This window comes from Acinetobacter sp. NS-4, from assembly GCF_037402435.1.
GTDB lineage: Bacteria > Pseudomonadota > Gammaproteobacteria > Pseudomonadales > Moraxellaceae > Acinetobacter.
Map to the genome: position 1 here is coordinate 1 of NZ_JBBEUE010000018.1, position 57,671 is coordinate 57,671.

General features: G+C 42.1%; 52 protein-coding genes and 3 pseudogenes. 20 read left to right on the forward strand and 35 right to left on the reverse strand.

The window, feature by feature from the left end:
• Both WAE57_RS12895 and WAE57_RS12900 read right to left on the reverse strand, forming a co-directional pair.
• Positions 1-185: hypothetical protein (locus WAE57_RS12895; protein ID WP_337710900.1), on the reverse strand; the 185-nt coding region annotated here is incomplete at its 3' end.
• A gap of 367 nt (positions 186-552) precedes the next feature.
• Positions 553-1,440 carry a diguanylate cyclase gene (locus WAE57_RS12900; protein WP_337710901.1) on the reverse strand — a complete coding sequence of 296 codons (888 nt, stop codon included), beginning with the start codon at positions 1,438-1,440 and terminating at the stop codon, positions 553-555.
• Positions 1,441-1,840: 400 nt separating this feature from the next.
• Here WAE57_RS12900 and WAE57_RS12905 point away from each other — a divergent pair, with 400 nt between their 5' ends.
• The 3 genes from WAE57_RS12905 to WAE57_RS12915 are packed head-to-tail and all read left to right on the forward strand — an operon-like array spanning position 1,841 to position 3,584.
• The gene (locus WAE57_RS12905) at positions 1,841-2,419 is read left to right on the forward strand and encodes a nuclear transport factor 2 family protein (RefSeq protein WP_337710930.1); all 579 of its coding nucleotides are present in this window, start codon (positions 1,841-1,843) and stop codon (positions 2,417-2,419) included.
• A complete protein-coding gene (locus WAE57_RS12910; RefSeq protein WP_237788331.1) occupies positions 2,389-2,886 on the forward strand; it encodes a chalcone isomerase family protein in 498 nt (165 codons plus the stop codon). The genes WAE57_RS12905 and WAE57_RS12910 overlap by 31 nt, the downstream gene beginning before the upstream one ends.
• An 11-nt stretch (positions 2,887-2,897) precedes the next feature.
• The gene (locus WAE57_RS12915; RefSeq protein WP_237788330.1) at positions 2,898-3,584 is read left to right on the forward strand and encodes a response regulator transcription factor; all 687 of its coding nucleotides are present in this window, start codon (positions 2,898-2,900) and stop codon (positions 3,582-3,584) included.
• 5 nt (positions 3,585-3,589) lie between these two features.
• Here the strand turns inward: WAE57_RS12915 and WAE57_RS12920 are convergent, their stop codons facing one another.
• From WAE57_RS12920 to WAE57_RS12955, 8 genes are all read right to left on the reverse strand, one after another.
• Entirely contained in the window at positions 3,590-4,924 is a 1,335-nt protein-coding gene (locus WAE57_RS12920; protein ID WP_337710902.1) for a HAMP domain-containing sensor histidine kinase, read from the reverse strand.
• Between the two features lie 39 nt (positions 4,925-4,963).
• On the reverse strand, positions 4,964-6,013 hold the full coding sequence (locus WAE57_RS12925; RefSeq protein WP_337710903.1) for a class I SAM-dependent methyltransferase: 1,050 nt from the start codon (positions 6,011-6,013) through the stop codon (positions 4,964-4,966).
• An 8-nt stretch (positions 6,014-6,021) separates the two neighbouring features.
• The gene (locus WAE57_RS12930) at positions 6,022-6,801 is read right to left on the reverse strand and encodes a DUF1295 domain-containing protein (RefSeq protein ID WP_337710904.1); all 780 of its coding nucleotides are present in this window, start codon (positions 6,799-6,801) and stop codon (positions 6,022-6,024) included.
• A 25-nt stretch (positions 6,802-6,826) separates the two neighbouring features.
• Positions 6,827-8,023 carry a cyclopropane-fatty-acyl-phospholipid synthase family protein gene (locus WAE57_RS12935; RefSeq protein ID WP_337710905.1) on the reverse strand — a complete coding sequence of 399 codons (1,197 nt, stop codon included), beginning with the start codon at positions 8,021-8,023 and terminating at the stop codon, positions 6,827-6,829.
• A complete protein-coding gene (locus WAE57_RS12940; protein ID WP_337710906.1) occupies positions 8,020-8,814 on the reverse strand; it encodes a DUF1365 domain-containing protein in 795 nt (264 codons plus the stop codon). Before WAE57_RS12940 ends, WAE57_RS12935 begins: the two co-directional genes overlap by 4 nt.
• Complete coding sequence (locus WAE57_RS12945) at positions 8,814-10,106, reverse strand: FAD-dependent oxidoreductase (protein ID WP_337710907.1); 1,293 nt, start codon at positions 10,104-10,106, stop codon at positions 8,814-8,816. The genes WAE57_RS12940 and WAE57_RS12945 overlap by 1 nt, the downstream gene beginning before the upstream one ends.
• A complete protein-coding gene (locus tag WAE57_RS12950) occupies positions 10,103-11,089 on the reverse strand; it encodes an acyl-CoA desaturase (protein WP_337710908.1) in 987 nt (328 codons plus the stop codon). The genes WAE57_RS12945 and WAE57_RS12950 overlap by 4 nt, the downstream gene beginning before the upstream one ends.
• Before the next feature lie 137 nt (positions 11,090-11,226).
• Positions 11,227-11,775: a lipocalin family protein gene (locus WAE57_RS12955; RefSeq protein WP_166171911.1), complete on the reverse strand. Its 549-nt coding sequence runs from the start codon at positions 11,773-11,775 to the stop codon at positions 11,227-11,229.
• A 306-nt stretch (positions 11,776-12,081) separates the two neighbouring features.
• Here WAE57_RS12955 and WAE57_RS12960 point away from each other — a divergent pair, with 306 nt between their 5' ends.
• Positions 12,082-12,279 carry a hypothetical protein gene (locus tag WAE57_RS12960; RefSeq protein ID WP_166171913.1) on the forward strand — a complete coding sequence of 66 codons (198 nt, stop codon included), beginning with the start codon at positions 12,082-12,084 and terminating at the stop codon, positions 12,277-12,279.
• A 296-nt stretch (positions 12,280-12,575) separates the two neighbouring features.
• Here WAE57_RS12960 and WAE57_RS12965 read toward each other — a convergent pair whose 3' ends face one another.
• From WAE57_RS12965 to WAE57_RS12975, 3 genes are all read right to left on the reverse strand, one after another.
• Complete coding sequence (locus WAE57_RS12965) at positions 12,576-13,781, reverse strand: alpha/beta fold hydrolase (RefSeq protein WP_337710909.1); 1,206 nt, start codon at positions 13,779-13,781, stop codon at positions 12,576-12,578.
• A gap of 196 nt (positions 13,782-13,977) precedes the next feature.
• Positions 13,978-14,376 (reverse strand): hydroxyisourate hydrolase, encoded by a 399-nt coding sequence (gene uraH / locus WAE57_RS12970; protein ID WP_166171915.1) that lies wholly within the window; start codon positions 14,374-14,376, stop codon positions 13,978-13,980.
• 26 nt (positions 14,377-14,402) lie between these two features.
• Positions 14,403-14,879 (reverse strand): heme-binding protein, encoded by a 477-nt coding sequence (locus WAE57_RS12975; RefSeq protein WP_337710931.1) that lies wholly within the window; start codon positions 14,877-14,879, stop codon positions 14,403-14,405.
• A 121-nt stretch (positions 14,880-15,000) separates the two neighbouring features.
• Between WAE57_RS12975 and WAE57_RS12980 the strand changes: the two genes are divergently transcribed.
• Both WAE57_RS12980 and WAE57_RS12985 read left to right on the forward strand, forming a co-directional pair.
• Positions 15,001-15,672 (forward strand): heavy metal response regulator transcription factor, encoded by a 672-nt coding sequence (locus tag WAE57_RS12980; RefSeq protein ID WP_337710910.1) that lies wholly within the window; start codon positions 15,001-15,003, stop codon positions 15,670-15,672.
• Entirely contained in the window at positions 15,669-17,042 is a 1,374-nt protein-coding gene (locus WAE57_RS12985; protein ID WP_337710911.1) for a heavy metal sensor histidine kinase, read from the forward strand. The genes WAE57_RS12980 and WAE57_RS12985 overlap by 4 nt, the downstream gene beginning before the upstream one ends.
• A 127-nt stretch (positions 17,043-17,169) precedes the next feature.
• Here the strand turns inward: WAE57_RS12985 and WAE57_RS12990 are convergent, their stop codons facing one another.
• Both WAE57_RS12990 and WAE57_RS12995 read right to left on the reverse strand, forming a co-directional pair.
• Positions 17,170-17,661 (reverse strand): GNAT family N-acetyltransferase, encoded by a 492-nt coding sequence (locus WAE57_RS12990; RefSeq protein WP_180044179.1) that lies wholly within the window; start codon positions 17,659-17,661, stop codon positions 17,170-17,172.
• Complete coding sequence (locus WAE57_RS12995) at positions 17,651-17,917, reverse strand: DUF1778 domain-containing protein (RefSeq protein WP_166171925.1); 267 nt, start codon at positions 17,915-17,917, stop codon at positions 17,651-17,653. Before WAE57_RS12995 ends, WAE57_RS12990 begins: the two co-directional genes overlap by 11 nt.
• A gap of 617 nt (positions 17,918-18,534) precedes the next feature.
• Between WAE57_RS12995 and WAE57_RS13000 the strand changes: the two genes are divergently transcribed.
• The 4 genes from WAE57_RS13000 to WAE57_RS13015 all read left to right on the forward strand — a co-directional run bounded on the left by WAE57_RS13000 (position 18,535) and on the right by WAE57_RS13015 (position 21,154).
• Positions 18,535-19,566, forward strand: coding sequence for a transposase (locus tag WAE57_RS13000; RefSeq protein ID WP_337710932.1), 1,032 nt, complete (start codon positions 18,535-18,537; stop codon positions 19,564-19,566).
• Between the two features lie 783 nt (positions 19,567-20,349).
• Positions 20,350-20,565, forward strand: a complete 216-nt coding sequence (locus tag WAE57_RS13005) for a cold-shock protein (RefSeq protein WP_019837890.1) — start codon at positions 20,350-20,352, stop codon at positions 20,563-20,565.
• Between the two features lie 100 nt (positions 20,566-20,665).
• Positions 20,666-20,893 carry a hypothetical protein gene (locus WAE57_RS13010; protein ID WP_004761266.1) on the forward strand — a complete coding sequence of 76 codons (228 nt, stop codon included), beginning with the start codon at positions 20,666-20,668 and terminating at the stop codon, positions 20,891-20,893.
• Positions 20,894-20,956: 63 nt separating this feature from the next.
• Positions 20,957-21,154, forward strand: coding sequence for a hypothetical protein (locus WAE57_RS13015; protein ID WP_019837892.1), 198 nt, complete (start codon positions 20,957-20,959; stop codon positions 21,152-21,154).
• 96 nt (positions 21,155-21,250) lie between these two features.
• Here the strand turns inward: WAE57_RS13015 and WAE57_RS13020 are convergent.
• Positions 21,251-22,120: pseudogene (locus WAE57_RS13020) on the reverse strand (IS982 family transposase).
• A gap of 174 nt (positions 22,121-22,294) precedes the next feature.
• On the reverse strand, positions 22,295-23,068 hold the full coding sequence (gene nudC, locus WAE57_RS13025) for an NAD(+) diphosphatase (RefSeq protein WP_237788313.1): 774 nt from the start codon (positions 23,066-23,068) through the stop codon (positions 22,295-22,297).
• 382 nt (positions 23,069-23,450) lie between these two features.
• On the opposite strand from nudC, the gene WAE57_RS13030 reads away from it, so the two are divergent.
• Together WAE57_RS13030 and WAE57_RS13035 are read left to right on the forward strand one after the other, a co-directional pair.
• A complete protein-coding gene (locus WAE57_RS13030) occupies positions 23,451-24,974 on the forward strand; it encodes a cryptochrome/photolyase family protein (RefSeq protein WP_337710912.1) in 1,524 nt (507 codons plus the stop codon).
• Between the two features lie 3 nt (positions 24,975-24,977).
• Entirely contained in the window at positions 24,978-25,130 is a 153-nt protein-coding gene (locus tag WAE57_RS13035) for a DUF2256 domain-containing protein (protein ID WP_237788311.1), read from the forward strand.
• Here WAE57_RS13035 and WAE57_RS13040 read toward each other — a convergent pair.
• Positions 25,127-25,390 (reverse strand): TIGR03643 family protein, encoded by a 264-nt coding sequence (locus tag WAE57_RS13040; RefSeq protein ID WP_086176108.1) that lies wholly within the window; start codon positions 25,388-25,390, stop codon positions 25,127-25,129. The genes WAE57_RS13035 and WAE57_RS13040 overlap by 4 nt on opposite strands.
• A 295-nt stretch (positions 25,391-25,685) precedes the next feature.
• Between WAE57_RS13040 and WAE57_RS13045 the strand changes: the two are divergent.
• From WAE57_RS13045 to WAE57_RS13055, 3 genes and pseudogenes are all read left to right on the forward strand, one after another.
• Positions 25,686-26,678 (forward strand): annotated as a pseudogene (locus WAE57_RS13045) (Na/Pi symporter).
• Between the two features lie 441 nt (positions 26,679-27,119).
• A complete protein-coding gene (locus tag WAE57_RS13050) occupies positions 27,120-27,302 on the forward strand; it encodes a hypothetical protein (protein WP_086197565.1) in 183 nt (60 codons plus the stop codon).
• Between the two features lie 128 nt (positions 27,303-27,430).
• Positions 27,431-28,491: pseudogene (locus WAE57_RS13055) on the forward strand (transposase).
• 207 nt (positions 28,492-28,698) lie between these two features.
• On the opposite strand, the gene WAE57_RS13060 reads toward WAE57_RS13055, so the two are convergent.
• The 6 genes from WAE57_RS13060 to WAE57_RS13085 form a co-directional block, all read right to left on the reverse strand.
• Positions 28,699-30,603, reverse strand: coding sequence for a 5'-nucleotidase C-terminal domain-containing protein (locus WAE57_RS13060; RefSeq protein WP_337710913.1), 1,905 nt, complete (start codon positions 30,601-30,603; stop codon positions 28,699-28,701).
• A gap of 249 nt (positions 30,604-30,852) precedes the next feature.
• The gene (locus WAE57_RS13065) at positions 30,853-33,312 is read right to left on the reverse strand and encodes an ExeM/NucH family extracellular endonuclease (RefSeq protein ID WP_337710914.1); all 2,460 of its coding nucleotides are present in this window, start codon (positions 33,310-33,312) and stop codon (positions 30,853-30,855) included.
• Positions 33,313-33,644: 332 nt separating this feature from the next.
• Positions 33,645-34,823 carry an acetyl-CoA C-acetyltransferase gene (locus WAE57_RS13070; RefSeq protein ID WP_337710915.1) on the reverse strand — a complete coding sequence of 393 codons (1,179 nt, stop codon included), beginning with the start codon at positions 34,821-34,823 and terminating at the stop codon, positions 33,645-33,647.
• Between the two features lie 82 nt (positions 34,824-34,905).
• Positions 34,906-36,675, reverse strand: coding sequence for a class I poly(R)-hydroxyalkanoic acid synthase (gene phaC, locus WAE57_RS13075; RefSeq protein WP_337710916.1), 1,770 nt, complete (start codon positions 36,673-36,675; stop codon positions 34,906-34,908).
• Positions 36,676-36,795: 120 nt separating this feature from the next.
• Positions 36,796-37,140: a phasin family protein gene (locus WAE57_RS13080; protein WP_086197569.1), complete on the reverse strand. Its 345-nt coding sequence runs from the start codon at positions 37,138-37,140 to the stop codon at positions 36,796-36,798.
• 85 nt (positions 37,141-37,225) lie between these two features.
• Positions 37,226-37,972 carry a beta-ketoacyl-ACP reductase gene (locus WAE57_RS13085; RefSeq protein ID WP_337710917.1) on the reverse strand — a complete coding sequence of 249 codons (747 nt, stop codon included), beginning with the start codon at positions 37,970-37,972 and terminating at the stop codon, positions 37,226-37,228.
• Between the two features lie 423 nt (positions 37,973-38,395).
• Here WAE57_RS13085 and ppk1 point away from each other — a divergent pair, with 423 nt between their 5' ends.
• Complete coding sequence (gene ppk1, locus WAE57_RS13090) at positions 38,396-40,474, forward strand: polyphosphate kinase 1 (protein WP_337710918.1); 2,079 nt, start codon at positions 38,396-38,398, stop codon at positions 40,472-40,474.
• A 117-nt stretch (positions 40,475-40,591) separates the two neighbouring features.
• Positions 40,592-40,819, forward strand: a complete 228-nt coding sequence (locus tag WAE57_RS13095; protein WP_237788303.1) for a hypothetical protein — start codon at positions 40,592-40,594, stop codon at positions 40,817-40,819.
• A 234-nt stretch (positions 40,820-41,053) separates the two neighbouring features.
• Here the strand turns inward: WAE57_RS13095 and WAE57_RS13100 are convergent, their stop codons facing one another.
• The 11 genes from WAE57_RS13100 to glnT form a co-directional block, all read right to left on the reverse strand.
• Positions 41,054-42,688 (reverse strand): SulP family inorganic anion transporter, encoded by a 1,635-nt coding sequence (locus tag WAE57_RS13100; RefSeq protein WP_337710919.1) that lies wholly within the window; start codon positions 42,686-42,688, stop codon positions 41,054-41,056.
• Positions 42,685-43,101 (reverse strand): hypothetical protein, encoded by a 417-nt coding sequence (locus WAE57_RS13105; RefSeq protein ID WP_337710920.1) that lies wholly within the window; start codon positions 43,099-43,101, stop codon positions 42,685-42,687. The genes WAE57_RS13100 and WAE57_RS13105 overlap by 4 nt, the downstream gene beginning before the upstream one ends.
• Before the next feature lie 264 nt (positions 43,102-43,365).
• Entirely contained in the window at positions 43,366-43,722 is a 357-nt protein-coding gene (locus WAE57_RS13110) for a hypothetical protein (RefSeq protein ID WP_092819552.1), read from the reverse strand.
• Positions 43,723-43,768: 46 nt separating this feature from the next.
• The gene (locus tag WAE57_RS13115; RefSeq protein ID WP_337710921.1) at positions 43,769-44,728 is read right to left on the reverse strand and encodes a hypothetical protein; all 960 of its coding nucleotides are present in this window, start codon (positions 44,726-44,728) and stop codon (positions 43,769-43,771) included.
• 110 nt (positions 44,729-44,838) lie between these two features.
• Positions 44,839-45,195 carry a roadblock/LC7 domain-containing protein gene (locus WAE57_RS13120; RefSeq protein ID WP_337710933.1) on the reverse strand — a complete coding sequence of 119 codons (357 nt, stop codon included), beginning with the start codon at positions 45,193-45,195 and terminating at the stop codon, positions 44,839-44,841.
• Positions 45,196-45,266: 71 nt separating this feature from the next.
• Positions 45,267-45,809 carry an ATP/GTP-binding protein gene (locus tag WAE57_RS13125; RefSeq protein ID WP_086176118.1) on the reverse strand — a complete coding sequence of 181 codons (543 nt, stop codon included), beginning with the start codon at positions 45,807-45,809 and terminating at the stop codon, positions 45,267-45,269.
• Between the two features lie 344 nt (positions 45,810-46,153).
• A complete protein-coding gene (locus WAE57_RS13130) occupies positions 46,154-47,374 on the reverse strand; it encodes an integrase arm-type DNA-binding domain-containing protein (protein WP_337710922.1) in 1,221 nt (406 codons plus the stop codon).
• A 997-nt stretch (positions 47,375-48,371) separates the two neighbouring features.
• The gene (locus WAE57_RS13135; RefSeq protein WP_004704280.1) at positions 48,372-49,706 is read right to left on the reverse strand and encodes an FMN-binding glutamate synthase family protein; all 1,335 of its coding nucleotides are present in this window, start codon (positions 49,704-49,706) and stop codon (positions 48,372-48,374) included.
• A 27-nt stretch (positions 49,707-49,733) separates the two neighbouring features.
• Positions 49,734-50,459 carry a protein glxC gene (locus WAE57_RS13140; RefSeq protein ID WP_337710923.1) on the reverse strand — a complete coding sequence of 242 codons (726 nt, stop codon included), beginning with the start codon at positions 50,457-50,459 and terminating at the stop codon, positions 49,734-49,736.
• A gap of 33 nt (positions 50,460-50,492) precedes the next feature.
• Positions 50,493-51,407, reverse strand: a complete 915-nt coding sequence (locus tag WAE57_RS13145) for a glutamine amidotransferase family protein (RefSeq protein WP_004704283.1) — start codon at positions 51,405-51,407, stop codon at positions 50,493-50,495.
• Between the two features lie 66 nt (positions 51,408-51,473).
• Entirely contained in the window at positions 51,474-52,871 is a 1,398-nt protein-coding gene (gene glnT, locus WAE57_RS13150; protein WP_337710924.1) for a type III glutamate--ammonia ligase, read from the reverse strand.
• Positions 52,872-53,165: 294 nt separating this feature from the next.
• Between glnT and WAE57_RS13155 the strand changes: the two genes are divergently transcribed.
• The 3 genes from WAE57_RS13155 (at position 53,166) to WAE57_RS13165 (ending at position 57,131) form a co-directional block, all read left to right on the forward strand.
• A complete protein-coding gene (locus WAE57_RS13155) occupies positions 53,166-53,765 on the forward strand; it encodes an XRE family transcriptional regulator (protein WP_004704287.1) in 600 nt (199 codons plus the stop codon).
• A 324-nt stretch (positions 53,766-54,089) separates the two neighbouring features.
• Positions 54,090-55,403 (forward strand): ammonium transporter, encoded by a 1,314-nt coding sequence (locus WAE57_RS13160; RefSeq protein WP_337710925.1) that lies wholly within the window; start codon positions 54,090-54,092, stop codon positions 55,401-55,403.
• Between the two features lie 414 nt (positions 55,404-55,817).
• Complete coding sequence (locus WAE57_RS13165; protein ID WP_337710926.1) at positions 55,818-57,131, forward strand: ammonium transporter; 1,314 nt, start codon at positions 55,818-55,820, stop codon at positions 57,129-57,131.
• Positions 57,132-57,671: the final 540 nt, after the last annotated feature.

Consider the following 57,671-nt stretch of genomic DNA (forward strand, 5'->3'; position numbering starts at 1 on the left):
TCTAATTCTTTTTCTATATAGGTTTGTAAGGTATACAAAGACAAATCGATTTCTTGTGAACAGCTGCTCACGCTTTTTTCAAGCAGTGATGTTAAATTTTCTACACCAGTCCGAGCCTCAGCTTCAGCGTGCTCACGTGCAGTGTGCAAGGTATAGGCCAATAAGCTGATCATAAAAATATTCATGATCACTACAGTAAGGACAAGAAGGATAAAAATCGATTTGTTTTTGATTGGCATATTCCCTCTGTAATCCCAATGCAGTACCTCAAAATATAATCTTTTGGGGCTAATCGAATAGATTAAAAATCATTCAAAATTAGCATAATCTAACACACAATAATATTGGCTCTCTTGCTTAAATCAAAAAATACATTTTTTATAATTCCGAGCAATTTTGTTTCAATAACCATCAGTGGATGAATTCTCGCCATGTTCAATAAGTTCAAGAGATAAAAAGGGGGAATTTTATCTCTTGAAAGCCCACCTAATGTCACTTAGCTATATCTCTCAATGAGCCACCCAGCAGACGAGCAACCTACAAAATATTTCGTCATGCAAAGATCGCCTGGTCTCGTCCCTGCTGCTTTCCTGAATACATCGCCTGGTCTGCTCTTGCAATGGCTTTTTCCATGGTTTCATCAGACCCGACGTGGATAATACCGACCGTGGCGGTGATATAGATCACTTCACCACTTTTTAATCGGGTCGGATTGCTATGCAGTGACTGAAAAATTCTGTCGATAATCTCATGCAGTGAATCGGAATTATCCACTTCTAGAAAGATTAAAAATTCCTCGCCACCAAAGCGAAAAATGTTGTCCGTATCTCGAAGAGAATCACGCAGTATCTGTGCCGTATGGGCAAGAACTTCATCACCCGCCTGATGTCCATATTGATCATTGACCGCTTTAAAATGATCCAAATCCAGTAAACCGACCGCCAGTATTTTCTGGTTTTTTTCAGTGCTCTGACGCAAGGTACTGAATTGATTCTCCATTCCATATCTTAAGGCCAAACCGGTTAAAGGGTCATACTGCAATGCCTGGGTAATCAAATGGGTTCTAAAATAAATTAGCAGTTCCAGCAGATCATTCTGACTTTTTTGATATTGACTGACTAAAGCTGCCTCTATGCACTGATTGTCACTGAGCTTGGAAAATATATTATGTAAATGATGATGCACAAGATAATGCACCTGCTCCAGTTCCCGGGTTTTATCAGGATTGATTTTTTCAAATTTAGCGTGGTTTGATTGAAACCATTTGCCAAAATGACACAATAAATGACTCTCTTTCGCGGAAAATTGTGGCTCGGCAGGTGTTTTTAAAACCAGATATTGAAATACTTTTTGCGCCCAAGCGATATGTAGCCGAATGCCCTCATCTATCTCGATCAGTGCTGCATTTTGAGAGTTTTTAGTGTGATGTAATTGATCCATAGAAAAGAGTATCTCAAATAAGCGTATTGAATAGGTTGAACAACAGGTCATTTACAGCATTTAAAAGTTCATCTCGGCAAGCATCCCGATAAAGTATTGATCTAACTTTTATTTTACTTGATTTGTGGTGTTTTATTAAGTTGAATTTAAGATAAGAGCGATGTGAAAAAGTATAAATCCGGGCTTAATAAATCGACTTAGCCCGCCGATAGCAGAACGTACAGCACCATTTTTGGCTCTCTTTCATCATGCGGTATGATGAATTACTTTTAAGCCCCTCTTTTTTAAAAGCAAAGGTTGGAATCTCCCGATCCTAACCTTGGGGACAGCTTTGCTCTTCACATTCTGTTCACGACTCTTTATCTAGAGTAAATACATGAATTTAAGACGGACAGTGATGATGAAACATGTTAAGAAAATAATGGCAGCGGCCTTGTCCTTACCGCTACTATCTTTGACCGGATGTCAAAGTGTTCCCAGTTATTCAGCCGATTATGCAAAATCCAGAAGTGCTGTTCAGGGGGTAGCCCTGGATGAGGCCAAAGCGCTGGATATTGGCACCCGTTTTACCTCAGCATTTAATACTTTGGGCACACCGGCTTTTGTGGAACGAGCCGGCTCGCTGTATGCCGATCCGCTGTTTATTAACGATACCCTGTCGCAGTTTTCATCCCGGCAAAATCTAGTCCAGCATTTTCAGGGTATGAACAAACGGGTCAGTAACGTCAGTGTCAAGCTGTTAAACACCTCTTATCATCAAGATTCTGCCTATGTGCATTGGCATATGGCTTATGACTTTAAAATGTTCGGCACGACCCGCAGTATGGACTCTTTTGGCATCAGTGAAATCAAGGTTAACCAGAACAATAAGATTATTTTCCAGCAGGATTTCTGGGATCCGGCCAATGGTCTGTATCGTTCACTGCCTTATGTAGGAGGTGCTTACTCATGGGTATTGCCTTTCAAAAAATCGCAATAGGCACGACGCTGCTGCTCGGAAGTTTCAGTTCATGGACACATGCCCAGAGTATGACTCAATGTGGTAGTGGTCCACTGCTGGTGGCTCAGAAACAGGTTGGCGTTGCCCGGTATTATGCCCAGAACTGTACAAAACCATGGAAAGGCCAGAATATGCAGATTGATTTTTCATATACACAGGATATTCCGGAATGGGCTTTCAAGCGCGCAGCCTTTCATTTTCTGAAACGGAATGAGCGAGAGTCTAAGCATCTGACAGTACTAGATAGAATCACCCAGCTTTATAAGCCAGTAAAATCAGGTGATCTGTATCGCTTAAGCTATAAATCCGAGACTCAAACCCTGACCTTGGTGCTGAATCAGCAGGTACTGGGCCATCTTCAGCATCCGTTGGCCCAGCAATATTTTAATATATGGCTTGGTCCCCAGCCATTTAGTGCTAAATTAAAACAGCAATTATTAAATTAGTATCCGCAGCTATGTCCAAACATTTTATCCTCATGGTCGAAGATCATTACGAACTGGCTTCCACCCTGTGTGAGTTTCTGGAAGAACACGATTTTGTGGTGGATCATGCCCGGAATCTGAATGCTGCGCGCCAGTTACTGAAACAGCAGCGCTATCATATCTTGCTTTTGGATATTAACCTGCCTGATGGTTCCGGTTATGAACTGTGTGAATGGCTGCGTCATGAAGAAGGTCAGGACTTGCCAGTACTGATGCTGACCGCTCGGGATACACTGGATGATAAACTCAAAGGCTTTAATTCGGGCACGGATGATTATCTGGTCAAACCATTTGACTTTAACGAGCTGGTGGTTCGGGTCAAAGCCCTGATCAAACGTTCACTGGGTGAAGTCTCCAATAACCGTCTGCAAATTCACGATCTGGTTCTGGATCCGGCAAGGCAGCAGCTGACTCGGGCTGGAAAGACCATTGAATTGCCTCCAATTCAGTTTAAACTGCTGAAACTGCTGATGCGCCATTCACCCAAGGTACTAACCAAACAGGAAATCATGATGGAGCTTTGGGGCGATGAAGAACCGGAAAGTGATGCACTGCGCAGCCATATCTATAATCTGCGTAAGATGGTCGACAAACCTTTTGAGCAGAAGCTGATTCATACCATATCCGGGGTCGGTTTAAAGATTGCTTTAGAAGCTTAAGTTTTTCAGGCGGAAACCTCGTTTAAATACACCACGACAATCAGTCCGGTGGTCATCGTCAGATCAACATCCTGATGGGTGCTGAGATAATACTGCCGGTCAAACAGTTCCACCCGCCAGCCCAACTGCTTGCACAACTTCTGTACCAATTGCAGTCCAATGCCATGACCTTTGATTTCCAGTTGCAACTGCTGGCCAGACAGTTCCTGAACCTTGGAATTATTCGGCAAAGGAATCCCTATGCCGTTATCTGCCACCAGCACTTTATTTTTTTGCAGAATGACATCAATTTCGGTGCCTTGCGAATAGTTCAGTGCATTGCGCAGAATATTGCCAAACACCATTTTGGTCATGGATGGATAAAGTTTACGTAGCTGTTCGTCGAGGTCTTTTTGAAAATCAATTTGCATGCCTTTGTTATGGCTAACACTGTCCAGATCCTGAACCAGATTTTCCAGACATTCTGAAAGCATGGTCGGCTCAGCGGTTAAAGTATTGGTGGTATTGCGGGCGATGGCCAGCAGAGTGTCAACCAATAGCTGCATGTCTTCAATGGTGTTGTGTAGGCGGGTAAAGGATTTGTTGTCGCCATAACGTGCCTGACACAGCTGCACATTGCCTTTTAGAATGGTCAACGGCGTACGCAGTTCATGACTGACATCACCGGTAAACTCGCGTTCACGCTGAATAAACTCGTTTAAGACCTGATGATATTTTTCCAGTGCCTGCTTGAGATATTCCGCTTCCAGATTAGAGTCGGTCCGGATGTCCTGAAACGGTGAAACTTGATTTTTCTGATGTTCCCAGTCAATCTGCTCCAGTGCATTGGCCAGACGGGTGATCGGTGAAAAATAGCGCCGGGCACGGCGATTCCACCACCACAACACGCTATAAAGTACAAACAAGCTGACCATCAGCGGCGCCAGACCAAACAGCCAGACCAGCTTGTTGACGTTACTTTCGCCAAACACCAGCAGCACATGCTGTCCGTCTTTTTCGCCATAAACGGTCATGCGTTTCTTGCCATCGACAAAATGTCGGGTCACTCCTTGCTCAAGCTGTATGTGCTGAAATTGGGCGGGGGGCACATCGTTCCAGCGGTATCCATACAGGTTTTTGGTATCCGGCAATTCTGCGGCAGGATTGCGTTCCAGCCGCTGCCAGTAATGCGACATTTCTTGTTCCAGCGCAGTTCTGAGCAAAGAACCCTTGATTACCCAAGCACTACAGGCAATCCCGATTACCACGGACAGGGCAATGAATCCAATTTGCAGCCAGTAGTAGCGGTTAAACACCTCACCCAGAGGATGATCGCGCTTGTCCCTAAACAGCCTTAACATTGATACATTCCCCGCTGGTCCATCCGATTCGCCATTCAATTATACGGCTTTCTTTTTAAACAGAAAGTGGCCGATGACCCACTCGCGTCCATGCTCATAACCGAACAGCTCGGCACAGGCCATAAAGAAAATCCGCCAGCGTTGCCACCAGATTGCCGCATCCGTGCCATAGGTTTTTTCAAAGAGTGGCTGCATCTCGGCCTGTTTACGGTCCATATTCTCCAGCCAGGCGTTCGCGGTGCGTTCATATTGGGTACCGGCCCATTGCCAGTGCTGCTCCAGCTGTAAATGCTGCTGGAAATGCAGAAAGGTTGAGGCGGCCGGCATCAGACCGCCACTAAAGAAATATTTCGACATCCAGTCAAATTCATTTTTGACTTCAAACGGATAATGCAGGAAACGGTGACAGAAAATATGGCACCACAGCAAGCCATCCGCTTTCAGCCAGGTGCTGATATTTTCAAACAGTTTCTGGTAATTACGTACATGTTCAAACATTTCCACCGAAACCACACGGTCGAAAGAAGCGGCTTCCAGTTGCAGTACATTGACGTCGCAGGTAATCACCGTCAGGTTTTCCAGTTTTTTCAGACGGGCCTGTTCCTGAATATACTGACGCTGGGTCGAGGAATTCGATACCAGGGTAATGCGGGCTTTGGGATAATGCTCGGCCATGTACAAACTGAAAGAACCCCAGCCACAGCCTATTTCCAGAATATCCTGTCCATCCTGCAGCTGTGCACGCTGGCAATAGCTGGCCAGTGCTGCTTCTTCCGCCTGATCCAGTGAGGTATGTGCGTGTTCAAACAGGCTGGCGCTGTATTTCAGACGTTTGCCCAGTACTGTCTGGAAAAATGCGGTGGGCAGTTCATAGTGCTGCTCATTGGCTTTGTCGGTCTCGATGGCAATCTCGCTGTTTTTTAGCATATGCAGCACATCCATATAGCGCTGGGCAGCCAGTGCAGGGTCGAAGCGTCCTTCCTGTGCCAGGCGTTTTTTGCTTAAGCTGCGAATGCCGGCCCGAATCACCGGATCGGGAAGTTTGCCACTTTCGACCAGTTTTAAAGATTGTTGAATCATAAAGTCCATGTATTTACCTACTCTTTGGGTGGCCACGGAATAAACATTGAAGTTCGTTGCTGATAGTCTTTATAGTTGTCACCGCGATGTGCCAGCGCCTGTTGTTCACTAAAGGGAATTCCAGTGATGTAGTACAGAAACAGCCACATCAGCAGCGGATAAACCCATAATCCATGAACACCTGCTGCCAAACCGAGCACAGGATAGGCAAACCAGTGCAACCATTCAAAAAAATAATTTGGATGACGGGAATATTTCCATAAGCCCCGATCCAGGGTTTTGCCCTGGTTCTGTGGATTTAGCTTGAAACGGTAGAGTTGCTGATCGGCTGTGCTTTCACCCATCAGGGCCAGCAGCATAATCAGGGCTGCCAAGAGCACCGTGAGTTGTGTCCAGTCATTCCACTCCTGGACTGGAATGCTCAGCAGTTCCAGCATCGGGTAGGAAAACAGCACCACCAGCCCGGCCTGAAACATAAAAAAGACCAGAAAACCGAGATGCTGATAATCGCCCATGGCCCGGCGCATATTGGCATAACGGGTATCTTCTGCAGTTTCATTGGCATAACGGCGCAGAAGATGCCAGGTCAGGCGTAAAAACCAGATGCCGCTAAATATGCCCAGAAATACCCGAACCAGCGGTGGTGCAGTTTCCATCACCCAAGCCGCGATAATAACGTTGAGTGCAATACTAAAGCTCCACGCCACATCGACCAGGCCGGCTCTGCGGTTATAGGTGACCAGCAGCCAGCTGCAGAACATGATGAAGACATTCAGCACCAGTAAATCCAGTAGCATGTCAAGCCTCCTATTTTATCTCGGCTTAGTAAGCACTGGCTTCGAACAGCAGATGCACATCACTGATCACGCCTTCGCGGAAGCCACCTTCGCAATAACACAGATAAAAATCCCACATACGGATAAAGCGCTCATCAAAGCCGAGTTGCATTACCTGATCACGCTGCTCTCGGAAGCGCTGGCGCCAGCAGTGCAAGGTTTGTGCATAACTCTGGCCAATATCTTCCAGATGCTTGAGACGTAGTTTTTGCTCGGAAGCAGCCTGGGTCATGACACTGATACAGGGAATAAAACTGCCCGGGAAAATATAGCGCTTGATGTAATCCACCGTATTCAGGGCTTTGGCATAGCGGGCATCCTCAATAGTGATGGCCTGAATCAGTGCCAGACCATTCGGTTTCAGCAGCTCACGGCATTTGCTGAAATAGGTGGGTAAATACTGTTCGCCCACTGCCTCGATCATTTCAATCGACACCAGTTTGTCGTATTTGCCCTTCAACAGACGATAATCTTTCAGCTGGACATCAACGCGATGTGATAGCCCCGCTGCCTCTACCCGCGCGATAGCTTCATCATATTGTGCTTGGGAGATGGTGATGGTGGTGACTTTACAGCCATAATGCTGCGCCGCATAAATGGCAAAACCACCCCAACCGCTGCCAATTTCAACTAAATGGTCCATCGGTTGCAGCTGAAGTTTCTGGCAGATCAGTTCTTTTTTATAATCCGAAGCCTGTTCCAGACTCATATATGGTTCTTTAAATACCGCACTGGAATACATCATGCTGCAATCCAGAAACAGCTTGAAAAAGTCATTGCTCAGGTCATAATGTTCGGCGATATTTTTGCGGCTGCCATCAATCGAATTCTTGCGCGATTTGTACCAGGCCTTTAACAGCAACTGGCTAGCCTTGGCCACGGCATTCTGGTTCATCCGGTCCAGTACATCACGGTTGCGTGCCAGAATGCGGATCACATCCACCAGATCTTCACTGCTCCAGTAACCGCGGATAAAACCTTCTGCAGCGCCGAGTACACCATTGCGGAACAACAGTTCCATCAGACGGGCATCATGCACCTGAATCACGGCCTGCAGATCACTGTTTTCCCCGACTGCTCCGTTCCAGACGCCTTTAAAAATCAGCTGACCATGCCGTAATTTCAGCAAATGCCGTAATACCACCGGCAGTGTGCTTTGCTCTCCCATGAATAGTGTTTTCATCGCAATGTATTTCCTTTTTCTTTTTTAGGATGCCGGTAAAACGGAATTTTCTTTTTCCATAAACGAAAAGCATGCAAATAAATTTCGCTGACCATCCTGAAGGGTTCAAGAACTTTCAGCACAGCATAGCGATGCTGCTGTGAAGGAACTGTGATGGCCTGCAGGGAAAATTTCAGGGTGGCATCAAATTGCAGCACGCCCTGCTCAAACAGCTGCATATGAATCACGCTCTGCTGATCGGAAAAGCTGAAGCGCCAGCGGTAATCCAGTGCCATCGGCATGAACGGCGATACATGAAAAGCCTTTTTAAAATCAAACTGGTGACTCTGGTACGGCGCATGTTCAGCTGCATTGTTCCGGCAGTCGTGGATATAAACCTGACGTTCATTCCATGGCGTATTGGTAATTTCACTCAGCACAAAGAGCAGTTGATCGGTGGCACCAAAGACCAGATAAAACACCACGGAATTAAAGCGAAAGCCGAATGTGCGTGGCAAAGCCAGGACCCGGATTGAAGCAGCATGCGATAACAGATAGTTTTCCCGCTTGATCAGCAGGCGTGCGACCTTCTGCCGAATCGAGCCACATTCCATGGTCAGAAAGTCACGCTCATCCAAGGTCAGTAAATTCCATCGGCTAGAGGACCATAGCCAGGATTTCTGGGTAAAGGTCGCGAGTTGATCCGGATCAAACCATAGATAGGTCAGCTGGGTCTCAAAAGCATGGGCTTTGGGCAAGTAACGGCGATGCCTAATTTCGGCAGCGGCGATCGCCAGTGGATATATCTGCATCATGCGCTCCTAGCTGCCTGCTCGGTCTGCTGCAATAGCTGATCGACTACCCATGAAGCGCTACGTGCCCCATCCTCATGAAAGCCCCAGCCCCAGTAAGCGCCACAGTATGAGGTACGGTTGTGAGCATTGACCTCGGCCCAGCGTTGTTGTGCTTCAATCGCCGGGGCATCAAACACCGGATGACGATAATGCCGTTCTACCCAGACTTTTTTAGGATCCAAGGCAAAATTAGGATTCAGGGTGGCAAAGACCTGGGTTTTGCATTGCAGGTTTTGCAGCTGGTTCATCCAGTAACTGAAACCATAGTGCATACCACTGTGCTGGAATGGGGTCTGTTCGGTGGCCTGACTCGGGGTCACATGCACATGCCAGCTGGCCCATTGGCGTCTGGATTTTGGCATGATGCGGGTATCAGAATGCACCACCATGCGGTTATCCTGATAGCGGAACTTGCTCAGTACGTCCAACTCCTGCGCGGACGGGTCTTTCAGTAACTTCAGGCTGTCGTCAGCATGGCTGGCAAATACAACCCAGTCAAAACGTTCGCTGCCCTGTGTCGTTTCAACCAGCACATCATTGGCACTACGGGATACATGGAGAACACCCGTTTTGCGGAAGGTAATATTGGCCTGGGACTGAATCGCACGAACGTAGCGAGCCGATCCACCCTTGACCGTAAGCCATAACGGTCGGTCTTTCAGTTGTAACATGCGATGATGCTGGAAAAAGCTCACCACAAATTTATAGGGAATCTGTCCGGCCTGTTCCACCGGACAGGACCACAGCGCCCCACACATCGGATAAAGATGTTCCTGACGGAAGGCTTGGGAATAGCCATGCTGATTCAGATACTCATCAATACTGAGTTGTGCATTGACCTGTTCCACATCCAGATCTTTATTGACTGCATAGAAACGGAACAGATCCGACAACATCGCGCGAAAATCAGCATTCAGAAAATTTTGTGGGCGGAAAAGCAGGGAGAATTTTTTTGAAGGATTGTACTGTAAGCCGCTGACCTGATTATTCACGGAAAAGCCCATGTCACTGCTTTGCGATTGAATCCCGAGTTCTTTTAGCATCGCGCAAAACAGCGGATAATTATGCTCGTTAAACACAATAAAGCCGCTATCCACCGCGACCTGTTCACCGTCTATATTCAGCTGATGGGTATCGGTATGACCGCCGAAGTAGTTATTCTTTTCAAAGACCGTGACCTCATGCACTTTGCTGAGTTTCCAGGCAGCATACAGACCGGAAATACCTGAACCAATAATTGCAATTTTCATGGTGATTCCTTCGATTGAATTTTGTGAGTGCCTGTCGTAGCGGCTTTTTTCTGTTTTCTGGCCTGAGCAATTTTACTGACTTCATAGACCCTTGCCGGAATGGGTTTGATTCCCCAGACCAGTCCGAACCAGGACATGAGTTTCAGCAGGTAATAGGTCACATCAATCTGCCACCAGTAAAAGCCTTGCCCGGTACTGCCAGCATAATAATGATGGTTGTTATGCCATCCTTCGCCCAAGGTAATAATGGACAGGAATAAGTTGTTGCGGCTGTGATCTTCAGTGTCAAAATCCCGGCTGCCGTAATGATGCGCCAGTGAATTGATACACAAGGTGGCATGGATCAGTAACACGGTAGAGATGACAAAGCCCCAGACCAGCAATTGCAGGCCGGACGTACCGAGTTGCGGCCAGGTGATGGCCAGCCATTCCCCAAATGCATAAATTCCGCCCGCGGTCAGCAGCACCACAATTAAACTGAAACGATCCAACCAGATCAGCTCCGGATATTTCAGCCAGTCCTTAATGACTTCTTTACGCGTGGCAAAATTATATTCATTTAAAAACCAGCCGACGTGGCTGTACCAAAAACCGTGCGTCGAGGAATGCGGATCTTGCAAGGTATCGGTATAGCGGTGGTGATAACGGTGATGCGCCGCCCACCATAGCGGACCACGCTGTGCACTCATGGTGCCAATCAGCACAAACAGGAACTGCACCGGACGCGAGGTCTGAAAAGTTTTGTGTGACAGATAGCGATGGAAAAAAGCTGTAATTGAAAACATGCGGATCAGGTAGAATGCCAGCATAAAGCCAATTGCAAACCAAGACACTCCCACCCAGAATACCGCCAGGCAGGCCAGATGTAACAGAATAAAGGGCAAAATCCTCAGCCACTGAATCTTGCTGTTTTCAGCCGTCAGTGTTTTGGGCGTTGTGGGTGTAGACCAGCTGTCTATCCATCGCATCAGACTTTTCAACATGGACTCATCCTACTTTCAAGCGATTGTCTTTATTCTATTTGATGAGTGTAATCAGTCAGATATGAATTTTATGTGAAGTAAATAAAAAAAGCCGAACTGTGTAGAGAGCGTGGTCAGTTCGGCAAAAGGGTAACAGATTAATGCGGCAATTTGATCAGTTTTGTCACGTCATAACCATAATGTTTTGCAGTTTCCAGATAGGATTGATAAGTGGCTTCATCTAGTTGCGGTTCACGCGATAAAATCCACAGGTATTTGTTACTTGGCCCACCTACCAGTGCCACTTTATATTCTGGGTCTACTCGTAATACCCAGTAATGACCTTTGCTAAATGGTATCCATCTTAAACCTTGCGGCAAAAAGCTGACCTTTAGTTTGCTGTTGCCCTTATTTTGCGGATAGGCAATACCTTCAGAGCTGATCATCTCACCATTGGCAATCCGGCAACTATTCAAAACACGCATGGTTTGATCGGTATTGACGCTATATTGTGCCGAGATATTCGAGACACATTTACGCTGAAAATACATCGGTAAATGCGCAATTTCATACCACTTGCCTGCATACTGCTCGATATCTACCTGATCGACTGCCTGAGGTGCAACAGTTTCTGCTCGAGTCGTTGTACTTAAGCTGATGATGGCAAGTGCTGTCGCTGCAAAAACAGATTTGAATAGCATCTTCATTTTTTAGCCTTGTTGTATCCTAGGCTTAAGATAACCTAGGTGGGTGTGAACAAAGCGTGAAGACAAAATGGTGAAATTCAGTATTTGTGATTGAATAATTTAAGCTGGATTAATTTTATTGTTCGTACAATAATTCTATCAAATGGAGCTTAAAACTGTAAGCATTCGCTGAGTCCTACTTTTTATCTGCTCAACATCACGATAGTGTCCACGTAAAATGAAGTGGACAGCTATTTATGGATTTAAGGACAGTCAGATAAGGTATATACTTTACAACAACAGCTAGATTCACCTAGGAGCAGGCAAATGCCTATCAAATTTGTAATCCGATTCACTAGTATTTTAGTTTCATTATTAATTTTGGCTGCTCTTGTCAACCAGTTTTTCTTTTCAAGTCAAGTAACAATTGATGTATGGATCCTTTCATTCCCCATTATTGTGGGTGTTCCAATCTTTGCATCTATTATCTCTGCAACAGATAATGAATTAAATCAATCCCACTAATTAGTGTATTTATATGAATTGATAAAGTAGTGATCTAATCGCTGAAAAACTCATTATAAATTATAAGATGTAATGTCAGTCAGTTAAGAAATTGACTGGCATTTTCTTGGATATTTCTGTGGTTTGATCATAAACGTCTGCAGCACCTCCTGTTACAAGAAAATTTTTATCAGTTAGTGATAACAAACCATTTATCATCATATTGATTTAATTAAATTTTTTATATTTAAAATTGAAATGCTAAATTTTAATTCTGTATAAGAGTTTTTTGAGTTCAAACTCTTGGATCTACCATACTATTTTACGCTGCAGGTATTTACAGATTTCCTTTCTTCCACTGAATTAATAAAATTTCCAATCAGGAATTCACTTTGTCTTAAGGAGTCACGATGGTCGCCTTCTTTCAAAGGATAAAAGGCAATAGGTTTTCCTACCTGGCAGATTTGTTGATAGTAGGCATAAGTACCGCGTGAATCCACTAACTGATCTTTCTCACCCTGAACAACCATAACAGGCACAGTGGGTATCATATTCTCAATAGACTGCTTTTTTAAATAATTGGTCAAAGGGGCTAGATTTACATTCGGTTTAAAGACAGTTTTAGGGGCTTGCTTCAGATCAGATTGTAATTCTGATAAACAGCGACCACGTGCCAGATTAAGAATTTCCCCCATTTCTGAGCTAACTAAATTTGCTGGAGCAAGATTAGGATCTGCAGCTTCCGCCCCTAGAAGAACGATTGGAAAAAATGCTGCAACACTGGTGTTGATTTGAGAGTGAGTTGCCACATATTCCGCAATTCCTTCATATTGATAACCGCCTGGAGCAAGGGCAATTGCCCCACGTAAATTAAGTTCAGGTGCGTCTTTTTGTCCATACGCCGCAACAGCAAGAGATGCAGCACCTCCTTGGCTATGCCCCATGACATACCAATTTTTATTAAATTTATAAGGCTTTAAATAGTGAGTCGCCCTTACAGCATCCACTACAGTATGCAATTGACTTTGAGTATTCATATAGGGATGTCCACTGGGTGTACCTAAACCCTGATAGTCTGGTGCGACTACTGCATATCCACGAGCAAGCCAGGCATTCAAAGCTTTTGCCGCTATTTGTTGATAAATATGAACCGGCCCACCTACATAATCACTCGAGGGAGCACAAGTATCGGCAACACCTGTTGTACCATGCGCCCATGCTAAAATAGGCCAACCTTCTTTTGGTACTTTTCCTTTCGGCAATAAAATAAATCCAGAAGCTACAATTGGTTCTGATTGTATGCCGCGACTTCGATAGGTAATTAAGAAGCGTTGAGATGCACTTGAAAATAGATCGGTATTTTGTGCTTGTATGGATAACAAAGTGCCGGGGGTTGTACTTGCCACAGTCGGTAAATGAGCTGTATCGTGAGATGATATTAGTGGAGAGGCAATTGCAGATGTAGAACTTAAGCAGATGCAACCTAACGTTATATTCAGAACATGATTTTTTATTTTAATCATGAGAATGCACTCCATTTTTATAAATTTAATTTTGAATATATGAGTATTTTCACTACCATATTTGATCACAATCCATTGTGAAAATTTTGTAATAAGGTAATAGCCCTCAAATGAGGGCTATTACCTATAAGCACCATTATATTAAGTGATACTAAGCTCTAATCTCATACAAGTTAGAGCTTCTGTTTTGCTCAGCTTAGTTACCTCGATAGGTTGAATATCCATAAGGGCTAAGCAGTAATGGAATATGGTAGTGTTTTACTGAACCATCTGTTTGGAAAATCACCGGAACTTCAGGGAAGAAAGAATTTTGCTTATTTTTCTTAAACCAGTCTCCTGTTTTAAACGTGACTTTGTATATTGCATTATCTAAAGTTTTATTTTCTGGAAATAATGCCGTTACGCGGCCTTGCTCATTGGTTTTAGCTTCTGAAATCTGTATCCATTTTCCATTTTTCTGTTCTTCCAAAGTAACTTTTACATCAGGTGAAGGCAATCCACTTTCCAAGTTAAGTACATGCACACTTAAAGGATTTTGCGCCATTACCCAACTTGAAATAAATAAACTTCCAGCGAATGAAAATAACTTGTTCATATGAATTTATCCTGAATTAAATTGATTTAAATTTGTTTGAGTGTGATTTCTATACCCAGTTGTGCGCATCGATCATCTTGAATTGACCCACCTGCACCGGCTACACCAACTGCACCTAATACCTGACTTTTATAAACGACGGGCACTCCTCCACCTAAAAGTAATAATTCAGGTAAACTGGTTAAATTCTGTGAATCAACATTCTTCTGGGCATTACGCATAAATTGTAAGGTAGTCACCTTGCTTGAATATGCGGTAAAAGCTTTCCTTTGCGCTGCGATTAAATTATGAATGCCCACAGTTTCATGCCGTTGACTTGCCAGGACATTGCCACCCTGATCTAAGACCACTACAGCCGCAGGTTTAGCAGTAGTGCTACATGCTTGCATGACATTGGTTGCCAGTTGATTGGCGAGGTTTAGATCCATTACATAGCTGGTTTTAGGAGCTGAATATGTGATTGAACTAAATAGAAGTACTGGAATAAATAGAAGTTTTTTCATCATTTCTATTAAGCTAAATGAAGAGATAAATTAGCTTATATAAAATAAACTCACTATTGCATGACAATCAGATTACGAATTTGTAATGTAGGGATAGACAAATCCATATAATATTATTTAGATGCAGATACTTATTATTGAAGATGAAACCAAAATTGCTGAATTTCTAGCAAAAGGTTTAAATGAATCCGGCTATTTAGCCAGTATTGCTCATGATGGATTAACAGCATTCAGGTTGTTTGAAGAAAAAAACTTTGATTTAGTAATTTTGGATGTCATGTTACCTGAAATTGATGGTTGGCAAGTATTAAAGACCCTAAGGACATTTTCTAAAATTCCGGTACTTATGCTGACTGCGAAAGATCATGTCCTAGATCGAGTTAAAGGTTTAGAACTTGGTGCAGATGACTATTTAATTAAGCCTTTTTCTTATATTGAACTATTGGCACGGGTCAAAAGCCTGTTGAGACGAAGTGTAAAACCCGAGTCTGAATATTACCAGGTTGAAGATCTAGTTTTATATAGGTTTGAACGTACTGTTTATCGGAACCAACAGAAAATCGACTTAAGCGCTAAAGAATTTTCACTTTTACACTTATTAATGCAACATCAAGGTGAATTGTTAACCCGATCTCAAATTGCTTCTGAGGTGTGGAATATTAATTTTGATACGGACACCAATGTGGTAGATGTTGCTATTCGCCGTTTGCGTGCCAAAATTGATGATCATTTTCAGCCAAAATTAATTCATACTGTTCGGGGTATGGGATATCGTTTAAGCATAAATAAATGAAAAATCAGCTAACGCAACTCAGCTTAACAACACGCTTAAGTATTTCCTTCAGTATTATTTGTTGCACTGTATTTTTTGCTATTGGTTTACTTTCTTATCACAACATGCAGCACCTATTAGCTAAACAACGGGATCAGAACTTAACTGCACGTGTTGAACGCATCGAAATTTTTTTACAGGATCAAGCAAGTTTTCAGATTTTAGTTCAACACCCTCGTCTGTATGAAAATATGCTAGGGAAAGAAGATAATCTTTTAATCTTAAGAAACCCACAACACGCCTTAATTGAGATTAATCCACTGAAAGTTGCTATTCCCACTATGGCGGAATCAAAAACCATTACCTTTCTGGATAATCAATCTGAATTTGCCACAACCCGTTTGGCTTATAAAACTGTTATTTTTAATAATCAACATTACCAACTGATTGCTGGCACACAACTTGATGAAGCTCAATCTACTCTAGATCAATATTTATGGAAATTGATTCTCTATAGTTTATTGGGCATTGTCATGGCAAGCCTGCTCGGACGTTGGGTCGGGTGGTATTTACTCAAATCTCTAAATAATTTGATTGGGCAAACACATAAAATTCAGGGCACTCAACCACATCAGCGAATCGAAACTAAAAGTACTACCGTTGAAGTTGAGCAACTCCGTTCAGCAATGAATGCGATGTTAGAAAAAATTCAAATTAATTATGATCAATTGGCACGGTTTTCCGAAGATATTGCCCATGAACTAAGAACCCCCTTAAATAATTTAATGGGTCAAACACAAATTATGCTCATGCAATCTCGATCACCCCAAGAACTGGAGCAGCTTTTATATTCTCATCTTGAGGAATATGAACGACTCAGTAAGATGATAAACAATATGTTGTTCATCGCTCGTTCTGAACACAGCGATTATATTATTGATAAAGAAAATATTGATTTATCCAACCTTATTTTAGAATTGGTGCATTATTTTGAATTCTTAGCTGAAGATAGACAAATGAAATTTGTTTTGGAGTTAGAACAAGGAATTCAAATATATGGTAATGAAGATTTATTAAAAAGAGCGCTATCTAATCTTCTAATCAATGCCATTGATTATGGATTCGAAAACCAAGACATTGTAATTACAACAAAATCTACAGCAGACTATGTCGATATTGAAGTGTTAACTAAAAATATTTTTATTGATAAACAGCATTTGAATCATTTATTTGAGCGTTTCTATCAAATTGATAGTAGTCGACATTCCAAAGCAAAAACTGGTGGTTTAGGGCTATCAATAGTTAAATCCATCATGATGTTACATAATGGGGAAGCAAATGCACATAATAGTCAACAAGGGGTTGTCTTTCGTTTAAGGATTAAATATTAAGCGAATATTGAAAAAATTATAAAAATAAGAATTTGATCTTGTGGATATTTTAGACCATCTAAAATTAACCTGAATCTCTTATTCTTGTTCCTAATCTACCAGTCACTCCTGTTGCTAGTAGGCCACTTTAATTAAAATTAGGTATTTCACTCACTGGATATATTAATGTTAATGGATTTGATGTTAATGAAATAAAGCCAAAACGCTGATAAAACTCCATCGCTTTTTGATCTTTGGCATGTATGACAACAAAATTAACACCAATAATTTGAGCAACTTTTGAAACTTGTTTAAGAGCATGTGCTAAAAGCACTTTTCCAATTCCTCGCCCCTGAATTGGTTGATCAACGGCAAAGCGACCTACAACCACACAAGGGAGTGGATAACGAGGTAATCGTTTAGTGAGAACAGCATCAACTACATCGAATCCTATAGAGGCACTTGATAGACAATAAAATCCTTTCACCTGTGTATCATCGTCATCAATCGCTACATACGTTTTACTTGTTCCTGATTTCTGATGTTGGGATGCGTATTGTTTTATGAACTTATTTAAATCATCTTGCCCACAATTAAATGATTTTTTTTGATGATGGGCTTGTAAAACCTCAATCTTCATCCAATAAACTCATTAAATTTTTCATCTCATCATTTGCAGGGCGTGGGTTTTCAAGCATGTTCATTAACATATCACGATCAGCATTATTCACTTTTAACTCATGATTAGATTTAAGTAATTCTTTTGCTCGTTCAAATGAGGATTGGATCATAAAGGAACTCACACTGAGACCCAATAAATTCGCAGCTTGTTCAATCACATTTTTTGCATCTACTGTTGACCGAACATTGATTCTTTCTGTTGCTAGGTTAGCCATATTTTTCACCAATAAGTACATCAGTTTGATGTACAAATTATAGCAGATTAAGGTAGTGCTTCAAGATTCAAATTTACATATTTTGTTTTGAAATATTTGAACAAATCTAGTGGCGCATTCTCGCTATTTTAAGGGCGAGTCAAGTCACTAGGAATTTAAAATATTAGATCACTTACAATTAGCTTAAATATATAATATAACTCAGTATTTTTATATTATTAACTTTATTTTTAGTCCAAAATGGTATAAAGTCTAAGCACCCAAATAGTAAATTTACTGATGATTTCAGGCGTTAAATTTCGAGCATATCCAACTCAGGAGCAGAAGTTAATTCTGAGCTAGTGGATGGGGTGTGCGAGATTAATCTGGAATGCTAAATGTGATGAAGATAAGTATTTTAGGAAATTCGCAAGCAAGTTTTTCCCTTTCAAAGAATATTACGCAACTCAAGATCAGAAGTATGCTCAGTTTAGGTCTAAAGAGCTAACTCCGTGGCTTTCACAATGCCCAGGGACAATTCTTAAAAATTCGAATGTGAATTGGTACAACACCCTTAAGAAGTCAACTAAAGGGGGGGTGGCCGACCAAAGCGCAAAGCTAAAACCGATAAGGGGAGTATTTACCTCACTCGTGATTTATTCAGTTTCGAGAAAGATCAATTTGGTAAAACTCGACTTCAAATTGGTGGTCATAAATACAATATTGGCTATCTGAACTTTAATAAACATGCTGAATTCAATGCACCTAAATCTCTTTATATTCGTAAAGAGCGTGGACAGTATTTCGTATCTTTCTGTTATGAAGATTCATTGGAAATTGATGAAATTAAACCAAGTGAACACTTGGATTATCTTCATGGTTTCACTCAAGAACAACTTAATAAAGTTGTGGTCGGTATTGACCGTGGTGTGGCTATCCCTGTTTGTACTCCTGATCAAGAATTTGATTTCAGCAAAGAACAAAAGAATCATTTATCCAAAGCTGAGCGTTATATTAAACGCTTGCAGCGCAAACTCTCTAAACAGCAAAAAGGCTCAAACCGTAGAGCCAAAACCAAACATCGTATTACGATCCATCACGCAAAGAAAGCCAATATCCGAAATGATTTCAACCACAAGACTAGCTATATCTTAGTTAATAATGAAAAGAATAAGGTCTTTATTTTTGAGAAACTCAATACTCAAAAAATGACGAAAAAGCCCAAGCCGAAAAAAGATGAATCAGGTCGATTTATCCCAAATAAGGCAAAGGCGAAAGCAGGATTAAATAAAGCAATCCTGAATATGGGTTGGCATATGCTAGAAACGTATGTGAAATACAAAGCCAAGCATTTAGGAAAAGCGGTATTTAAGGTTAGAGCAGCTTACACCAGTCAGGAGTGTGCTTCGTGTGGTCACACTCATCCCGACAATCGCAAAACTCAAGAAAAGTTTAAATGCGTGAGTTGTGGTCATACTGATAATGCGGATAAAAACGCATCCAAAGTGATAAAAAGCAGAGCTATAAAATTAATTATAGACACTGGAACGGTGTTGGAGGAGGATTTATTGTCTTCCTCTAGTGGGCGTGGAGGCAGTCGTAAGACGATTAAGACTAAAAACCCTAATTGCATTGTCGATGAAACGTCAAAAGAGATGATGACAACTTAGGTTGTTTTCAGAAACTCGTTGCTTTAGCTGCGAGTAGTTCATTAAGAATAGGTGGTAGGTTTACATAACAATACGCAAGTTATTTATGGATCGATTCGACTACGTTTCCCGTATACAAAAAACAGTGTATTCAAAGGCATAAATCACTAGGAGCGATTTGTAACCCGCGGTAAAATCTCATCTGCACGGTGCTAGACAAAATTTGTCTAGGAGAGTGGTGGCCGTCCAAAGTGTTGTTGCTACACTTATATAAGTGTTGTGATCCATCAAATGCTGGAACTAAACACCTAACACAATCGCAAATGAGTAGATTTAGTCCTACCCGCTTTGTTCGGTTATTATTAATATAAAGTCAAATTTGAAAACTGATATAAGCTTAAGCTTTGTGCATATGTAAAAAAAAACATTATTCCTGAAATTAAAAACATCAATATTATTATTACAGAGCTATATAATCGCATTCATTTACTGCTCAAATTTATTGGCCAAGTAGATTAACTTTGTTTGGTTATAATTACAATAAAATATATAAATCAGTCAGATAACTAGATTTTTAATAAGATAATTAAATATACATATAAAAAACGTGATTATTCCTGTTTTTAGGGTATAGTTAACTCAACTAGAAAAAAGTCTTGTTTCATTAAATCTCTCTTAAGTATCGTCGTTTTATTCATAATTCTTCGTTTTTTTCAGATTTTAAGTTTCATTCTTTATTATTTTCAAAGTTATATGCAGTCAATAAAATGACTAAAAATTATTAAAAAATTAGTAGGATTTATTATGTCAAACTCAAATGTTGTTAAAGGTACCGTTAAGTGGTTCAATGAAACTAAAGGTTTTGGTTTTATTCAACCAGAATCAGGTCCAGATGTTTTTGCGCATTTCAGTGAAATTGCCAACTCAGGTTTTAAAACCTTATTCGAAGGCCAACAGGTTGAATTTAGTATTGCTCAAGGTCAAAAAGGACCGAATGCAGTCAATATTGTTGCTATATAAGCACTAATACGAGTTGAAAAAGCACTACTCAGTGCTTTTTTAATTTTAAAGAAAAAGTTGTTCTTCCATATTGGAAAAAATCATAAAAATAGGATACAAATTGTTAAAAGTTAATGAATTAATTGCAAAATCTAAAAATGGTACTGAAATTATCGTTTCTTTAATTCCCTTAAATAAAATGCAGAATACACGTCAAGGTTTTAAAGAAATTGAAGTGGGTAAAAGAGTTCTGCTGGAATCTGGAATTGAGGTAGATTTAAATTTAGATGGTCGTACATTTTATACGTCTTTAAATCAATTATTTAAGCTAAATCAAAAAGTTATTTAAAAATAATATATTGCTTAATTAATTGAATAGCCGCTCTGCCATAATCTTGTTAAAGGTAAACTAATGTTTAAACAAAATCTAAATGTAAAAGACCAATTCGGTATCAAATATTCTATTCAGGCCACGGTTGAGCGCCATTTTAGTGCTAGCCAGTCTTGTTCCCATGTCAAATATATTACCGTGGATGGTGAAGATATTCGGCCCAGCTTTGAAATGTTTTTCCAAAGTACTTCTAGCGGAAAAATTTTCAAGATTATTTAAGTCGATGAACTACTCACAGCTAAAACAAAGCTGATAATATAAAAATATTTATATATATTATAGCTTTATATTATTTATAACTAACCCGAATCCTGTTTAAGCCAATGACCCCATAATCCGAATTATTGGCTTATTTCGATGGGTTAATTGATATGCACACAATGAAGCATAAATCCCTCCTAGAAATCCACAAACACTACGTGCTCTACTCGTCACTAAATTGTATTGTCCTTTCTATAGGCTGAATAATGTTTCTATTTTATTGCGCTGCTTTAAGTGATATTCATCTAATGCACAGAGTTGAACAGATTGCATGTTCTTTCGATGATAGGTAATCAAATCAATGCCTTGTTCTTTCAGTTTCCTTTTTAATTCCTGACTGATATAGCCACGGTCGGCATAGAGTTTCGCCTGTAAACCTTCAGCTAATTGTTCAACCATTTTAATATCAGCAACATGCCCATTGGATAATGCAGAACACACGATTTCACCAAATTGATTCATCACGATATGTAATTTACAGCCATAAAACCACCCCATTGAACTTTTACCTCGAGATGCGATCTTGGCTAATGATTTATGACGCTGAATACGCTGATTTTTACAGACAGGTAAAGTGGTTGAATCAATCCATAAATATTGGCTATGTTGAGCTTTCATTACAGCTACATGTAAAGCATGTAATGCTAATTGATGCATATTAATGAGATGAATCATGCGTTGATAACAGGGTAAGCTCTTAAATAAATGACTTTTATCCTGTTTCAACCATGAAAAAAATGCTTTGAAATTATTGAAGTGAGAATACTTATACCAAATGGCAATAAAGATGATTTCAGAGATACTCAGTTGTGCTTTTCGGATTCTTAAGCAGTGATTGCTTTGCTTTAGAAATTTCCAATACATTGCTTCAAATTTAAGAAAGAAATCATCAATTACGCAAAATAATTCGGTACTATTGAACATCAGGACTAGAGTTGTAAGTTTTGTGTGGTAACTCAACTGATGGCTCTAGTCCTTCTGTTTTTCAAGTCCATTTCTTATCCGCGATTCGGGTTAACTAATATAATAATTTTAAATTTCTAGTAGCTTAACTCGCCCTTAAAAGAGCGAGAATGCGCACTATATTTGTTCAAAATTTCAAAGCCATTCTTTGCTGTCATCTGCAACAGGCGTTCCATGCATCACATGCTGAATCATGGCATAGGCGATACTGCCCTTGAACGGAATTTCGGGTAACTGATCAAATTTGAAAAACTGCGCATCGCTGAGTTCATTTTCCTGAATTTGAATTTCCCCTGCGTGATATTCCGCCTTGAAGGCCATCATCAGATTGCTGGGAAACGGCCACGGCTGACTGGCCAGATATTGAATATTTTTGATCTGTAGCCCCACTTCTTCCAGCGTTTCACGGCGTACTGCCTCTTCCAAGGTTTCCCCGACTTCAACAAAGCCTGCAATCAGGCTGTACATCTGGGTTTTGTTACGAGCATTTTTTGCCAGCAGAATTTCATCTGTACCCCGGGTAATGATGGTAATGACACAGGGATTCACCCGCGGATACTGGTTATAGCCACAGGATGGACAGACCATGGCATACTGGCTGGCGTGCTGCTGGGTGGCGTGACCGCATTTACTGCAAAAGCGGTGATTACGGCGCCATTCCAGTAACTGTACTGCACGGCTGGCCTGTTCAAACTGCGGTCTGCTCCAGACTTGCACCAGTTGTCTGATCGGAACCAGCTGATAACCTTCCGGCACCGGTTCGTCTTCTTTCAGATCACGGGCAATGATCTCGCCATTTTCCGACAGATTCAGGTCGTGCTGCAGTCTTGCGACCTGCGGCAACTGAAAATGGTCATCCACCAGTAATTGCTGCTGTCTAAAAATATACGCTTTTGAGTGCATGCTCATACAATTCCCTGATTAAAAAAAATCCCATACAGAGGGGTGTATGGGACAAAACTAAGGAAGCTTACATGGAGTAACTTCTACTCAGATACTAGGCGCAAGCTGCCTGAATTACAACCATAATAATTTGTATCTTTTTGATTAAAATCACATAATTTTCACACCACCTATGCATTCAGGAATAATGCAAAACGAGTTTCATCAACTGGCTTTAGCACTATAGAGATGAATGTCCCTTATTACAGTGCTCATAAATTGCATGCGATGCCAGAGGATCATTTGGTCGAGTTGAATTGACTCAACATGCGGGCTGATCTTTATTTTCACAAAAAATTGAACTGTCTGGCTTTACACTGCGCTATCTTTCATCGGGTCTGGAATGGCTATGCGTTTCGGTTTAATTCTGGGTGACCAGCTTCATCAACAGCTTGCTACGCTCAAAGCACTGGACCGTACCCAGGATATGATCCTGATGGCCGAAGTTGTCGAGGAAGCCACGTATGTCGCCCATCATCCGCAAAAAATTGCCCTGATTTTTAGCGCCATGCGTCATTTTGCCAAAGAGCTTAAAGCTGAGGGCTGGCGTGTACGTTACCATGCTTTTCAATCCGGCAGCCGGATTCGTAGCCTGCTGGATTTCGTGCAGGCACAGCAACAGCTATTTCCCGTCACAGAATTAGTCATGACTGAATGCGGGGAATACCGCCTGCAGCAGCAGATCGAACAGCACTGGGGCCAGCAGCTGCAACTGCCGGTACATTGCCTGAATGACGAGCGTTTTTTCTGTAGTTCGGAGCAGTTCCGGCACTGGGCCAGCCGCTACCAGACACTGCGTATGGAATATTTTTATCGGGAAATGCGCAAGCACACCGGCTATTTAATGCAGGGACAGCAGCCTCTTGGACAACAGTGGAACTATGACAGTGCCAATCGCAAGGCCTGGTCAGGCAGTCCGCCATTGCCTGCACCACTCCATTCTGAACGCGATCAGATTGATCTGGATGTACTGGAACTGGTTGAACGCGAATTTTCCCGTCACCCTGGCAGCCTTGCCGATTTTCGCTGGGCCACCACACGCAGCAATGCCCTGCTTGCATTGGAGCATTTCATTGCCCACAGTTTGCCGCATTTTGGCGATTATCAGGATGCCATGGTTCAGGGCGCAGACATGCTGTTTCACAGCCTGCTCTCGCCTTATCTGAACTGTGGCCTGCTGCTGCCCAGAGAAGTCTGTGATGCGGCAGAAGCTGCCTACCATGCCGGTCATGCACCGTTAAATGCAGTCGAAGGTTTTATCCGGCAGATTCTCGGCTGGCGTGAATATGTCCGCGGGATTTACTGGCTGTATATGCCGGAATATGCCAGCCGCAATGCCCTGCAGCACTCAGCCCCACTGCCGAAATTTTACTGGACCGGCCGTACCCGGATGAACTGTATGGCGGAGTGTTTCCGCAATACCTTTCAGCACGCCTATGTGCATCATATCCAGCGTCTGATGGTGACTGGCAATTTTGCCTTATTAACTGGTATAGACCCGCAGCAGATCAGCGAGTGGTATCTGGCAGTCTATGCCGATGCCTATGCATGGGTAGAACTGCCGAATACGCTGGGCATGGTGATGCATGCCGATGGCGGCTTGATGGCCAGCAAACCCTATGCCGCTTCAGGTAATTACATCCATAAGATGTCGGATTATTGCAAGCACTGTAGCTATAATGTCAAAACCCGCATCGAGCCGGACAGCTGTCCGTTTAACAGCCTGTACTGGTATTTCATGATCCGGCATGAAGTGACATTTCGCAATCATCCACGTATGGGCCTGATCTATCGGCAGCTGGATAAACTTAAAGATCGGCAGCTGATCATCAGCCATGCTCAGCAGCTTCTTAGCCAGATCAATGAGTTATAAACGATGAAAAAACAGCATCTCCCTGAAAAAATCTGTATCCACTGCTTGCGCCCTTTTACTTGGCGCAAAAAATGGCAACGCTGCTGGGAGGAAGTACGATACTGTTCTGAACGATGTAAACGTGAGTCCAGACGGCGATCAAAATCAAACACTTAGAAACGCTTGTATTGCCGTGAACAATAGGCCCGTATCACATCGGGTGAACGCAGCTGCAGATGCTTGGTTTTTCGACCAGTCACGCGTTCACGCCACATTTTAAAGCTACTGGGTTTCATATTTTGCCGCATCAAGCGGATCACCGCCGCTTCATTCAAACCGAATTCACGTTGAATGGCTTCAAATGGGGTTCGATCCTCCCAGGCCATTTCAATAATCCGCGACAGGTCCGCTCCCACATATTCAATTACTCGACGCACCACAGGCCCCTGATTGTTTTCATTCTTTAAATAAAATTTGAGAGATAAGATTTAAATTTATCTCTCTGCGTGTCTTGGTCAGATGAAACTGGCCAAATTCATCCTAATCCTAAACAACGGGAGATGAATATTTTGTGATTTTTCAGGCGATTCTATTTTCTTTCAGTGCTGCACGGATTTAGAGGTCAACATGTGCCGCAAGTACCTACTACCAAAGCCTATGCTCCCGGTTGTTGTTAATGACATCCCCTCTATCAGACGGTATGCTGATGCTAAAAACACCTTGGGGGAAACTGTGCTCGAAATTATTGCTCAGCTCTGTGGCGGGATGGGTTTATTCTTGATTGGCATGATTTTAATGACCGACAGCCTAAAAGAGATGGCTGGTGAAACCTTAAGGGTATGGTTGACCAAATTTACCAGAACACCGTTGAAATCACTATGTTCTGGTATTGGTCTGACCTTGATTGTCCAGTCCTCTACAGCCAACACACTTGCGACTATCGGTTTTGTCGGAGCTGGAGTCTTGAGTTTTACCCAAGCGATTGGGGTGATTATTGGCGCCAACATCGGAACAAGCAGTACCTGGTTGGATGGCGGATTTGCTGGGGGGTAAGTTTTCTATCGCCACTTTTGCCTTACCCATGATTGCTGTAGGTGCGTTGCTCAAATTGTTAACCCATGGTCGGTTGGCATTATTCGGTTTTGTGCTTGCAGGTTTTGGCCTGATTTTCTTTGGAATTGAGCAATTACAGCTTGCGATGTCAGGTCTTGCTCAACAAGTCGATTTGTCTATTTTTCACTATCATTCATTTGGGCAGAAGCTGTTTCTGGTCTGGATCAGACTGATCATGACGGTGCTACTGCAGTCTTCCAGTGCAGCTATTACGGCGACTTTAGCTGCTGTGGTGCCAGAGTATCAACAAGATAAACAGCGCTTGACCTCTTTATTACGCATGATGGTTTATATTCGGGTTCTGCGTAGTGATTTGGAAGGTGTTCCCTATGCACTGGCTATTCGAACCCAACCACAGATTTATCAAGTGGCTTTAGATTTTTTAAATATTCTAGAGCATTATGTCAGCCGTCCGGATTTTTTAGAAAATGCTGAAAAGATTGAAAATTTCAAGCAGGAACTGGCTAATCTCAAACAGTGGAGTGATAGCATCGTGCCGTCTTGCGTGAGGAAGTGATGCAATATGCCACCTTGAATCGGTTGAGTGCAGCCAGAAGCTTAAAACTGCTTGCTGCAAAACGCTGGCTGGACCGATTAATCGCCCATACCTAAAGATTATCCAAGGTGCTGGCCGAACGTTAACAACGAGAACAGCCCTGTAATGGTTTTTGGGTATGGGCAATGTGAAGGTTGGGCTAAATCCCGAAGGACGAGGTCATTTGGCTTGACTCGACAATTACAAACTTAGTTCTGTACACTCAATTTGATCATGCAAATACTGTCCTGTCATATCCTTGCTGTTTTCGCATATGCATGGCTTGATCTGCTCTTTCGATGACATTTTCCAGTGTTTCATCGTGTCCGACTGTGATTACACCAATAATTGCGGTGATATATATGGCTTCGCCATTTTTTTAATAGTAAATATCCAGAGAACTTTGGTGCAACAAAGCCAATACAATATAAAACTATCTCTTTTTTTTGCGTCCGCGCATTCTAATTGGGTCGGTAAAACAATCGGTAATTTTATAATTTTTGAAAAGGATAAATAAAATGACCAAGCAACAGCACCCCAAAGATGAATCGGAATCTAAAAGAGCTGAAGAACAGACAAATCAAGAGGATCTTCAGCCACAAAAGAATCCTAAAGATAAATCTGATGAGCATGAAATGCATAAATCAAGTCACTATCATCAGCACCATGATACAACAAGCAACTATAAGCAACCTCATTGAGTCGGATTTTATCAAATGGAGCGTAAAACTCTGTCCTTCAGGGCAGAGATATAAGCGACACGACATGAAATGTCGTTGAATTTTTTTAAAATCAACACCTTTAATTTAACATGATCTAATATAAGCCCATGAAAACACTTAAATTATGCATAAAAGACAAACATTGCAAGGTGCTAGACCAATTAGCATCTGAGGTGAACTTTGTTTGGAATTATGTGAATGATTTAAGTTTCAAACACCTGAAAAGAACAGGTGACTTTTTCTCAGCATTCGATATGGCTAAATACACAAAAGGGACTTCAAAATTGGGTGGTTTGCATAGTCAAACGGTGGATGCAATCAGAGAAGAATATGCTGGTAAAAGAAAACAGTTTAGAAAAGCAAAATTAAAATGGCGTGTGAGTAACAAGAAGTCAGCAAGACCTTCACTTGGTTGGATACCATTTAAGAAATCAGGGATAAACTATGCTGATGGCTATGTGCAATACGGCAAGCAGAAATTTAACCTATGGGATAGTTACGGTATAGGCAAATACAGCGTTAGAACAGGCTCATTTGTTGAGGATAGTCGTGGGCGCTGGTATGTGTGTCTTGTTGTGGATAGCCTAAAGCTGAGAAACCCACCGCCACCAAAGCGATCGGGATTGATCTGGGCTTAAAAGATATAGCCACCTGCTCAGATGGTACTGTGACTTCAAATCCTAAATTCTATCGAAAATATGAAAAGAAATTAGGGATTGCTCAACGAGCAAGAAATAAAAAACGTGTACGTGCATTACACGCCAAGATTGCAAACTGTCGTAAAGATCATTTGCATAAAGCAAGCACTCTGCTTGTGAAAGAAAATGCACTGATTGTTGTAGATGACTTAAGTGCGAAAAAGCTGGTTAAAACCAAGATGGCGAAGTCTGTTTTAGATGCAGGATTTTCAGCACTTAAAGCAATGCTCAAGTATAAATGCGAGAACGCAGGGGTATTGTTTGAAGAAGTCAATGAAGCCTATACCACCCAGATCTGCTCGTGCTGCAAGAAAATATCAAGCAGTAGTCCGAAAGGTAGGATTGATCTTGGAATGAGAGAATGGACATGCCAGAACTGCGGTACAGTCTGGCAGCGGGATTTGAATTCCGCCCTGAACATACTCGCGCTTTGGCATGAGCGTCTCGCAGGAGGAATCCCCTTGCTTTAGCTGGGGGAGGATGTCAATACAGTAGAAGACTGAAGATATTCAAAAATTTTAAAGACAAAGCTGCACAATATTTTGGAGTATGCTCGCATACGATAAAAAATGGAAAAATTGACCAAGACCAGATTTGGAACTTGACTATAATGATTTACAGGCTCTACATGCTCCGAGTCAGTCATCATTCGGCTGACCCGGATTAATCAAGTCAGCTTATTCTTTATAAGTCTGCGTACTGTAGAGTTCAACAGCTAAGCGCTTCAGCACTTTTTCATTTTTTGCATAATCCAAGAAGGCTTCAGCATAATCCAGTCCCACCTCTACACGACGTTCACCGGTGATATTTTTAAAACTGCTATAAAAATCTTGACCATCTGCCAGAAAATTAATGGTAATCACCTGATAGGTCTGGTCTGGATTTAAAGCTTCATAAATTCCTTGTGCATTGCGAACTTTTAAGTTGGATATCCGTTGACCTTTGGTTTTTGATAAATCTACATCCCACTGCAGTCCACCCGCATAAGGATAACTGCCGGTATTATTATTATTTACCACTGCATCCATCGCATCTTCAAGTACATTTTTAATTTCTAGCCCAGTTGCCTTCAACTGCACCAATGTGTTTTTAAATGGCAATACCGTATAAATTTTCTCTACAGAAATATCACCTTGGGGAAGATCCACCCTGACACCACCGCCATTTTGGATCGAGATATCGGCATTAAAATACTTTTTACCCTGTTGCAAAAATGCTTCAGCCACGAATTGTTGCACATCACCGCCATGCTGATTGGTAAAATCTGATTTGTTACAGATATCCCCTAAGCTGGAACGTGAGGTATCTTTTGTCGTTCCTGGTACACGACGCAGGCATAGATTTTCCTGGGCATTCGCAACAATTTCCTTGCCCAATAAATTTTTCGCGGTTTTATAAGGTGCTAAAATATCTAAAGCTGCAGCATCAGGCTGCACAATCCGCAGGCTATTACTGTTTTCAATATCTTTTTTAATTGCATCCAATTCAGTAGCACTCAAGGCTGGAGCATCTTTAGCGCTGCGCTTAAAATCATCTCCAATCAATATATTGGCTTTACCCGTACATGCTTCAACTTTTCCGTTGGCATCAAAATTTACTTTTAACTGGCCAACCATATAAGCATATTGCCAGGCTTGTACCACACAAACCGGATCACCCTCTTTATTTTTTAGGGCCGTTGGGTAAGCACCTTCCGGGCTGAGACCATAGTTTTTCAGCTTTGCATCGGCCAGCAGGGTATGCGAATCACCCCCCACAATAACGTCAACACCAGACAATTGTGCAGCCAGTGCTTTATCCATGCCGTAGCCTAAATGAGACTGTACAATAATTTTATTAATGCCTTGCTGTTTGAGCTGATCAATATAGTTTTGTGCAGTGGTTAATTCATCTGTAAAAATGGTATCTGCATTGGGACGAGAGGCATTCTTGGTTTTATCAGCAATCGTTAGACCGATTAAGCCAATTTTTTGCCCTTCTTTGTCCATAATGGTATAAGGTTTCACCAGATCAGTCTGGTAGAGTGCTGAGGTTTTTCCAAACTCGACATTGGCACTTAAAACTTGTGTTTTATTTTTACAGCGACCTTTATTATTCAAGAAACCAATAAATTTTTTTAAGCCTTCATCCGTATTATCAAATTCATGATTGCCTAGCGTTAAAGTATCGAAACATACTGCATTCATGAGATCTGCTTCGGCTTCACCTTCTTTTAAAGTAAAGTACAAATCGCCAGTGATGGCATCCCCTGAATGAATTTTTATCGGGTTTTTCTCCGTGCTGGCTAGGCTATTCATCAGTGCCGCAACTCGTGCAAAACCTCCATTTGAAACCTGGATTTGCTCGCGATTACCTGCAGAAGTTTCCAGCAGTAATTTGGTACTTTCTTCATCCAAATGTGAATGGCTGTCGTTAATATGCAATACATTGACTTCCAGCGGTTGCGATTGAATGATCGGTGTTATATTCGTATTGTCTTTACTATTATTACACCCAACTAAAAATATACTGGAAACCAATAAACTACATGTGATACCTGAATATTGAATGCTTCTGTTTTTAAAGGCCACGGCTATCCCCATTTGACTATAATTTAATCACATATCATGTGGGACTATTGTTTAAAATTCATGAATTTAGCTATTTTACCCACAATAAAATAAGGAGAAATTTTATATTTCTCCTTATCGATTAAATCAACACAAAAATTCTAAAGCTCCTAGCATAGAGCTATTATCGCCACCTATCATTTAAGAATGTTTTGATGTGATCATATCCATGCAGCCGTCCGCTGTATGTCTTCAGTTTTTTTAAATTGATACTTTATTCAATTAACTCAATTTACGTCTGCGTAGAGTGGAAACTAAAACCAGCCCGGCTAATGCAAAAATTGACCACAATCCCATGCTGCCAGCGCTTATTTTGCTGCTATCCGGATGATTTGCTACATTTTCATTCAGATCCATATCGACAATTACAGGATCATGATCGGAAGAGCGGAATGCATCATCGCCATAGAATGCTGCGATTTGCTCTTGTATTTTATATTCTTCATTATAATCCAAGGCTGTCGGTTCATCTGCATTGATGTGCCATGCAAAAGCACGCTTCACCCTTGGATATAAGTTCGCATCGGCAATGGCATGGTCTAAGTTTCCTGAACCGCCATTTCCATTAGCATCACTCGCTACACCAAAAATATAGCTATAGGCTGCTTTACCCTGACCAATTTTTTCATCATTCAGTAAAACCTTATAATTGGCTTTTTCAAATGCCAATATGGGGTCCTCTTTAGCATAGCTATTCATGTCACCGACCAGTAAATAATTGGGGTTATTGACTTTGGTCGGATTCGTTGCAATCCACTGCATTAATTTTTGTACTGCTGTTAAACGTGTCGCGTTCCAGCAGCCCTGACCATCACCTTGATCGGCATCTAACGAAGTTTTATCATCAGGACAATTGCCTTTAGATTTTAAATGATTCGGTACAATGGTAAAAACTTTTCCACCAGATAAAGCTTGGAAGCTTTGTGCCATCGTTACCCGGTTCTTTTGAGTCTGATCATTATAGACCGCAGGCTCTCCTACGGTTTTAACGCGCTTGCTATTATAAATAATAGCCACAGCAATTGCATCTGTACCCAGTTTGGTCATCTTCGGTGGAATGATATATTTCCAGTCAGTACCTAAAGCTTTGGTGAGGTAAGCGACTGCACTTTTTTCATCATAGCCATTGTTTGCAATTTCCATTAATCCATAAACATCTGCCTCAATTGCTTTTAAAGCACTCACAATTTTTTGATGCTGCTTGTTAAACTCGGATTGTGAGGTTGCACCGCGTTCTGTAGGAAAACCTTGTGCTGTCCCATTATCATAATTTAATACATTAAAAGCAGCGGCACGAATTTGTCTGGACTCTTTTGCGGGTACCGTTGTTCTTAAATTTGCGTATTTCATGATTTCCGGCGGTGTTTTATTTAAAATAGGTTGAATACGCCATGCATTGAAACGATATTCCAGAATCCCTTCAACATTTTTCAACTGATAACCACTTCTTAAGGTGTTTAATGCACTGAAGTTTTGCGGCAGCCATGGGGCTCTATTTTGATTGTTATAGCCATCATCCAGGATAATTTTTGACAATAAATTTTGTTTGGCCAAATTGACGGCCTCAGGTGATTTGGCTGGATATAAATTGGTTGGAATATATAAACGACCCAAGCTTAAGGATAGCTCACCATATCGCCCATAATTATAATTCTCACTGACTGTTAAGGTCTGCGGTATTTTGACCCGCATTCCTTGATATCGTTTAGGGCTATGACCTTCTGTATCTGTCAAACTTGAGAAGGGCAATTGTAAGGGCGTAGCACTAACCAGGTTTTCAGCTTGTTGATTACAAGTTTGAATATTACTGCTGAGTTGATCGATCTGTAGCTGGTTCTGATAAGAAGTGAGACGACCTTTAAAAATAGCCTCCTCACCTACTTTTCCACCAGTCACTGTACTACTTGCGGGTAAATATACAAAAATGGCATTGCTTAAGCCAAGTTGAGCTTTACTGTCTGGAGTTTGAATATAAAACCCGGAAAAGCCATTTTGGTAACGATAATCAGCAGTAATGACACCACGAATGACATATTGCTGATTGAGTGCAGCGGTTTGCAAGTCTGCAATAGGAGTATCGGACGTACTACAACTGATTTCAGCCAAGGCAGATTCAGTATCGACTGCACCTAAGTAACTGTTGAATGCATTTCGGTCAGACCATTTAGACCATTGGCTTTCTAACTCAAATGCTGCTGCAGGATCGATCGAAGTGACATTATTTGAAGTTTTAGTACGTGACAAACTATTTTGATAACTACTAAAACTGACTCCCCAACCAGTGCCTGGATCTTCCCCCACTCGACCAAAACGATCTATGGGAGTACCTTTATATAAGAGTACTAATGCATCGTCTCCATTAAATGCAAGTCCTGCCACTTGATTGACTTTAGTACCAATTTCCGCCTGTAACTCTGTACGGCCAATAATGTACTTTGCTTTACTTGCCAATGTACCTTGTAATGGAAAAGCTGCTGACTGAGTGGTTGATCCATTGCTAAATTGCTGAATTTCATAATCGGCTAAATTTACTGTACTACCATCAGGATTATAAATTTCTAATCCTTTACGGTTAGAGGAACCATCAATATATTGACTGAACATGAGTTGTGCATAGCTTGGAAATGAACAGCCCAATAAAGCCAAGCTGAGACATAAGGTATGCGGTTTTAAAGTCTTCATATTTTTTAATGTTTGTTAAAATTTTGAATAGACTAATTTTTGTACATGACATGGTTATGAATAATTGATGACAGTTTTGCTAGAAAAAATATAAGGTGCTGTTTTAATTCAGTAAGCATCGAGTAAAGCACCTCCTTAATAATACCTCCTATTAGCCTGATGTAAGTCCCCACGTATTTTTAAGTGGGGACTTAGTCCATGATCATAAAGCTTTAGCAGCGATTCCTGTTGCCAAAAAGTGACCAACATACAGCACCCAGTTCAAAATCAGTTAGGGACATGTAGGTTTGAAATCTTTATGCAACAAAGCTTCTCGCAATCAGAAATCATGTTTAAGGCCGCTCAACTGATAATGCAATGCCCATTCCACCACCAATACATAAGGTCGCCAGTCCTTTTTTCTTGTCACTGCGTTGCATTTCATGTAACAGCGTGACCAGAATTCGACAGCCTGAGGCTCCAATCGGATGGCCTAAGGCAATCGCTCCACCATTGACATTGACCTTGTCCATATTCAGATCCAGTTCTTTCGCCACCCCTAAAGCTTGTGCGGCAAAGGCTTCATTGGCTTCAACCAGATCAACCTCCTCCAAAGACCAGCTTGCTTTTTCTAGCGTCTTTCTCACAGCATTTACTGGACCGAGTCCCATCACTTCCGGTTCAATACCAGACATGCTATAGGCTTTAATTTTTGCGAGTGGCTGTAAACCAAGCTCTGCTGCTTTATCGGCACTCATCACCAGTACGGCTGCTGCGCCATCATTAATCCCCGAAGCATTACCTGCAGTCACAGTGCCATCCTTTTTAAAGGCTGGGCGCAGCTTGGCGAGACTCTGTTCATTCGTTGCGGCCTTGATATATTCATCACGGTCAAAAATTAAAGGATCACCTTTACGTTGTGGCACTTGCACCGGCACAATTTCTGCGTCAAATTTCCCTTCTGCCTGTGCTTTGACTGCATGCTGCTGAGACGAGAGTGCCAAAGCATCCTGATCTTCACGGCTAATCGACAGTTTTTCCACAATATTCTCAGCGGTCATTCCCATGTGATACTGGTTATACACATCGGTCAGACCATCATAGACCATGCTATCCACCAATTGTGCATTGCCCATCTTCTGTCCGTTACGCATCTGGATAATATGGGCACTTTGTGACATCGACTCCTGACCACCTGCCACGACAATATCGGCTTCACCAGTGGCAATCGCCTGTGCGGCTAAATGAACAGCGCGCAGTCCCGAACCACACACCACATTCAAGGTCGAAGCGGGTACTGAAACCGGAATACCCGCAGCAATTGCCGCCTGACGTGCCGGATTTTGTCCCACACCTGCAGTTAACACATTCCCCATAATGACCTGATCTACCTGTTCTGGCTTTACTCCGGCAGCATCTAATACCGCACCAATCACCACTTTACCTAACTGCGGTGCACTGACGCTGGCCAGGCCACCCAAAAAACTTCCAATCGCAGTACGTTTTGCGGCAACAATCACAACTTCTTTCATTTTAATTTCCTGTTTTTTAACTTACATCTTGCTTAATACTCCTGCCCTCATACGATTGGCAGGCAGTGAGAATGCTTAAATGCTAAAATAGACTGACCTGTACATAACTGCCTGGTGCTGCTTCCTTGACCGGATAGGTTGCACTACCTAATGTACGCGCCGGAATCTGATCGCCGGTATAAGGTGCGATCCATTCCTGCCAGCGTAACCACCAGGATTCTGGATGGAACTGGGCATCTGCCAGCCACTGTTTCGGATTTTCATAGGGGCTATTATTGGTATAAAAGCCATACTTGTTGCGGTTTGGCGGATTGACAATGCCTGCCACATGTCCAGATTCACCGAGGACCAACGTGCTTTCACCCCCCAGATAGGTAGACCCTTTAAAGCACGTATCCCATAGTGCAATATGATCTTCCTGTGTCGAGATAAAAAAGTTCGGTGTTTTCACTTTCGACAGATTCAAACCCACACCATTCACCTTGATCTTATTCGGCTGGATCAGTTCATTATTCAGGTACAGATTGCGTACCAGGAAATTGTGCACATGTGCGGCAATGTTGGTGCCATCACTATTCCAGTACAAAATATCAAAGTCGGACGGATGCTTGCCCTTCAGGTAATTTTCAATGTAATAGTTCCAGTACAGGGTATTTTCACGTAACAGACTAAAGGTCACCGCCAACATGCGGCCATCAAAATAGCCCATCTGTTGGTTCAAAGTTTCAATCCCTTGAATGACCGGCTCATTAATAAAAGCACCCAAACTGCCTGGATTGTCAAAGTCCAACATGGTTGCCAGATAGGTTGCACTCTTGACGGGATTCTTCTGGCGTTTCGCTACATAGTATGCCTGCGTCGCAGCAAGCACCGCTCCGCCGATACAATAACCAATGGCATTGACCTCTTTTTCTCCGGTCACTTCCTCAATGACACGCATCGCTTCAACCGTACCAGACTTAATCAGGTCCTCAAAACGCATATCCTTTTGCTCAGCCCCCGGATTACGCCAGGACATTAAAAATACGCTGTGCCCTTGCTGACGTAACCAGTTCACAAAAGAATTCTGCTCACGTAAATCCAGAATATAGTATTTATTAATAAAGGGCGGGATAAGCAAAATAGGCGTCTGATATACAGTTTCAGTGGTCGCTTCATACTGTAACAATTGAAAAACCGGATTTTCAAAGACCACCGCACCCGGCGTATAGGCCAGATCTTTTCCCAACCGGAAAGAGTCATTATTGACCATGCGTACGGATAGATATTTACTACTGTTCATGATATCGTCATGAAAAATTTCCATGCCACGCACCAGATTTTGCCCGTGTTCCTGTACTGTCTGATGAATCACTTCCGGATTGGTCCACAAAAAATTGCCGGGAGAAAAGGCATTCACCATTTGGCGGGTGAAAAAGTGGATACGGTGACGGACTTTATCCGGGATGCCTTCGACCTCATCCAGCATTTCTTGCACCAATTGACTGAAATGCAGATAGGACTGGGTCAGGAGATCGTAATTCGGTTCTTGCCAAAGTGAATCTTTGAACCGGCGATCACCCGGCTCAGGTTTCACGATAGGTTGGATATCCTTGTTGACACTGCGCAGCATGATATTTTGGTAAATCTGCATCTGACCGATCCACCATTTGCTCTGCATCTCGATCAAGCGTGCCGGATTTTTGGTTAATGCCTGAAAGAACAGGTTCATATCTTCACTGTTGACTTTGCTTAATGCATCATTGAGCGGATTATCGCCATAGTAAAATTCTTGCACTTTCTTCCAGATTTCTTCATGGACATCGAAAAAACGCTGGACGTTCTGATTAAACTGAAAAAGATTCTGCTGCATTGCACCACTCCGCATACTGGGTCATTCCTCACTTTCCTATCAGGAATGGAATCGAAAAACGGGGAAGTGATCTCCACTTCCCCGCTCGCTAGTCTTCAATCTTCATTAGAGTGTTAACCGTTATTTATTGTTCGGCATCGATTCGCTAACTAACTTGTCAAACTCGGCTTTAAATTCAGTGGCCAAGCTTGCCAGTTTTTGGCCATCGTCAATCATTTGCTGGCTGAGTTTGCTCATGGTTTCCACTTGCTTCATGCCACAATTGATCATACTTTGCATGTCTTTGACTTCACTGTTGGCAAAGACTTGCGATAATGTAATATCCGCATAATGACGTGCAGCATTGAGCTGTAAATTGGTCAGATCGGCAAAGTTTTTCGCCACCAGACTGTTAAATTTTGCATAAGGTTCAAACATATTTTTGTACTGAGCATTCATGTTTGAAAAGATATCACCGTATAGCATGTTGTATTACTCCATTGATTTATAGTGCTTAAAATTTAGTTATTGTGAAAAAAACAAAGAAAAACTGACTCAATAAGTACAGGACTTATTGCATGTATAAACCGCCATTGATCGATAAGGTTTCACCCGTAATATAGGTGCCATACTCACCGACCAGATACATAACTGCCGCTGCAATTTCTTCAGGCTGGGCAAGACGATGCAAAGGAATCTGCTCTTCAATACTTTTGATGACCTCTTCCCGCATGGCAGTCACCATCGGTGTTGCCGTATAGCCCGGGGCTACAACATTCACGCATACATTCGAACGTGCACCTTCCTGAGCCAGAGCTTTGGTAAAACCGATCATGCCCGCTTTTGCGGCTGAATAATTGGCTTGACCAAACTGTCCTTTCAGACCATTGACCGAACTAATATTGACAATGCGTCCCTGCTTTTGCTCCAGCATTTTATTAAAAACAGGATGGGTCACGGTAAATAGTGTTTTTAAATTGGTATCGATGACCTGTGACCACTGTTCGAAGGACATTTTCTTAAATGTTGCATCGCGCGTGATGCCTGCATTATTCACCAACACATCTACACGACCTTCAGCCTGTATCGCATCCTGGATCGCGCTCGTCGCATCAGCATGATGGGTGAGATCCGTTAAGACAAAACGGATGTCTTCGTGTTGGAAACCCTCATTTTCTAGCCACTGCTTTTCCCGGTCTTCCTCTCGAGGCACAACCGTTGCAATCACTTTATAATTTGCCTTTACCAGCTGACGACAAATCTCACTACCAATACCACCGAGTGCCCCTGTCACAAATGCGACTTTTCTTTCGGACATATCTTTACCTTTCGCAAATCGAAAAAAATGGTTGAGTGAATCCACAAAGATTCTTTGGAATCTGGACTTAAATTAACCCTTTCTATGTTAAGGCTCGATTACAGGCGATCGATTTTTTATGAGCAAATGTAAATGGCGCTAGGTTTGAATAACTGCAAAAAGAAAAACTAAATAAATAATGCAAAAAAATCACTAAAAAGCATAAATAACATACACTTAAATAATATATAAGGTATATTTTAACAAATCTGTAATGTAATGTCCGCAGAATGTTAAAGTTGAATAGAATTCAATTTTAGCCTTTTATTAATACAATAATTTTCTGATCTAATGTACTGAAAATCAGTTTGTCTCATTTAAGGGTTTTATGAATGTTTATTCAATTGATTTGAACCTTGTTATCTAATGATATAAGAGCCATAAATGACTGCTTTAAATGTGCCTTCAAATTCTTCCATACATACATTAAAAACTTATATTAATCGGGACTTTTCCTTACTTGAATTTCATAAGCGAGTATTGGCACAGGCTAAAGATACTGAATACCCTTTACTTGAACGACTAAATTTTTTAATTATTTTTTCACGAAATTTAGATGAATTTTTTGAAGTACGTGTCGCGAGTTTGATACAGCAATTTGAGCTGTCAAGCAATAATAAGACCAGTCCAGATAATTTATTCATCTCAGAAATACTGACGACTATTTCTAAGCTTGCACATGAGGCAGTCGAGGAACAATATAAAATTCTGAATTATAATATCTTGCCTCAACTTCAAGGCAATGGAGTTAATTTTATTCAGTATGGCGACATCCTTCAAAAACATAAAGCATGGATTAAAGATTATTTTCATCATGAAGTTCAACCTGTTGTAACCCCCATCAGCCTAGACCCCGCACACCCTTTTCCTCGTTTAGCCAATAAAAGCTTAAACTTTATTGTCACTTTGGAAGGCAACGATGCCTTTGGACGAAAAATTGATTTAGCAATTGTTCCTGCACCTCGATCATTGCCAAGATTAGTTAAATTGCCCACACATGTTTCTGGTGAGGCTGAGCATTACATTTTACTTTCCGCGATCATTCAGCAACATATTCATGAATTATTTCCAGGGGTGACCACCACGGGGTGTTATCAATTCCGTGTAACACGAAATGCTGACCTCACCGTATCAGAGGATGTAGAAGATTTAGCAATTGCTTTAAAGGGGGAACTCTCATCCCGGCGGTTTGGTCGTGCTGTCAGACTTGAAGTGAATAAAGATTGTCCTGAAACAATTACTGATTATTTACTTGAACAATTTGATCTTGATCAAGACCAGCTCTATCTGGTGAATGGTCCTGTTAACCTGGCCCGCTTTATATCGAACTTTAATTTACCAGAGTTACGTTTCCCTCCCTATGTACAAAAATTACCGAAAGTGTTGTATGGCAAAAAATCCATCTTTGAGGTATTAAAAACCGAAGACGTTTTATTACACCACCCTTTTCACTCTTTTGCTCCGGTCATTAAGTTGCTGAAAGAGGCAGCCCGTGATCCACATGTATTGGCCATAAAACAAACCCTTTATCGCAGCGGTGTAGACTCTGAAATCGTGCAGGTCCTTGCTGAAGCGGCACGGAATGGCAAGGAAGTTACTGCCGTAATTGAATTGCGTGCACGCTTTGATGAAGAGTCAAATATCGAAGTTGCCAATCTATTACAAGAAGCTGGCGCGGTTGTTGTATATGGGATTGTCGGCTATAAAACCCACGCCAAAATGATCCTGATTGTGCGTCGTGAAATAGATAAAATTAAACGTTATGTCCATTTAGGCACAGGCAACTATCATGCGACCAATGCCAAAATCTATACTGATTATGGCTTACTCACCAGTGATGCTGATATTTGTGAAGATGTACATAAAATCTTTCAAGAATTAACCGGTATGGGAAAAACCATAAAACTGGAAAAACTTTTTCACGCGCCATTTACCCTACATTCACAATTGCTTGAACTCATACAGCAGGAAATTAAAAACAGTAAAGCAGGAAAAAAAGCGCAGATTATTATTAAGGTAAATGCATTAACTGAACCTCAACTGATTCATGAACTTTATCAAGCCTCACAAGCGGGTGTACAGATCGATTTAATCGTTCGTTCAATTTGTTGCTTACGACCCCAAGTTGCAGGGCTCTCCGACAATATTCGTGTACGTTCCATCGTCGGACGTTATTTGGAACATACCAGAGTGTATTATTTTTATAATAATGGTGACAGCAAACTGTATTGCGCCAGTGCGGATTGGATGGGACGTAATTTATTTTCTCGCATCGAAACCTGTTTCCCGATCGAGAATAAGAAAATTCGCAAACAAATTCTTGAAGAAGGATTGAATAATTATCTCAAAGATAATCGGCGTGCATGGGAATTACAAGCCGATGGAACCTGGATACAATGTCAGCCTGGTAATGGACAGGCAGTCTACATTGCCCAGCAACAATTAATGAATCAAGTTTTTTAACGAAAAGTTGCAAGTTATTGTATAAATGACAATCACTTGCAATGATTTAAATTTATTTTAACCAAATTGTAATAATACAATCCTAAAGTAAAACTCAAGAGGGAGTGAGTCAATTACATGAATGATATCAGTGTTAAAAAGATCAACAAATTAATTGAACAGTTCGAAGAAGAAGGCAAAAAAGTAGAAGCTCTTGAAATAGGCTATAAAACTTATGCCATTCTTATGTCTGATCAGAAATTTGCAGATAAAGTAACCAAATCAGCAGAAAACGCCAAAGAGCGACTTTATAAGAAAATAAAAATCAAACTTATTCCCGAGAAACATCATTTTAAAATAAAGTAATAATTACAAAATATTTAATGGGTCTGTAAATCATTTTTTGTATTTGCTCTTGATCAATTGCCAGATATGACCTGACACAGACCCAATAAAAATCTCACTGTCAGGATCGGCTTTGAGTGAGTACATACTTCAAATACCACATGTGTGCTGATTTTAGCTGAACGATCAGGTATAGGTGTACTCTCGACCGCTTTCTTACAGAGTTGTATCTTATGAGTGGTGTACACCCTGCGCTTAAGTTGCTGTCGAACGATGATTTTCTATCTGGCTCACGGCATCATCGACACTTTGTGCATCATAACTAGAGCGGGGGAATAAAGGACTATTCACATACAATAAAGTTTCTGCGACTGAACGGCGTACGCGTGCCAATTTCAGCTCAATCCCCTCCTCTTGCAAATGCTCAGCCAGCAATAACAATGCTTCGATACTGGTACTATCCAGGCTTGGACATTCTTCAAGATTTAAAATCACATGCTGATAATTTTGCCCAGAAACCTTCTTTAGAATCGCATGACAGATTTTTTCTGCATTGGCAAAAAACAGGGGATGATCAGGTCGTGCAATTAAAATAGCATCAGGTGCTACAGCTTCAGGAAAACGGTTGATATCAACAAAATCATGCCCGCCATTGAGACGTCCAAGCCAGGCAATTCGAGGAACAGAGTAGCTTTTCAATAACATTAAAATGCTCACCAGCACCGCGATCAGTAACCCATTGAGCACACCAAAAATAATCACTGCCCAAATTGCAACAATCGCCAGCAAGCGATCTTTATGCCAGATAAAATACTGTTTAAATGGTGCAAAACGGATATGCCCACTGACCGCATACATCACAATACTTGCCAAAACGGGTTCAGGAATATTGGCAATATACTGGCGAAAAAACAGCAGAAAAATCACTACGGCCAGCGCTGCCACCCAGGCCGATTTTTTGCTTCTTGCTCCTGCAGACTCATTGGCTGAAGTCGCCGAATAGCCTGCACCAACCGCCATTCCCTTAAACAGTCCTGAGCAGATATTGCTCACGCCCAATGCAATCAGGTCACGATTTGGCTGGATTGCATCATGGTATTTTAGGGCCGAGGTACGAATTGAAGTATAAGATTCGGCATAAATAATCAGTGCAACTGCCAGTGAAAGTTCTACCAGTTGCAACCAGCTATTCATATCCAAATGGGGTAAGTGAACACTCGGTAAAACCAACTCAAAATGCCCAACAGAACGGATTCCCCATGCCTGGGTATAGCCCATCACATTGAAACTAATGCCTAAAATAATCAGCAACAAGGCCACTGGAATAGTTTTATAGCGCTGGGTTAATTGCAAAGTGAAAAAGGTACAGAGTCCCATGATCAAAGCATGCCAGTTCCAGTTCGAATAGGCTTGTAGCATGTCCCACAACTGACGGAAAAAATCACTATGCTCAGGATGTACCTGTAATACTAAAGGAAGTTGTTTCAGCACAATGCTGAGTGCCAGGCCAAAGGAAAAACCCTTCAGCACAGGTTTTGCAATAAAATGGGTCACATCTCCAAGCTTAAATAACCCTGCGATCACCAGTAAAATGCCTGACAGAAATACCAGCGCATAGGCCAGACCTGCGCGTTCAGGCGAAGAAAACATCACTATGGTTGCCAGACTTGAACTCATGACTGCGGCAGAAGATGAGGTCGCAGAAACAATCGCAAAACGACTATTCCCGATCAGACCATAAAACACTAAACCCAGCACCAGTGCCACCAAACCACTTTGCGGTGGCAACCCCACCATATTGGAATAAGCGACTGCTTCAGGCAGCAGCAAACCTGCGATAGATAAACCTGCGATCACATCAAAAATCGGGAATTTTTTAGCAACGGTCATACATTTGCCAAATCTTGTACAGTCAATGAAATAATCTGGCAAGGAATGAGAGCATCTTCATCATGCAGATACACAGCACAGAGTCGGTGATAGCCATCAGCGATAATTAAATGACGCTTTCCTAAATCACGAACCAGCAACAAAGGTGAAAGTGCTTTGCTCTGCTCAATTTTGCTCAAATCACGTGCCACATGAAAATTGTGCTCATCAAGCAGCGGAAGCTGTGCTGCACGAAAAATATCTTTGGCTTTAAACTGAGTGATGGTTTCGACTTGTAACTGGCTCAGCAGTTTTTCAACCTGTGAAGGAGGCAACAATAAACATAAATAAGAACTCGCAGCAGGATAATCATGCGATTCTGGCTGATCGCGCCATACAATTGAATGTTTGGGTTTTTTATTATTACTATCCATGGTTTCAGCTTTCTTACAATGCCTATAAATCATCTGACAGCATAACAAATCATTCAAATAAAAGTCTGTAAAAAAAGAGGTTTTAATTAGGACTTGATTACCCATAAAAACCAGGCATGATAATCGGCACAGCGAAAGTTGAACACGGGTATTTTTATCTCATGCGTTCTAAACAAAGTCTTTTTTTAAATTAAATGAAAGCCGTCATATGATAATAAGCATCTCAGACAGAGATGCTTAGATAAATTTGATTTGAATCTAGTATTAAGAAAAGTCCAGTTCTTTTTCAAATGCTTTTAGTTCAAAACGAGCCATGGCTAAATTTGATTTAGAACGATCTAAAACAAGATAAAGAAATAAATTTTCATTGCTTTCAAGCGGGCGAATCAGGTGATATTGCTTGCCTAAAGTAATTAAAATATCTTCAATATCATCATTTAATTGAAGTGCTCTGGCTATTTTACGTTTCGCGCGTATGACTTCGGTATTGCCTGCTGCAGCAAGTTCTAAATCTATGCCGGTTCCTTGAACGGCTAAAGCTAAACCACTTTCACTATCTACCAATGCTGCTGCAATAAAGCCATCCATCGCAGTTAAACTGTCTAAAACGATACGAGCCATATTCATTTCTACCTTAAATTAAGGGTTTCCCCGGAAAAATATTGATTTAAAGACCTAGTTTTTTACGCAGTTTCATAAAAAAACTGCGCACTTTAATCATCTGACCTTGATCAGTTGATTCATTGCTGCTCATGAATTTCGCTTCATGAAAGTCAATCCATGAACCCATTTTGAGCATATCGGTGAGTGCAACAAAACTGATGATTTGTTGTTTGGGAATGTTTAATTGATTGATTGCAGTTTGAATCTGAGCGCCCTGAGCAAAACATGTCGCAATTTTTAGTAGATTTCGACGTTCATACCCGGGCTCAAACTTTGGCCAGATCTGCAATTTAAAATATTGATTGACATGAACCTCTGGAAGTTCGATGTTGGTAGAACAATAGGCCTTCTGCCACAACCAGCTACGTAAATCCTGAGCTTGTGTATTCTTCAGCATCTCTTGCACAAACTGATTCGTGGCATAGGTTTGATTCAGACTTTTGTCAAAACCAGTCATTGGATGATCAGAATTGACCCAGACGCGCTCAGTCATGGTGTCGGCTAGAGCCAAGAACCCTTGATGATCGAATAACTGGATAAAACCGTTTCGGGCTAATAGGCATTGATCAAATACGGTCGAGATATCAACAGATTGTTCTACAGTTGTATCGGGCAGATGAAGATGATCATCCGGTTCGTAATCAAAGAATTTTTCTTGTAACCACTCACGTAAATGATCTAACTGGGTTACAGGATAAGATAAGGTGTCATCGACAATCATGCCCTGTTGTTCAGGAATTTTGATCAGACGCAGGTACTGTACATGAATCTGTGAGAGAATTTTTTGAATGCTGGATGATGCAAAAAAGGCATCATTCACCATCAGCAGGTCAATATTTTTTTCAGCGATATTGACCCAGCGTACCTGTACTTCACGAGGAACAGATAACAATATTTGGCTTTTAAGCTGGTCAAGTACATTCAGGCTCACCCCGAACACAGCAATATTCAAAAATGTTTTCATTTTCTAACCGTATTAAGCCAGGTGTGACTACAATAAATAATTTAAATTCATTTAAATACAGTGCATTACATGAAAATTAATCAATCACGTATTTTCATGGAGCTAATCATCTATGCATTTATTTTGGCTAAAAATTCTGAGGTTTTCTTGACTTCATAGCGCATTTGCCCCATCAGAACATCAGATGAGCCTACTGCTACAATCAGCATTGGATAGTGGGCATGTTCTACCCCCGTTAACACGACATGACCATTCTCTGCATCGAGAGAAAGCATCTTACAGCCGATCAAGTTGATTTCTGAAATGAAGGCCGACACCATCGCTAAGATTGAGCTACTGACTGCCGCAATTTTCCCCGTATTTTCCAGCTTTTTTTTACTGGCCAAAGCCAATTGAAAACCGTCAGAAGAACACAGCATGACAAAATCGAGGCCGCTCACGTTATTTAACAGTTCATGAATTTGCATACGACCAGTTTCAATCAATGATTGAGGAATCTGGCGCGAAAGAGGATTGATATTCACTTCGATTTCATCCTTTAAAGCATAACCATGCTGCGAGTTTCAATAGCAGCAATTAAGACTTCCACCATCAGCAGTACATCATCTTTTTGTCTGGCATCGACCGCGAATATGGGATAACTGTAGTGGTGTAAACTCATCCAATCCCGATAAATCTTGAGGATCTGATCCTGTTGTTGATCGAGATGAGTAATCCCAATCACAATATTTTCACTATAGCCTTGAAAAGCATTGAGATAGGTTTGCAAATCTTGCAAACGCTCTGCACGTGAATGATCAATTAAAATACCGATACCAATGGCGCCTTTACAGACAATAGACCACATAAAATCAAAGCGATCCTGACCGGGAGTGCCATACAGTCCGATTTTGGTATCATCTTCAAGCACGATTTCACCATAGTCGATTCCTACCGTGGTGGAATATTTGCTATGCCTATTTATGTCAGTATTCATGGCTTCGGTTTCTATGACCGGAATGTCAGAGAGCGCTTTAATGGCTGCCGATTTTCCAGCGCCCATACTTCCGCCAAAAACAATCTTGTATTGCTGTAAAATCATATAGATACTCGTTTTATCAAGGCTGAATAGATTTATATAAAGTCTGTTTGACGGTTTTCTACTTAAAGCAGCCAGAATTGAACAGCATATTTAAATCATTCGTTTGGACTGTCGCTGGAACCAAGCAATAATGATATAAAGTTGCCATAAGCCGAAATTTAAAAATTCGTCATATGTTGGGAAGTGAGCTTAGGCTTTGGAGTGTGAATAAACTGTGAATTTATTTGATATTTCACACATTAATGTGACTTTTATATGCTAGAACACATTTAAAGTATTGTTATTATCACTAATAAAAATTTTTAGTTCATAAGGCAGACCACCTACCTTAGTCTTCTAATAGATTAATCTTGTACAGCCTGATCTTTAATCAGGCTGGCTATATAATTCCCCCACCACTGCATCATTTCAATACGTTGTACAAGATATTCAGCATGATTATAGCTTGCCCGTGTTTTATTTTTATCCGTATGTGATAGTTGCGCTTCAATCCAATTGGATTGAAATAATCCAGATTCATTTAATATTGTACTAAAAGTAGAACGTAAACCATGTGCAGATAGTTCATCTTTATCATAGCCCATTTTTCGAATGGCTATATTCAATGTATTAAAATGCAGAGGTCTATCTGGATAACGGGGACTAGAAAATACATATTTTTCACCATGAGACCAGGCTAAGGCTGATTTTATCAGAGTCATTGCTTGGTCTGACAAAGGAACCAGAAAATCCGGAATATCATGGCCTAAAATGACTTTCCGTCGGAACTGTTTGATATGCAAAGCCGGTATTTTCCAAATTTTATTATCTAAATCAAAATGATGTGGTTCACAAAGTATAAGCTCAGCACCACGAACTCCAGTATAAAGTTTAAATAATAAGGCTTTTTTTATGATTGGATCCGTATTTACTTGACTCAATCTGGTGATAAAATTAGGTAAATCTTCTGATTTTAAATAAGGATAATTTTTTTTAATTTTAGTTTTTATTAATATTTTATTTAATCCGTGAGCAATATTATATTCACAGTAACCCATTGCCACAGCATAATCATAAATTTGGTTTAAATAACTGTAGGCTTTTTTAACCGGTTCCTTGACATGACGGGCTTCTATATTTTTAACGATAGTCACTAAATCATATCGTTTCACTTCATTAAATGGTATATCTCCTAAATCAGGATAAATCTCATGATTTAAACATTTTTTTGCCAATTGAATAACACCACAACGGGGTTCATCTTTAAAAGAGTTTTTTATTTTAAACTCTAACCATTCTTCGCAAATGTCTTGAAATGTTTTTATATTTTTTTTATGTACTGTTTCATTTTTATAACCATTAAATTTATATTCATCCCGGGCGGTTCTTGCCTGTTTTAATGACATGAAAGGATATTCGCCCAACTTCACTCGCGGACGCTTATTGCTACCTGCTACTGAATAACGATAACTCCAAGATTTACGTCCATTCGATTCCACCTTCAAACTTAAGCCATCGTCATCTGTAAGAAAATAAACTTTCTCCTTGGGCTTGGCCTGGCGTACCTTCGCTTCCGTAAGACTCATAAATTTAAACCCAACCACTAATGACACTGCAAATTTTAATTATAGCAAATTTAAGCAATTTTTATGTGATGCGTATCATACGCATCATACTATTTTTTAATTTATTGTTTTTTATTAATTTAATTTTTAATATTTCATTTTTAGTCACCAGCTTAAGTACCAATCATATTACTTGCAAGATATCTGAAACTGCTGCTCTAGGAATTTAATGCCGAGAAAGAGTTAAACTAACTAAATTAACTTGATCAGCGAGTTTTTTATGTATCCAAATATAGCCCCCAACGAAGACAATAAGACAGTCAAACGGTCAGGCAACAGGACTATGATATGAATAGAACATTGGGAAAGGATCACTGAATTCGACAACCGCTCTAGGGGCATAATGACTGCCTAAAACCTTGGACGGCTTTAAAGCCGCTTACGATGTCACTTTCTGTGAAGGTCCAGCTAGATATCGCCAAATGGAGATTATGAATAAGGCGCTGGATCTTAGCCAACCAGCGATTGTCAAACTGGGTTCTCGGCAAGTGGAGCTTTCTGTACCAGTAGCTGATGAAATTGTGATTTCGATTTCTGAGAGGTTGTGCACCAATTTAATCAGATCGCAGATGATCTGTTGGCTGAGTAGATTCGATCAGAAACGCTCCATATGATTCAAAGCCGGATTGAACAGAATATTGATTTATTAAATGCAAGATAAACACCTGTATGAGGATAGATAGAAATTTTATCCTTCCCTGTATGTTCCTGTGGCTTAAAAATCAGTCTTGAAATATGACTAAATTTTGGAAAATTTTAATTTTAAAATAAATGGGCCAAGATCATTGCAAATGACCAGATGGGGAAAAATCTGTCTATATAATTGTATTTTTTACAAAAAAAATCATTTAAAACAAAAAATTAATCAAATAAACCTCAGTAACCTTGCAAGATTTAAATCATGTTATCGATGAGATCATAAGATGGAGATGATGCATCTCCATCTTATGAGAGTCTATTAATACTGCGTTTGACCTGGAATCCAGTTGGTTCCAGCAAGTGGTACACGAGCCATTGCCGCCGCCTCGACATTCAGCGCCACCAGATCTTCCGGATCCAGATTGTGCAAATGCGATTTACCACAGGCACGTGCCATGGTTTGTGCTTCCAAGACCAAAACACGCAGGTAATTGGCCAAATGGCGTCCACCTTCAACTGGATCGAGGCGTTTTGACAGTTCTGGATCCTGGGTCGTAATTCCTGCAGGGTCACGACCATTTTGCCAGTCATCATAATAACCCGCCGCTGAACCAATTTCTTTCAGTTCCTTGTCTAGACGCGGATGGTTATCCCCCAGCGCAATCAGCGCTGCCGTACCAATCGCTACCGCATCTGCTCCCAACGCCATTGCTTTCGCCACATCGGCACCTGTGCGGATACCGCCAGAAACAATCAGCTGAACCTTACGGTGCATGCCCATTTCCTGCAAGGCTTGTACCGCTTGCGGAATGGCAGGAAGAATAGGAATACCGACGTGCTCAATAAACACTTCCTGGGTAGCTGCGGTACCGCCTTGCATGCCATCCAGCACGATCACATCTGCACCCGCTTTCACCGCCAGTTTTACGTCATAATACGGACGGCTGGCCCCGATTTTGACATAGATTGGCTTTTCCCAATCGGTGATTTCACGGATTTCGGCAATTTTAATTGCCAAGTCATCTGGACCCGTCCAGTCCGGATGACGGCAGGCACTACGCTGATCGACACCGACTGGCAAAGTACGCATACCTGCCACACGTTCTGTCACTTTCATGCCCAGCAGCATACCGCCACCGCCGGGTTTAGCACCTTGTCCGAGTACAATTTCAATCGCATCCGCTTTACGCAAATCATCAGGGTTCATACCGTAACGCGATGGCAAATATTGATACACCAATGTTTGCGAATGGCCACGTTCTTCAGGGGTCATGCCACCGTCACCGGTGGTGGTAGATGTGCCAACCATAGAGGCACCGCGGCCTAAAGATTCTTTGGCATTGGCAGATAATGCACCAAAGCTCATGCCGGCAATCGTTACAGGAATTTTTAAATGAATCGGTTTTTTGGCAAAGCGTGTGCCCAGTACCACATCGGTACCGCATTTTTCACGGTAGCCTTCCAGCGGGTAGCGTGACATGCTTGCACCGAGCAGCAGCAAATCATCAAAGTGCGGCACTTTACGCTTGGTACCACCGCCACGGATATCATAGATGCCGGTTGCCGCTGCACGCTGAATTTCTTGAATGGTTAAACGGTCAAACGTTGCAGATTCACGTAACACGGGTTCAAATTCTTGGATAGTTTGAGTCATGATTGATTGCTCCATTATTACGCTTGATTAGTATGCAGATGCATTGTCGACTTTGAAGTTGTACAGTTGGCGTGCCGAACCATAACGTTTGAAAGAAGCAGGATCTTCATCAAATCCGGCTTTAGACAGCAGTTCTGCCAGTTCTGCCAGATGTTCCTGACGCATTTCTTTTTCAATACAGTCTGAACCTAGAGACTTCACCGCACCTTTGACATAAATTCTGGTTTCATACAGCGAGTCGCCCAGCGCATCGCCTGCATCACCGCAAACCACCAGACGGCCAGCCTGCCCCATGAAGCAGCTCATGTGTCCAATACTGCCGCCCACCACAATATCTACGCCTTTCATTGAAATGCCGCAGCGTGCCCCAGCATCCCCTTCAATGACCAGCAGACCGCCATGCGCTGTTGCGCCTGCTGCTTGAGAGGCATTGCCTTTGATATGCACTGAACCTGACATCATATTTTCAGCTACGCCTACCCCAACATTGCCGTTGACGATGACATGAGCTTCTTGATTCATGCCGGCGCAGTAATATCCGGCATGGCCGTCAATGGTGACATTCACAGGGGCTTTAATGCCAACTGCAATATTATGCTGGCCGCCTGGATTGCTGACTTTCCAGTCCACAATGCTGTCGGTCAGTTCTTTGCTATGCAGGGCCTGGTTTAAATCACGGATGCTGTCTACGCTTAAATCAAATTCATCTTTTAAAATTGAAGTGCTGATTTTTTCTGCAAATGCTGTATTCATAGGGTTATTCCTGTTTTCTATTCTGGTTCATTCTTAGGCGGCTTGATCTGCACTGCGTTGCCAAACATATAAGGTGGCTGGTTCTGGTTCCCAGACTTTGGCTTTGTCAATATTCGGCAATGATGCCAAGGCTTGATATTCGGAAGCCATGGCCACATAGTCATCCGTTTCCGCCAGCACGGCCGGTTTGCAGGCAATCGGATCACGGATCACGGCAAAACCGTTTTTGGTGCCAATGGCAAAGGTAAAGAAACCGTCCAGATCGTCCAATGCATTGTTCAGTGCTTCTGCCAGAGAATCCCCTTGCTGTAAACGCCAAGTCAGATAGCCTGCAGCCACTTCGGTATCGTTATCTGTTTCAAAGCTGATGCCTTCACGTTTTAACTCTTGGCGTAAACGGGCATGATTAGACAGAGAACCGTTATGCACTAAACACAAATCAGCGCCGGTGGAAAATGGATGACTGCCTTCCATGGTCACTGCACTTTCAGTGGCCATTCGGGTATGACCGATAATGTGACTGCCCTTCATATTCGCCAAACCAAAACGCTCAGAAATTTCGACTGGCAAACCCATGCCTTTAAGAATTTCGATGCTTTGACCGACACTCATGATCTTGAGCTGCGGGGCAATTTTGCCAATCGCTGCGCGCACTGTTTGTTCATCCGATTTTGCTTTAATGACTGCAGCCGTGGCATTCTGGAACCAGTCCATATCGGTGTTCAGTTCTGCTTTCAGTGCTTCTGCAAATGCAGACCAGTCAAATTCATCTTCAACTGACTGTAAGGTAAGTTTGACCCAGCCCTCAGACACTTCGTCACCATAAATGGCAAAGCCTGCGCTGTCAGGGCCACGCCCGGTCATTGACTCCAGCATCGGTTCAAACAGTTTACCGAGTTGTGATTCCAAAGCTGGATTTTTTAAGTATAAGCCTACGATTCCGCACATAATTGTTCTCCGCTAAATGCTCTTTTTAATTCATGTCCTAGGGACGCTATGGGGTGAAAATAAAGTTTAGAAAAATTCGGTATAGCGCTGAATTTCCCAATCTGAAACATGGCGGCTGTATTCAACCCATTCCATGCTTTTTTGCAGGATGAATTCGTCAACAATTTCAGCACCGAGAGTTTCTCTAAACAGCGGATCTGCTTTTAGAGCCTCGACAGCTTCTTTCAGGGATTGAGGCAAGGTGCCAATACCGCGTGCAGCAATTTCTTCCAAACTCAAGGTATACAGGTTTTCATTGCATGCAGGTGGCGGGGTCAGTTCACGTTCAATACCGTCTAAGCCGGCAGCAATAATCGCTGCAGAAACCAAGTAGGGATTGCAACCGGCATCCGGCAAACGCAGTTCAATACGGCCATAAGGAATACGAACCATGGCAGAGCGGTTATTTGAACCATAGGCAATAAATGCCGGTGCCCAGGTCGAACCTGAAAGGGAGCGACCCACCACTAGGCGCTTGTATGAGTTCACAGTTGGGGCACAGAAGGCACACAGGGCCGGACCATGCTCAAGCAGCCCTGCAATAAAGTGATAGGCCATTTTTGACAAGCCCATGCCTTGCGGATCACTGTCATCATTAAATAGGTTGCTGGATTCTGCACTGCCTATCGACAAGTGGAAATGCATGCCATTGCCGGCACGTTTCGGGTCTGGCTTGGGCATAAACGAACAGACCATGCCCAAATCATGGGCAATTTCACCTGCTGCCATACGGAAGAACGTGAACATGTCCGCCGAGTTCATGGCATCACTATAGGTATAGTTAATCTCAAACTGGCCATTTGCATCTTCGTGGTCAATTTGATAAATATCAAAACCGACTGGAATTAATGCCTCGGTAATTCGTTCCAGGAACTGGCGTGAACGGGATAGGCCTTTATAGTCATAGCAGGGCTTGTCCAGATTGTCTGACTCATCGACTGCTTTCAGTTTGCCGTCTTCACCACGGCGGAACAAGCTGAATTCAGGTTCCAAGCCGGTATTGAGGGTCCAGCCTTTAGCCGACAGACGCTCAACTTGCTTGCGCAGTACATAGCGAGAATCGTAGGGATGTGGTTTGCCGTTGACATAGCCCTCACAGACCACACGGCCATAACCTGGCTGCCAGGGTACTGGTGTTAAAGAAGATAAATCACCTTTCACCATAAAGTCTGGACCATGCGGCTGCATCCCCATCCCTGAAATGGCAAAACCGGCAAAACCTACCCCTGCACCTTCAATGGCTTTGAGACCCGAAATCGGTACAGATTTTGTTTTTGCTGACCCATGAATATCGACAAACTGAGCCAATACATATTTTAACTGATGATCATCAATGACTTTCTGTACTTCTGCACGGTACTTGGGCTTACTAATGATGTCCTGTTCTTCTTCAAAGAACTCTTTTACGATGGCCTGCTGGAACATATTTGACATACTCCCGATATGACAAAAAATGATATTTGGCTCGAATAATGCACAGATATTTGATTCAATGTATTATTCAACAGAAGAAACTTTCTTTCCTAAAGAGAAAGCAATTCCCTTGCCAACTTTTTTAGATCGGTTAAAAAATTTGTGCTTGGGGCCTAAAAGCCTTAATATTCCTAAAGAGAATAAAAGTTTCATAAAATAATACTTTCATTCCACATCGGGGCTGCTTTTTAATTTTGATTAAGAGTCAGCAGGATTTAGATTCAAAACAGTGCGAGTTGATCCATAATGAGACAAAACAAGAACAGCCTTAAACTGGAACAGTACATTGGCATTCAAATCAAACGTTGCCGTCAGGAACAGGGCTTGAAACTGGCGGAAGTGGCGCAGACTGCTGAAATCAGTCAGGGCATGCTGAGTAAAATTGAAAATGCCCAGGTCTCGACCAGCCTTGAAACGCTGAGCCGTCTATGTGAAGTACTGGGAATCCCCTTATCCACCTTATTCAGTCAATATGACCATCAGGAAAGCCGGGCCATGATTGTGAAATCAGGCGAAGGGATGGAGGTGGTGCGTCGCGGTACCGAAAAAGGGCATACGTATCACCTGCTGACCCATTCCCGCGGGCCGCGCAAAAACTTTGAAGCCTATTTGGTCAGCATGGATGATGCCAGCGAAGAATTTCCTACCTTTGCCCACCCGGGAACAGAGATGCTGTATCTGATTGAAGGTGAAATCATGTACCGTCATGGCGATGAAGTGTTTCATATGCAGCCAGGTGACTGCTTGACTTTAGATGGAGAAATTCCGCATGGCCCAGAACAACTGATTAAAGTCCCGATCCGTTTGATCTCCATGGTGAACTATGGGGATAACCAGGCCGAATAAAGCGGCGCTGTTTTTATCAAAAGATGGCATTGCCATCTTTTTTGCTGATACGCTTCGCAAAAACCGTGCGGTAGCGTAATCAAAGTTTATCTTGCCCTCCCCTTATTGCTCTTTCGCCATCTCAACAGTTCCATCTCCCTATCAACAGCCCCCTCCTTTATGACAACATCCCTAGACTGTTGCAGAGATCAAAATTCAACTCTGGTATAAGAATTGCTTTGCTTAAAAATAAATAAATATTCCCAATAAGAATATATTATTGCAACGCATTGATTTTGGGATATTGATCTTTACAGCCTAGTAAAAAAATCCGGAGTACAACCTATGTGGGTAAATCATTTAAAAAGAATTGTCGTAGCGAGCCTGCTGCTGCCAGGCTTGGCCTTTGCAGGTGAGACCGATCTGGACAGCGCCTCCACCGTATGGATGATGCTGTCGACACTGCTGGTGCTGCTGATGTTTGTTCCCGGCTTGGCGCTGTTTTATGGCGGTATGGTCCGCGCCAAAAATATTCTGTCTATTTATACCCAGTTTTTTGCTGTGGCAGGCGTGGTTTGTGTATTGTGGCTGACTGTGGTTTATAGCATGAGTGCAGATAAAACCCATATGCAAGCGGGGGTAACCAATCTCTATAGCTTTGTTGGCAGTTTAAATAAGGCCTTTCTGGTGGGTATTGATGAAAATACTCTGCTGGGCGGTGTACCTGAATATATTCTGATTATTTTTGGCATGACCTTCGCGATCATTACCCCCTGTCTGGCCATAGGTGCTTTTGCTGAACGCATGAAGTTTGGTGCAGTGGTGTTGTTTTCTGCCCTATGGCTGGTTTTGGTATATGGACCAATGACCCATATGGTCTGGGGTGGTGAAGGTGCAATCATGCACACCTGGGGAGTTCTGGACTTTGCTGGCGGTACCGCGGTGCATATTAATGCCGGCGTTGCCGCCTTAGTCGGCGCAATCGTATTAGGCAAGCGTAAAGGCTGGCCGGCTGCACCCGTTCCCCCGCACAATGTAGTCTATACCATGATCGGTGCAGCATTTTTATGGGTGGGCTGGTTCGGCTTTAATGTCGGTTCTGCATTCGCGGTAAATGCATCGGCAACCATTGCCATGATGACCACCATGGTGGCGACCTGCGGCGGCATCTTAGGCTGGATGGTGATTGAAAAGATGCATACCCATCATGTCACGGCTTTGGGCCTGGCTTCAGGTGCGATTGGCGGACTGGTGGGCATTACCCCTGCAGCGGCTTATGTCGGACCTTTTGGTGCGTTGGCGATCGGCTTTATCACCGCCATCTGCTGTTTCTATGCCGTGACCAAGCTGAAGCATAAAATGGGAATCGATGATGCCCTGGATGTCTTTGCCCTGCATGGCATAGGCGGCATGGTCGGCTGTATGCTCACCGGTATTTTCTGCATCCCGCAACTGGGCGGCAAAGTGACCGACATTTCCCTGCTGAACCAGTTGGCTGCACAGGCAGGCAGTATTGTACTCACCGTGATTTATTGCGGCGTGCTGACCTGGCTGATTATGAAGTTGGTCGATAAGACCATCGGTTTACGTGTAACCCCGGAACAGGAAGAGCGCGGTCTGGATGTCAGCGATCACAACGAACGTGCGTATAACAATTAACGCCGCGGTCCGCTTTCAGTTGATAAATTAAAATTTCATTTCAGTCCATTTAAAATTATTCAACTTCACCAAGCAAATGCTTCAGGGTATTTGCTTTTATTTTTGCAAGTACAATGCTCAGACGGGCAATTCCCATCTGCTTTCTCGGGGTAAAAACAGCTGACCATGGCTAAAGAGCTACTTCTTTTGAGATATAGACGCCCTAGCTTGAAAATGATTATGATAGATCGTTTAACCGCAAATTAAGTAAAAATATATATTTGAAAAATAATAAAATAATTATTAATTAAAGACTAGTGGTATAAGAATTGCATCTTGAATCATGAAAGAAATATTCCCTTTAGTAATACCAATTCCCACCAAAAAATGGGCAAGCTAATGTAAATCTATATTCATGAGATTCAGGAGCAATTCATGATAATGAACAATGTGAAGAAGTTACTCATGCTGAGTGTACTGCTGTCGCCTAGCGCAGTTTTCGCCGCTGAGGGAACGATTGATGGACCTGCCACTGTATGGCTCATGGTTTCTATTGTTATTGTCCTGCTGATGTTTATTCCAGGACTTGCGCTGTTTTATGGCGGTATGGTCCGCGCCAAAAATATCCTGTCTTTATTTACCCAGTTTTTTGCGATTGCCGGTATTGTCGGCATTTTATGGGTGGCCGGAGTATATAGCCTGGCAACCGATACCACCAATATGCAAGAAGGCGTTTATAATCTGAACAGCATTGTCGGTGGTCTGGATAAGCTGATGCTGAAGGGCATCACCGCAGAAAGCCTGGCAGGTGGCATTCCTGAATATATCTTGATTGTGTTCCTGATGACCTTTGCCATGATCACGCCGTGTATTGCACTGGGTGGTTTTGCGGAAAGAATGAAATTCCGGGCAACGGTTATTTTTTCATCTCTGTGGATAGTGCTGGTCTATGGCCCAATGGCCCATATGGTATGGGGCGGCAAAGGCGCACTATTCCATAACTGGGGAGTATTGGACTTTGCCGGCGGTACTGCTGTACATATTGCAGCCGGGGTCACGGCATTTGTTGGTGCCATGGTGGTGGGCAAACGTAAAGGCTGGCCTGCTACGCCGATGCCGCCGCACAATGTGGTATTTGTGATGATTGGCGCAGCATTGCTCTGGGCCGGCTGGTTCGGTTTTAACGTGGGTTCGGCTCTGGCCATCAATTCTTCAGCCGCACTGATTTTCATGACCACCATGCTGGCAACCTGCGGTGGTATTGTCGGCTGGATGTTTGCTGAAAAAATGTATTCCGGCCATGTCACTGCCTTTGGTCTGGCTTCAGGTGCCATTGGCGGCTTGGTCGGCATTACCCCGGCGGCCGCTTATGTTGGCCCTTTTGGTGCAATTGTGATTGGCCTGCTCACCAGTATGGCCAGCTATTACGCGATTATGATGCTAAAGAAAAAGCTCGGCGTAGACGATGCGCTGGATGTATTTTCGTTACATGGCATTGGCGGTATGGTTGGCTGCCTGCTGACCGGCATTTTCTGTATCCCCGAGTTGGGCGGCAATGTTGAAGGCATTTCCCTGCTCCCGCAATTCTTGGCACAACTGGCCAGTATTGCGATGACCTTTGCCTATGTCGGCATCTTGAGCTGGATCTTGCTGAAAATCATTGATAAAACTGTGGGGCTACGTGTTACGGCAGAACAGGAAGAGCGCGGTCTGGATGTCAGTGATCATAACGAACGTGCCTATAACTAAAGGCCGTATAAAATCAAGTAACAAGGGCTTAGGCCCTTGTTTTTTTATGGCTGCTTGGGATAAACATCGCTTTGCATCATTTGCATACATGACTATACTGCCCTTTGGGGATTAAATCCCTACTGTCCATCTGCGGATTTTAACTGTGGGGCGCCCTCTCAGCGGGTTAAACCTGTACTCTCCTCGCTCATTCTCTCTTATGGGAAAAACAGGGATAGATAGCGCTAACGGCTTCCTTTCGGTCATTTTCCCACAACACGTCTTTGAGATTGCATGATGCAATGCCGAGTGCTCCAGCACTATATATGGCTGAACATTCCCAAAAAAACCACAAGGATAATTCTCTATACAGGGTCATCATTATAGGGAAATCGGGTAGTGCGATCATGTATCCATGGTGACAAGAACAAACGGCGAATTTCGTCCTATCAGTTTGAAGCATTTAAATTTTTTCTTGATCAAGACGATGCTTGGCTAAACGACAAAGGCTTGAAAGCATAGCACTGGCAAGGGATGGCTGTAGCTTTTATGATAAAGGTT

Coding starts and splice junctions, on each gene's coding strand:
- WAE57_RS13105 (WP_337710920.1), bottom strand. CDS start 43,101: ATGGATAGTAATAATAAAAAACCCAAACATTCAATTGTATGGCGCGAT.
- WAE57_RS12965 (WP_337710909.1), bottom strand. CDS start 13,781: ATGATTAAAATAAAAAATCATGTTCTGAATATAACGTTAGGTTGCATC.
- WAE57_RS12995 (WP_166171925.1), bottom strand. CDS start 17,917: ATGGCTAACCTAGCAACAGAAAGAATCAATGTTCGGTCAACAGTAGAT.
- WAE57_RS12975 (WP_337710931.1), bottom strand. CDS start 14,879: ATGAAAAAACTTCTATTTATTCCAGTACTTCTATTTAGTTCAATCACA.
- WAE57_RS12950 (WP_337710908.1), bottom strand. CDS start 11,089: ATGTTGAAAAGTCTGATGCGATGGATAGACAGCTGGTCTACACCCACA.
- WAE57_RS13130 (WP_337710922.1), bottom strand. CDS start 47,374: ATGAGTCTTACGGAAGCGAAGGTACGCCAGGCCAAGCCCAAGGAGAAA.
- WAE57_RS13100 (WP_337710919.1), bottom strand. CDS start 42,688: ATGACCGTTGCTAAAAAATTCCCGATTTTTGATGTGATCGCAGGTTTA.
- WAE57_RS12910 (WP_237788331.1), top strand. CDS start 2,389: ATGGGTATTGCCTTTCAAAAAATCGCAATAGGCACGACGCTGCTGCTC.
- WAE57_RS13005 (WP_019837890.1), top strand. CDS start 20,350: ATGTCAAACTCAAATGTTGTTAAAGGTACCGTTAAGTGGTTCAATGAA.
- phaC (WP_337710916.1), bottom strand. CDS start 36,675: ATGCAGCAGAATCTTTTTCAGTTTAATCAGAACGTCCAGCGTTTTTTC.
- WAE57_RS13160 (WP_337710925.1), top strand. CDS start 54,090: ATGTGGGTAAATCATTTAAAAAGAATTGTCGTAGCGAGCCTGCTGCTG.
- WAE57_RS13125 (WP_086176118.1), bottom strand. CDS start 45,809: ATGATTTTACAGCAATACAAGATTGTTTTTGGCGGAAGTATGGGCGCT.
- WAE57_RS12985 (WP_337710911.1), top strand. CDS start 15,669: ATGAAAAATCAGCTAACGCAACTCAGCTTAACAACACGCTTAAGTATT.
- WAE57_RS12920 (WP_337710902.1), bottom strand. CDS start 4,924: ATGTTAAGGCTGTTTAGGGACAAGCGCGATCATCCTCTGGGTGAGGTG.
- WAE57_RS12945 (WP_337710907.1), bottom strand. CDS start 10,106: ATGAAAATTGCAATTATTGGTTCAGGTATTTCCGGTCTGTATGCTGCC.
- glnT (WP_337710924.1), bottom strand. CDS start 52,871: ATGTTCCAGCAGGCCATCGTAAAAGAGTTCTTTGAAGAAGAACAGGAC.
- WAE57_RS13140 (WP_337710923.1), bottom strand. CDS start 50,459: ATGAATACAGCATTTGCAGAAAAAATCAGCACTTCAATTTTAAAAGAT.
- WAE57_RS12990 (WP_180044179.1), bottom strand. CDS start 17,661: ATGAAGATTGAGGTTTTACAAGCCCATCATCAAAAAAAATCATTTAAT.
- WAE57_RS12935 (WP_337710905.1), bottom strand. CDS start 8,023: ATGAAAACACTATTCATGGGAGAGCAAAGCACACTGCCGGTGGTATTA.
- WAE57_RS12955 (WP_166171911.1), bottom strand. CDS start 11,775: ATGAAGATGCTATTCAAATCTGTTTTTGCAGCGACAGCACTTGCCATC.
- WAE57_RS13135 (WP_004704280.1), bottom strand. CDS start 49,706: ATGACTCAAACTATCCAAGAATTTGAACCCGTGTTACGTGAATCTGCA.
- WAE57_RS13120 (WP_337710933.1), bottom strand. CDS start 45,195: ATGCAAATTCATGAACTGTTAAATAACGTGAGCGGCCTCGATTTTGTC.
- WAE57_RS12980 (WP_337710910.1), top strand. CDS start 15,001: ATGCAGATACTTATTATTGAAGATGAAACCAAAATTGCTGAATTTCTA.
- WAE57_RS13080 (WP_086197569.1), bottom strand. CDS start 37,140: ATGCTATACGGTGATATCTTTTCAAACATGAATGCTCAGTACAAAAAT.
- WAE57_RS13115 (WP_337710921.1), bottom strand. CDS start 44,728: ATGAAAACATTTTTGAATATTGCTGTGTTCGGGGTGAGCCTGAATGTA.
- WAE57_RS13065 (WP_337710914.1), bottom strand. CDS start 33,312: ATGAAGACTTTAAAACCGCATACCTTATGTCTCAGCTTGGCTTTATTG.
- WAE57_RS13145 (WP_004704283.1), bottom strand. CDS start 51,407: ATGTGCGGAATCGTAGGCTTATACTTAAAAAATCCAGCTTTGGAATCA.
- WAE57_RS13095 (WP_237788303.1), top strand. CDS start 40,592: ATGAATGATATCAGTGTTAAAAAGATCAACAAATTAATTGAACAGTTC.
- ppk1 (WP_337710918.1), top strand. CDS start 38,396: ATGACTGCTTTAAATGTGCCTTCAAATTCTTCCATACATACATTAAAA.
- WAE57_RS13165 (WP_337710926.1), top strand. CDS start 55,818: ATGATAATGAACAATGTGAAGAAGTTACTCATGCTGAGTGTACTGCTG.
- WAE57_RS13060 (WP_337710913.1), bottom strand. CDS start 30,603: ATGGGGATAGCCGTGGCCTTTAAAAACAGAAGCATTCAATATTCAGGT.
- WAE57_RS13155 (WP_004704287.1), top strand. CDS start 53,166: ATGAGACAAAACAAGAACAGCCTTAAACTGGAACAGTACATTGGCATT.
- WAE57_RS12940 (WP_337710906.1), bottom strand. CDS start 8,814: ATGCAGATATATCCACTGGCGATCGCCGCTGCCGAAATTAGGCATCGC.
- WAE57_RS12925 (WP_337710903.1), bottom strand. CDS start 6,013: ATGGACTTTATGATTCAACAATCTTTAAAACTGGTCGAAAGTGGCAAA.
- WAE57_RS13085 (WP_337710917.1), bottom strand. CDS start 37,972: ATGTCCGAAAGAAAAGTCGCATTTGTGACAGGGGCACTCGGTGGTATT.
- WAE57_RS12960 (WP_166171913.1), top strand. CDS start 12,082: ATGCCTATCAAATTTGTAATCCGATTCACTAGTATTTTAGTTTCATTA.
- WAE57_RS13110 (WP_092819552.1), bottom strand. CDS start 43,722: ATGGCTCGTATCGTTTTAGACAGTTTAACTGCGATGGATGGCTTTATT.
- WAE57_RS13030 (WP_337710912.1), top strand. CDS start 23,451: ATGCGTTTCGGTTTAATTCTGGGTGACCAGCTTCATCAACAGCTTGCT.
- WAE57_RS12930 (WP_337710904.1), bottom strand. CDS start 6,801: ATGCTACTGGATTTACTGGTGCTGAATGTCTTCATCATGTTCTGCAGC.
- WAE57_RS12900 (WP_337710901.1), bottom strand. CDS start 1,440: ATGGATCAATTACATCACACTAAAAACTCTCAAAATGCAGCACTGATC.
- WAE57_RS12905 (WP_337710930.1), top strand. CDS start 1,841: ATGAAACATGTTAAGAAAATAATGGCAGCGGCCTTGTCCTTACCGCTA.
- WAE57_RS12915 (WP_237788330.1), top strand. CDS start 2,898: ATGTCCAAACATTTTATCCTCATGGTCGAAGATCATTACGAACTGGCT.
- WAE57_RS13070 (WP_337710915.1), bottom strand. CDS start 34,823: ATGAAAGAAGTTGTGATTGTTGCCGCAAAACGTACTGCGATTGGAAGT.
- WAE57_RS13035 (WP_237788311.1), top strand. CDS start 24,978: ATGAAAAAACAGCATCTCCCTGAAAAAATCTGTATCCACTGCTTGCGC.
- uraH (WP_166171915.1), bottom strand. CDS start 14,376: ATGAACAAGTTATTTTCATTCGCTGGAAGTTTATTTATTTCAAGTTGG.
- WAE57_RS13050 (WP_086197565.1), top strand. CDS start 27,120: ATGACCAAGCAACAGCACCCCAAAGATGAATCGGAATCTAAAAGAGCT.
- nudC (WP_237788313.1), bottom strand. CDS start 23,068: ATGAGCATGCACTCAAAAGCGTATATTTTTAGACAGCAGCAATTACTG.
- WAE57_RS13015 (WP_019837892.1), top strand. CDS start 20,957: ATGTTTAAACAAAATCTAAATGTAAAAGACCAATTCGGTATCAAATAT.